We start from the raw sequence: 55,973 nt of genomic DNA, 5'->3' as shown, positions 1-55,973 counted from the left end.
GCCCCGGTTGCGTGAACGCCGCCATTGAAGGTCTTGATCCGTTCAGCCACAGCCGCAGGCACGCCCAGACCCATCGAGATGTCAGCAGTCACATGATCCCCGCCCATGCGGACGCAATCGGCATAGATCATGTGTTTCTTCATGAAGATCGACACGCTGGTGGTGCCGCCGCCCATGTCGATACAGGCCGCGCCCAGCTCTTGTTCATCCTCGACCAAAGCCGAGATGCCCGAGACATAGGCCGAATTCGCAATCCCGGCGAGTTCCAGATCACAGCGTTTGATGCAGCGCACGATGTTCTGGATTGCCATGGCATCGACGGTCAGCATGTGCATGTCGACAGCCAGGCTTTGCCCCATTTGCCCACGCGGATCGATCAGGCCCGAGCGGTTGTCGAGCGCGAAATTCACCGGCTGCGCGTGCAGCACTTCGCGCCCGTCGCCATAGTCCGGCACGTCGCAGGCGTTCAGTACGCGGCCCACTTCGGCCTCGCTCACCAGTTGGCCGTCCAGATCCACTTGTGCGTCCAATCCGTAAGAGCGCGGGTTCGCACCCGAGAAACAGGCGATGACGTGATCGACGCGGATATCGGCCATCTTCTGTGCCGCTTGCAGCGCGGTTCGGATGGCGCGTTCGGTTTCCTGCATGGCGGTGACTTCGCCAAATTGGACGCCACGCGACCGGGTGGTGGCGGCACCGATGACGCGGAACCCCGTCTGCCCGGCCATCGAGCCGATGGTATTGTCTTCACTCAACCGACCGGTCCCGTCAAAGCGCAGGACAAGGCAGGCGATCTTGGAACTGCCGACATCCAGAATTGCGATCACACCGCGTTGCAATGCCTGCCGCCGCATCTGCCGCATGGCGCGTTGGGACTGATAAAGATCGGTCATCATGGTCGTTACTGCCCGTTACTCACTGTCACTTTTGTGTTCCACCAGTCTTCGCTGGCGGCTTTGGTCATTCGGATGGTTGGACGCTGCCCGAGGCGCATGTCGACCACGGCCACGTCGCGTTCCAGAAGGTCCTGCACCTCGTTCACCGCAAGCACGCGTTCCAGCGCGCGCACCGGGCGGTCGGTGGGCAGCATGATGCGCTGGCCACGGTCCAGAACCAGATCCCAGCGCCGTTCGCCCACGCGCACCAGCCCGCGCACGCGGTTGCCCAGGCTGCGTGAGGTTTGGAGGATTTCCAAGGCTTCGCCCACATGCGCATCCGCACCCGTGCCCGCGATCAGCGGCAGGTCGGCATGGTCCTTGCGAGAGGCGGTTTCCTTGACATGCGCGCCGGTCTCATCAAGCAGTTCGAGCCCATCATGCGTTCGCCAGACGATCACCGGCTGACGCTCGACCACATTTACCTGAAGAATGCCGCCCGGGCGGACGCGCACGGTCGCGGATTTCACCGGGTCCAGACCGGTGATCGTGTCGCGCATCTGCTCGACATCCAGATCCCAGGAACTGATCGGGAAATCCAGTGGGACAACTTCGCGTATATCTTCGGACAGGCTGGCGCCTGCCCCGTCGATGGCCATGAGGTTGACCATGAATTCGGGGCGCTCCTGAATCGAAGTGCGCACGTCGGCAATGTATGCTTCGAGCGCGTCGCGACGGTCCTGCGAGGCGAAGAAAATGCCAACCGCCGCAGCGATGGCGCAGATCGGCAGGCCGACTTTGACGCCAAGGCGAATGCCCGGCGTCAGCATCCAGCGTTGCAGCCGATAGCTGAGACGAGACGGCGCAGGGTCACTGCGTCTTGCGGTGCGGGAAAACACCCGCGCGCCGCGCAAGCGCAAAAGCGGTTCGACCTCGTGCGAGTCCGTGTCGGCCGAGGCGAAATCGGCATCCGGCCCCGCAAGAGGTTTGCTGCGGTGGATTTCCAGTGAACGGCTGGCGGTTAGCGGTCGCATGAAGCGTCCTCCACCATCCAGGCGCAGAGCTGGCCGAATGTCATACCCAGATGAGCGGCCTGTTCCGGGACCAGAGAGGTTGGCGTCATGCCGGGCTGAGTGTTGGTTTCCAGCAGGAACAACCCATCGGCACCCAAGCTGTCATCCCAGCGATAATCGGTGCGGGACACACCCTTGCACCCCAGCACGTTGTGCGCCCGCACGGCATAGTCCATGCAGCGGTCGAAGATATCCTGCGGGATATCGGCGGGCAGAACATGCCACGAGCCGCCGGGCTTGTACTTAGCGTCGTAATCGTACCAGCCGCCGTCGGTCATGATCTCGGTCACAGTCAGGGCGCGGTCGCCCATCACGGTCACGGTGAGCTCGCGGCCCGCCACGTATTTCTCGACCATCACCAGATCGGGCATCGCCTCGTCCAGCTGCGGCGGACCATTGGCGTTTTCATGCACAATATAAATACCGACGCTGGAGCCTTCGTTGTTGGGCTTGGCCACGTAGGGCGGCTCCATCACGTGAACTTCGACGACTTCGACCTTGGGGACGATGACGCTGGGAACCACGGGCAGCCCTTCGGCCTGATACACTTCCTTGCTGCGCTGTTTGTCCATCGCCAACGCCGAGGCCAGCACACCGGAATGGGTGTAAGGGATACGCATCCACTCCAGCAGGCCCTGAACACAGCCGTCTTCGCCCCAGCGGCCATGCAGGGCGTTGAAAACCACATCCGGCTTGATGTCCATAAGGCGTGCGTAGAGGTCGGGACCTGCGTCCAGTTCGACCACTTCAAAGCCTTCTCCCACAAGGGCGGCTGCGCATTCGCGCCCAGAGCTGAGAGACACCTCGCGTTCCGCCGAGGGTCCACCCATCAATACCGCCACTTTGGGGTTTGTCCTGCTCAACATTCCCAACGTGCGCCTCAATGTCCCCGGACCTTATGTAGTGGTCCGTACTGCGTTTATGCCTTTGATCCGTCGCCTGAATTTGCCTGTTATGGTCTGACGGTTGGGGCTTTATTCTGTCAGCGGATCGCCGACCCGCATGATTTCCCACTCTAGCGTGATGCCGCTTGTTTCGTAAACCTTTTTTCGCACCTCTTCGCCCAGACCTTCGAGGTCGGCGGCGGTGGCAGTGCCGGTATTGATCAGGAAATTCGAGTGCTTGGGGCTCATTTGCGCGCCGCCTTTGGTGGCGCCACGCATCCCGGCGTCGTCGATCACTTTCCACGCCTTGAGGTCATGCACGTCATCCGCTTGCCCGGTCGAGGAAAACCCCGCCGGGTTGCGAAATGTCGATCCGGCGCTGCGGTCTTTGGTCGGCTGGGTTTCGTCGCGCTTTTTCAATTGCGCCGCCATCCGGGCATGGAGGTCTTCTGGATTGCCCGAAGGGCCTTCGAACGTGGCCGACACCAGCACTGCGCCTTCGGGCAGGTCGGTCTGGCGATAGCGGAAGTTCAGATCTTCGGGCATCAGCTCCACAAGGTCCCCTTGCCGTGTGACGATGGTGGCCTTACGCAGAACGTCTGCCGTATAGCTGCCATAGCAGCCCGCATTCATCCGCACCGCCCCACCGATCGAGCCGGGAATAGTGCGCAGAAAGGTGAGGTCCACACCAGCATCCGCTGCCTTGCGCGCCACATGCGCATCCAGCGCAGCGGCTCCTGCGGTGACAGTGTTGCCCTCGACCGAGATGGTATTGAACCCGCGCCCCAGCCGGATCACCACCGCCCGCAGGCCGCCGTCGCGCACGATAAGGTTCGAACCGACGCCCATCGGAAAAACGGGTGCGTCGGCGGGCAATTGCCGCAGGAATGCTTGCAGGTCTTCAATATCGGCAGGTTGGAACAAGTAGTCCGCTGGGCCACCAACGCGGAGCCATGTGAGGTCGGAAAGGGCGCGCGCCTCGGACAGTCGGCCTCGGGGGGAGGGAAACGGCGTCATGCGGCCGCTCGCGCCGCCAGGCTGCGTCCGCCGACACCACCCATGATCGCCGCAAAGAGGAAGGGAAGAACTCCGGCCGTCAGCCAGACCAGCGGGCCGAACGCCTTTTCTTCGGCACCCGTTCCGACGCCGGCCAGTACAACAATCAGCGCCAGCCCAACGGCCGAGGCCAGCCCGATCAGCCATAACAGGCCGCGCAGACCCAGCCAGCGGCCTGCCGTGAAACCGGCGGCGGCACCGAGAAGGAAGGAAAGAACTGGCAGATAGGCAAATGTGGTGACCGACGCCATGGCGGACCTCCTGAACTTGGCCGGTTATTCGTCAGCCGCCTTCATGCCCTGCAATTTCATCTTTGTCCAACGGGTCAGATAAATTACAGGCCAGCGCAGCATGGACATGCCCATGGCCAGCACCAGCAAGCCGATCCACGGGCCGTTCTGGTAGGTAACGTATCCCAGAATCGGAATGCCCACTGCGATCAGGAAATAGGCGCGAGTCCAGTGGTTGTCTTTGCTTGGGATCATTGCCAGCAGATTCGCGGATACCCCCCAAAGACCGGCAAGAGCGATGGACCAGTTCATTCCATGACCTCCCGCCGCACCCATTTCCGCCAATAGTACCGAATGGGGTTGCGGAACATCGAGGCAAACCCGCCGAATGCAAGAACCGACCAGAACCAGCCATGGTCATAGCCCAGCCAGACGATCAGAACAGGCGCACAGATCAGCAGGGCGAAACCCGGCGGGAATTGCAGCCGCATCGGCAAGAACGCCACAATCGTGGCGCAAATTACCCAGAGGGCGGCAAGGATCATCGAATAGTCCATCTGTCCCCTCCGAGGACATGCGACAGGCGCGGGCAGGTTACCACACTTTCAGGTTGTGCACCAAACCGAAGGGAAGTCAAACAGCTTGTTTTCGTTGCAATCTCTCGGGCAGTCCATTGGCCCAGGCGCTGATCGTACCGGCGCCGAGGCAGACGACCATGTCGCCCGGGCGGGCCTGTTCCCGCACGAGGCGTTCCAGGTCTTCTTCGTTCAGGATCGCGCGGGCGTGGCGGTGGCCGTGACGGATCAGGCCCTGCACCAGATCGTCGCGCGATGCGCCTTCGATCGGGTCCTCTCCGGCGGCGAAGACCTCGGCGATGGCCACGACGTCGGCGTCATTGAAGCAGGTGCAGAAATCGTCAAACAGGTTGGACAGGCGGGAATAGCGGTGCGGCTGGTGGACGGCGATCACACGGCCTTCGGTCGCTTGGCGCGCGGCTTTTAGAACTGCCGCAATTTCAACCGGGTGGTGGCCATAGTCGTCGATGATGGTGACGCCGTCGACTTCTCCGACCTTCGTAAAGCGACGGTTCACACCGCCGAAATTGGCCAGTGCCTCGCGAATTTCCGAAGCCTTCATACCCAGATGGCGGGCAACAGCCACAGCGGACAATGCGTTCGAGACGTTGTGGTCGCCCGGCATCGGCAGGGTGCAACCTTCGATCACCTTGTCTTCGTATTGCAGGTGAATGTCGAAATGCGCGACGCCGCCTTTGTAGGTCAGGTTCTCGGCCCGCACATCGGCCTGCGCATTGAAGCCATAGGTGCGCACGCGGCGGTCGGTGATGCGCCCGACCAGCGCCTGTACCTCGGCATGATCGGTGCAGCAGACGGCCAGCCCGTAGAATGGCAGGTTCGAGACAAACTCGTAAAACCCGTCACGCAACTGGTCGAAATCGCCCCAATGCTCCATATGCTCGGGATCGATATTGGTGACGATGGCGATGGTTGCGGGCAGACGGTTGAACGAACCATCGCTCTCATCCGCCTCGACCACCATCCATTCGCCCTGCCCCATCCGTGCGTTCGAGCCATAGGCATGGATAATGCCGCCATTGATCACGGTCGGGTCGAAATCGCCTGCCACCATCAGCTCGGCCATCATGGTGGTGGTCGTGGTCTTGCCGTGGGTTCCAGCGATGGCGATGTTCGAGCGCAGGCGCATCAGCTCGGCCAGCATGTCAGCCCGGCGAACAACGGGCAGGCCCTGGGCGCGGGCCTCATCCAGTTCGGGGTTGCCCGGTTTGATAGCGGTCGAAACGACCACAACGGCTGCGTTTTCAAGGTTTTCAGCGCGCTGGCCGACGAAGATCTCGGCCCCCAGACTTGCCAGCCGGTCGGTGATCTTGGATGCCTTGAGGTCCGAGCCCTGCACCCGGTAACCCAGATTCAAAAGCACCTCGGCGATGCCTGACATCCCGATCCCGCCGATTCCAACGAAGTGAATCGGTCCTACGTCCTGCGGCAGTTTGGTTGCTGGATTCATGTGGTCTCCTTCTGCGCCAGTTGTTCGACAAGGGCTGTCAGACGCTCGGTGGCATCGGGCGCCCCAACCGACAAGGCGGCATGGGCCATTTTCTGTGCGGCTGCGGGGTTGGTGAGAACCGTGGTCATCTGCTCGGTCAGCGACGAAACGTCAAGGGCGTTTTCGGGGATCATGATCGCGCCGCCCGCCTGCACCAGCCCGCGCGCATTGGCCGTTTGGTGGTCACCTGCGGCGGCGGCGAAGGGGATCAGAACCGAAGGTCTTCCGATCACGGATATATCCGCGACCGAGGACGCGCCCGACCGCGATATGACCAGTTGCGCGTCGGACATGCGGCGGGGCACGTCGTCGAAAAAGGGCTGAACCTCGGCGCGGATGCCATGTTCGGCGTAAAAGGCGGTCACTCGTTCGCCATCTTCGTCGCGCGCCTGATGCGAGACGCGAATGAAACCGCGCAGATGTTCCGGCAGGGCCGCAATCGCGCCAGGCACAACATCACTGAGGATGCGCGCACCCTGACTCCCGCCCATCACCAGAACCGACATCGGGTAGTCGCCCGGCGGGATATAGGGGGCTGCTGCGCGCTCAAGAACAGCGGCCCGAACCGGGTTGCCGGTATGGATGCCATGCGCGCCCTCGGGCAGATCAGTGGGCCAGACACCGCAGGCCACCTGCGCAACGCGGGTGGCAAACAACTGGTTCACCCGACCCAGCACACCGTTCTGTTCGTGGATCATGCGCGGGATTTTCAGCATTGTCGCCGCGCCCAGCGCCGGGATTGAGGGATAGCCGCCGAAGCCCACGACAACATCGGGCTTATCCCGCATCATCTGGAAGGCCATGCTTGCAACGCCGCCCGCAATCTTGGGACCGACCAGCGCCTTGGCCGCCAGCCCGCCGCGCGCGAAGGTGGCCGAAGAGGCCTCGACAATCTCGGTCGAGTGCGGAAAGCCACCGGTATAGCGCGCACCGCGCGGATCGGTGGACAGACGCACGCGCCAGCCTTTGTGCAGCATCGCTTCGGCCAGCGCCTGAGCGGGGAACATGTGGCCCCCGGTACCGCCAGCCGCAATCAACAGGTAAGGGTTCCCCATTATCCTCTTCCGCGCAGAATATCACCAAGTTCGCCTTGTGGGCGGGTGCGGGTAAACGCCAAAAGCATGCCGACCGCAATGCCCCCCGCGATCAGCGAGGACCCACCATAGCTGACGAAGGGCAACGTCATGCCCTTGGCGGGTAACAGGCGGACGGCCACACCCATGTTGATCATGGCCTGAACACCGAACATGCAGGCCAGCCCGGTTCCGGCGAGACGGATGAACATGTCACGCTCGCGCATCAGGCGCAGCAGCGAGCGCACGACAATGATCGAATACAGCGCGATGATGATCAGCACCAGGATCAGGCCGTATTCCTCGGCAGCGACGGCAATGATGAAATCGGTATGCGCGTCAGGCAGCGACCATTTCACCTGCCCCTCGCCCACACCAACACCAAAGAGACCACCTTCACGGATGGCGTTGGTGGCATAGCCAAGCTGGGTGGTCGGATCGACCTCTTGATTCAGGAAGCCATCGATGCGGCGGGCGAAGTGTTCGGAATTTGAATAGGCGAACATGCCGCCCAGCACGACAGCGCCGGCCATGCCGACCAGCAGCAGCATCGGTGCCCCGGCGACGAAATACATTACGCCCCAGCCGAACAGGATCAGGCAGGCCTGACCGAAATCGGGCTGCATCACCAGCATCCCCACGATTGCTATGCACAGAGCAAAGGACCACAACCGCCCCGGCGGGCCGTTGATTTCCTGCGAGGCGGCCAAAAGCCAAGCGGCCACGACGATGAAGCCGGGTTTCAGAAACTCGGACGGTTGCAGCGAAGCAAAGCCCAGCGAGTACCAACGCACCGCCCCCTTGCCAAAATCGGTCCCGAAGACCGGCAGGAAGACCAGCGCCACAAAGGCCCCGAGAAAACCCAGCACCGCCAGACGCCGCACCAGGGTCGGAGACATCATCGAGGTGAGCAGCATCGCGATCAGCGCCAATCCGCCGAAGATGGCCTGACGTTCGACATAGTGGAAGGGATCGAACCCGTTTCGACCGGCCAGTGGCGGCGACGAGGCCAGCCCCAGTAACAACCCGATGGTAAAAAGGATCAGAACGCAGGACATGGTCCAGCGATCAATTGTACGCCACCATTTCGGTAGAATCGGTTCTCCGCGCTGGTCCTGGACCGCGCCATACACCATCTCAGTCATGAGATACCGCCACTCTCTGCCTCGTTAACGTCCCGTTTTCGGGATCTGTTTGAGAGTCTACAGGGATTTTTGTGTTTGGGCTAGCGGAATGAAGGGAATACGCAGAAATCAACCTGCGATGTGCGCGCGCATCCTCATTCGCCTCTGGCTGACATCAGAGTTTGTGATCTTGGCCGCGTCAGTTATTGGATCGGCATGCGATCAGATCCGCAAGATAAGCTGCCTTACGCTAGTCTTTGATCGGATAGCGGTCGGGCTCTTCAAACACGTCGATGACACGTGACCCCGCCGTGATAACGCCTCCGTGCTCCACTCCGGCCGGGATCGAATAGCTGTCGCCGGGGAGGTAAATGTTGGTTTGATCCCCTATTGTGAGTTCAATTTTCCCCTCAATCACCGTCCCCCATTGGGCTCCATGTGAATGCAAAGGAAGCTCCATATCCTTCAGAAAAGTAAAAAACGCGACCAAACCGGCGTCGGATCGAATGACAGCCGTCTGCACCACGTCCTCAGGAAACGGCACGTCCAGCTTTGGAAAAGACGTTATAAACTCAGGAAATTGCATCTGAAATTCCTTTTCTAAGTGGCTTTGTCCATAATCCTGTCATAATGACGGAAGCATGACAGTGCCCTGAACATCTGACAATCTGCATTCAAGTTGACGTTAAGTTAATGGGTACACAGTTGATGCGTCTCGTGCCTTGCGTCGGCAAGAGCACTTGCCATCCCCCTTAATCCACGCCATGCGCAGCCTATGAAGTTCGACACGATCATCCTTGGTGCCGGTGCTGCCGGCATGATGTGCGCGGCCCATTGCGGCGGGCGCGTGCTGGTGATCGACCATGCCAAGGCACCGGGCGAGAAAATCCGCATCTCGGGCGGTGGGCGCTGCAACTTTACCAACATGTATGCGGGGCCGGGCAACTTCCTGTCGCAGAACCCACATTTCTGCAAATCAGCGCTGGCACGTTATACACAGTGGGATTTTATTGATCTGGTTGGGCGCTATGGCATTGCCTGGCATGAGAAAACGCTGGGGCAATTGTTCTGCGACGGGTCGTCGAAACAGATCATCCAGATGTTGTTGGACGAGATGAGCAAGGCAGGTGCCGAGCTGTGGGTGCAAACCTCGCTGCGTGATCTGCGCAAGGCTGACAGCGGGTTTGTGCTGGAGGTCGAACGCGACGGGCAGCGCCTGCCCCTGACCTGCGCCAATCTGGTGCTGGCCACGGGTGGCAAGTCGATCCCCAAGATGGGCGCGACCGGGTTGGCCTATGACATTGCCGGGCAATTCGGCCTGCGCGTAACCGACACGCGCGCCGCGTTGGTGCCGTTCACCTTTTCTGATGGGCGCTTCAAGGATCTGTCCGGTGTGTCCCTGCCTGCTCGGCTGTCAAACGACCGCACCGGCTTTGATGAGGCGCTGCTGTTCACTCATCGCGGCCTCAGCGGGCCGTCGGTGTTGCAACTGTCATCCTATTGGCACGAGGGTGAGTCGATCCGGGTCAATCTGATCCCCGATCTGCCACTGTTCGACCTGTTGCGCACGCAGCGGCAGAGCGCAGGCCGCAAGGCTTTGACAACCGAACTGGCCCGCCATCTGCCTGCCCGGCTGGTGGAGCATCTGAGCAAGATCATCCCGATGTCCGGAAATCTGGCGGATCAGTCGGATGCGAAGCTGACAGACCTGATCGCAGCCCTGTCCGAGTGGCAATTGGTGCCATCAGGCACCGAGGGGTATCGCACGGCTGAGGTCACGCTGGGCGGGATCGACACTGACGATCTGTCCTCGAAAACGATGGAGGCCAAGGATGTCCCTGGCCTCTATACGATTGGCGAAGCTGTGGATGTCACCGGCTGGTTGGGCGGCTACAATTTCCAGTGGGCCTGGTCATCAGGCCATGCCGCTGGGATTGCGATTGCCGCCAAAAGCTAACCTGCGCTTCCGAATACGCGGCCTTAGCCGACGACGTTATACCCGCGTCCGCGCATACAGTTGCGCACGATCACTTCCTGATTCTGAGTGTTGTTGATCGCGCTTGCACCGGCACCGATCAGGGCACCGGCTGCTGCGGCACGGCCCAGATCGCTGGCGCTGTTGTCGATGATCGCCGTGGTCGCCGCCGCACCGGCCGCGCCGATGGCTGCGGCACCTGCGGTGTTGCTGTCCAGCGTCGGCTGAGACCGCGCCAGCGCCTGACAATTGGCCAGATCAGATTGATAGTTAGGCCCCACCGCCCCGTCGATGATCGGTACGTAATTCGCCCCGCTATTGGCACAGGCACTGGCCAGCGCAACCACGGGAAGAGCCAAGAATACTTTGCGTGCAGACATATCCGCTACCTCTTTGTGAACTGAAGGTGACGCAACCTTACTTCCCACAAAGTGTCAATCTGATTGGAAAAAGTCCAGATCAACCGGCAGGGCATCGCCTTACGTCAGGCGTTTGCGCACCTGTTCGGCAAAGTCATCGCCGCGCTGCTCAAAATTGTCATACTGATCGAAGCTGGCCGCGGCTGGGGCCAGCAGCACGGTATCGCCTGCCTTGGCATCTTCCATGGCCTGCGCCACGGCGGACTCCATCGTGGTGCAAACCTGCGCATCGGCTTCAAGCTGCATCGCAAAACCCGCCGCTTCGCGACCGATCACATAGGCCTTGAGAACCTGATCCGCTGCCGCGTTCAGGGCTGCGATGCCGCCCTCTTTCTCGAGCCCACCGCAAATCCAGCGAATCTTCTTGAACGCGGTCAGCGCTTTCAGGGCACTGTCGACATTGGTCGCCTTGGAATCGTTGACGTAAGTAACCCCATTCGCCTCGGCGATGATCTGGCTGCGATGCGGCAGGCCCGGATAGGAGTGCAGCGCATCCTCGATCACACGCGGCGCAAGGCCCAGCGACCGGCAGGCGGCGTAAGCCGCGCAGGCGTTCTGGTGGTTATGCGCACCGGGCAGTCCCTTGATCGTACGCAGATCGATGGAGCCAGTTTGACGCTCCTTGCGGTACTCTGACAGGAACCCTTTGCGCGCGAACACCTGCCAGCCCGGCCCGGTCAGTTTCCGCGCCACAGATATACGGATTACCCGGTCATCCGTCGGCCCTTCGGACAGTTGCCCCGCCAGAAACGCGCCTTCTATCTCATCGACACCGATGATCGCGCGATCCGGGCCGCCTTCGGCAAAGAGGCGTCGTTTGGCCGCGAAATACCCGCCCATGCCGCCGTGACGGTCCAGATGATCGGGTGAAAGGTTGGTGAACACCGCCACATCGGGGGTCAAAGCGCGGGCCAGTTCCGTCTGATAGCTGCTGAGTTCCAGCACTACGACCGAGCCATCGCCACCCGGATCGATATCCAGAACTCCGCGACCTATATTGCCAGCCAACTGCGCCTCGCGCCCGGCCTCGGTCAGGATGTGGTGGATCAGTGCCGCCGTGGTGGATTTCCCGTTCGACCCTGTCACCGCAATCACGCGCGGCGGGGTGTCATAGTTGTTCCATTCCGGCCCCGCGAAGGAGCGGAAGAACAGGCCAATGTCATTGTCCACCGGCACGCCTGCGTCCAAGGCTGCGGTGACCACCGGGTTCGGTTCCGGATAGAGATGTGGAATGCCCGGTGAGACGATCAGCGAAGCGATGCCCTCAAACGCCCCATGCTTGCGCAGGTCAGTGCAGGTGAAGCCTTCACTTTCGGCGGTTTCACGGGCTGCCGGGTTGTCATCCCAGCAAACCGGTTCCGCCCCGCCAGCACGCAGCGCGCGCGCGGTGGCCAGGCCGGATCGGCCCAGCCCCAGAACGGCTACTTTCTGTCCTGAAAAGCCTTTGACCGCGATCATCCTGCTCACCCTCTTTGATTTGGAATTGGAGGCCACACTGCACCGAAGAAAATCACAATGACAAGGGGCGCGTCAGGCGCGCGCGGCAGCGCGAGCCGGGCCCAACAGGTGGCAGGAGGACCGCAGGTCCTCCGAACCTGGCGGGAGCGTTACCTTACCTTCAGCGTCGCCAGACCGATCATCGCCAGGATCAGCGAGATGATCCAAAAGCGGATCACGATGGTCGGTTCAGCCCAGCCTTTTTTCTCATAGTGGTGGTGGATCGGGGCCATCAGGAAGACCCGTTTGCCCGTGCGTTTGAAATAGAGGACCTGAATGATCACACTCAGCGCCTCGACCACGAACAGGCCACCGACCACGGCGAGAACCAGTTCGTGTTTGGTGGCCACGGCGATGGCGCCCAGCGCGCCGCCGAGGGCCAGCGATCCGGTGTCACCCATGAACACCGCCGCCGGCGGGGCGTTGTACCAGAGGAACCCAAGGCCCGCTCCGAAAAGCGCAGAGGTGAAGATGAATATCTCACCCGTGCCCGGGACGTAATGCACATCGAGATATTCGGTAAAGTCGACCCGCCCCACCGCATAGGCGATGATGCCGAGGGTCGAGGCCGCGATCATCGCGGGCATGATGGCCAGGCCGTCCAGACCGTCGGTCAGGTTCACCGCATTGGCGGCCCCTACGATCACGACAATCGAAAACGGGATATAGAAGATGCCGAGATTGACCAGCGTGTCCTTGAAGACGGGCACGGCCAGTTGGCTCTGCAGGGCTTCGGGATGGTGCAGCGTCGCCCAAAGCGAGGCCAGAACGGCAATAATCACACCCAAAGCCAGGCGCATCCTGCCTGAAACCCCTTGCGTGTTCTGTTTTGAAACCTTGGCGTAGTCATCCGCGAACCCGATGGCCGCATATGACAAGGTCACGAACAGCACCATCCAGACATAGGGATTGTCCAACCGCGCCCAGATCAGGGTCGAGGTCACGAGGGCACCGACAATCAGCAAGCCACCCATGGTCGGCGTGCCTGCTTTGGAAAAATGCCCCTCGGGGCCGTCATCGCGGATTGGCTGACCCTTGCCCTGCTTTTTACGCAGCACGTTGATCAGGGGTTTTCCGAAGAGGAACCCAAAAATCAGCGCGGTCATGAAGGCACCGCCTGCGCGGAAGGTGATATACCGGAAGAGGTTCCAGAAATCCCCTCCGTCCGACAGGGCGGTCAACCAGTACAGCATGACAATACCTTTCTCAAACGACGCGCATGGGCGTGATCACCCATCAAGCGCGCCCCCTTGCCCCATTTTGCGCAAACCGTCAACAATCGTGGCCAATGCCATGCTGAGCGAGCCTTTGGCGAGCACAGTGTCACCATCCCGGATCAGGGCGGGCAGGTGATCGGCCATTTCGGCGCTGGTTGCGGACCAGAGGCCGCGTTTCCCGTCTGGCAATGCCTGGTGCATCGCTTGCATCAAAGGACCGATGCAATGGACCTGATCCACCTGCGCCATCGCTTTGATACCAGCCATGGCGGCATGCATCGCTTCTTCCTGCCTGCCAAGTTCCTTCATGTCACCCAAGAACGCGATGCGGCGAGCGCCTTGTGAGGCGGCCAGCACGTCCAGCGCGGCCTCCATCGAGGTTGGGTTGGCGTTATAGCTGTCGTCCAGTAGTTCGATCTGCCCACCGTTTGAAAGGAGCAGGCTTTCCCGCACGCCGCGGCCTTTCACCGGGGACCATGCGCGCAGGCCAGTAACGGCCTGATCCAGATCGAGGCCCATCTCAACGCAAGCCGCCAGAGCCCCAAGCGCATTCATGGCGAAATGCGTACCCGCGGAGTTCACTTCAAAGCGGATCGATTGATCGCCGACCATAGCCTCGGCTTTCACGGCATCCGCCCGCTGCTCAACATCTGCCAGCCGGTAATCCGTTGCGTTGAGGCCAAAATCGACAATCCCGGCCCCATGGTCCAGCGCCGTTTGGCGCAGGATGTCCGCGTGGTCGATATCGGCGTTGACGATCGCGGCACCGCCGGGTTCGAGTCCCTCGAAGATCGCGGCTTTCTCATGGGCGATGCCTGCGACGGATTCGAAGGCTTCCAGATGCACCGCAGCCACGGTTGTAACCAGCGCCACATGCGGGCAGGCCTGCTTGGCCAGCGGGGCAATTTCCCCCGGGTGGTTCATGCCGATCTCGATCACCGCAAATTCGGTGTCGCGCGGCATCCGCGCGAGGGTCAGCGGCACGCCCCAATGGTTGTTATAGCTGGCCACGCTGGCATGGGTCTTGCCTTGTGTTTCGAGGATCGTCGCCAGCATCTCCTTGGTCGAGGTCTTGCCGACGCTGCCGGTCACGCCCACGACGCGCGCATCCGTTCGCGCCCGTGCCGCCTGCCCCAACGCTTCAAGCCCCGCTTGAACATCATCAACAACCAACAGCGGCGCCCCATCCGGGACGTCTTTGGGAATACGAGAAACCAGAGCGGCGCCTGCGCCTTTTTCCAGTGCCTGTGCCACGAAATCATGCCCGTCCCGCGCGGCTTTCAACGCCACGAACAGATCGCCGGGCTGGAGCGTGCGCGTGTCGATGGATACGCCATTGGCGGTCCAGTCACTTGTCGCCTGACCACCGGTTGCCTCGGCGGCCTCGGATGCTGTCCAGAGCGTCATGCGACCCTCCCGTCCAGCGCGGCCACGGAAATGCTGGCCTGTTCCACATCATCGAACGGCAGAACCTGATCCCCCACGATCTGACCGGTTTCATGGCCCTTTCCGGCGATCAGAAGTGCGTCACCGGGTTGGAGTGCGTCGATGCCGCGCAGGATAGCTTCGGCACGGTCGCCGACCTCGGTCACACTGGCCTGAGATGCTGCCTCAACTGCGCCTGCCATGACAGCAGCACGGATGCTCGCAGGGTCTTCGCTGCGCGGGTTGTCATCGGTGACAAAGACCACGTCTGCGTGGTTGGCCGCGGCCTTGCCCATCAAAGGTCGTTTGGTGGCGTCGCGATCCCCGCCTGCGCCAACGATGGCGATCAGACGCCCCATCACGTGCGGGCGCAACGCCTTGAGAGCGGTCCCCACGGCATCAGGCGTATGGGCGTAATCCACAAACACCGTTGCACCATTGTCGCGGGTTGCGGCCAGTTGCATGCGCCCCCGAACCGTCGTCAGGTGTGGCAATGTTTCAAAAACCTGCTCGGGGTTATCGCCTGCGGCGACGACCAGCCCGCAGGCCAGCAGGATGTTTTCGGCCTGGAACCCGCCAATCAGGTTCAGACGGGTCTGGAAGGTTCGGCCCTGCCATGCAAAGCGCAGGTCCTGTCCGGTGGCATCGAACCGCTGGTTGATCAGGCACAGATCGGCATCGCCCAGCCCGACGCTCAGCACCGATTGTCCACGCGCCTCGGCGATCCGCCGGACCTGCGCCCCTTTCGGGTCGCTCAGGTTGATCACTGCCGTACCATCCTGCGGCAGAACACGGTCGAACAGACCGGCCTTGGCGGCGAAATACGCCTCGAAGGTTTCGTGGTAATCTAGATGGTCCTGCGTGAAGTTCGAAAACCCGGCAGCCGTCAGATGAACACCATCAAGACGGCGCTGTTCAAGGCCATGGGACGAGGCCTCCATCGCGGCGTGGGTCACGCCGTTCTCGGCCGCTTCGGACAGACAGCGGTGCAGGGTGATCGGTTCGGGCGTGGTGTGGGCCAGCGGTGCCGTCCAGGCGCCTTCGACCCCGGTGGTGCCGAGGTTGACGGCGGCGTGACCAAGCTCGGTCCAGATCTGGCGCACGAAGGTGGCGACGGAGGTTTTGCCGTTCGTGCCGGTGACGGCAACGATGGTCTGCGGCTGCGCGCCGAACCAAAGTGCAGCGGCACCAGCCAGCGCCTGTCGCGGATCCTCGACCACAACCAGTGCCGCGTCCGAGGCGGCAAGCTCGGCCTCGGCAATTTCGGCCCCTTCGGCATCGGTCAGGATCGCGGAGGCCCCCATGCGCAGGGCGAACTGGATGAACTCACCGCCATGTACACGGGTCCCGGGAAGGGCCGCAAAGAGAAAACCGTCTTTCACCTCGCGGCTGTCAACGGCCAACCCGGTGATATCAGGGTTTGCGCCCCCTCTTGCGGTCAGGGCCAGTTGGCTGAGTTTTTTCGTCCTTGTGCCCATGACCCACCTCTTGCCGGACAGCCTAGTTTGAGGTCAGCGTTATAGCAGCGCCCGCCTCAGGCTCAAGCCGGGGACGCAGCCCCAGTAAAGGTGCAACGCGACCGATGAGTTCCGCGGCCACCGGCACGGCGGTCCAACCGGCGGTGCGGCGCTTTTCGCCGTAGGCCACGATCGAAGGTTCATCCAGCGTAACGATCAAAACGTATTTCGGATCGTTGGCCGGGAAGATGGTTGCGAAAGTGGCGATGACCTTGTCGTCGTAATATCCGCCGCGCGGTTTGGGCTTGTCGGCGGTGCCGGTTTTGCCCGCCACGTCATAGCCTTTGACCTCGGCAAAGCTGGCCGTGCCGTCCGTTACCACTTTGCGCAGCATCTTCTGCGCCTGACGCGCGGTTCCCTGCGACATGACACGCGGACCGTATTGCGGGCCGTTCTGGCGCAGGATGGTCGGGCTGACATAGTGACCGCCATTGGCAATCGCCGCATATCCGGCAGCCAGATGCATCGGGCTGGTCGACAGGCCATGACCATACGAGATGGTCACAGTACTGAGCTCACCCCATTTCTTGGGCTTCAGCGGCGCGCCACCTTTGGCCTCGACAATCTCGAAAGGGGTCGGGTCGAACATGCCAAGCGAATTCAGGAAATCCTGCTGTCGGTCTGAACCGATTTGCAGCGCCAAGCGTCCTGTGCCCCGGTTGGAGCTGTGGACGATGACATCCGCAACGCTGATCTTGCCGTAGTTCTTGCCGTTGAACTCACCAATCGGGAAGCGCCCGATCTTCATCGGGCCGGATGTGTCGATGATTGTGTTCGAATTCACCAAGCCCAGTTCAACGGCCTGCGCGGCGGTGAAAATCTTGAACACCGATCCCAGTTCATAGACGCCCTGCACATAGCGGTTGAACAGCGGGCTGTCCGAAGGGTCAAAGCCCGAGGTCGGCGGGCGTGGGCGGTCATTCGGATCGAAGGATGGCAGCGAGGCGGCCGAGACAACCTCGCCCGTATGCGCGTTCATCAGAACTGCCGAGGCGCCCTTGGCGTTCATGATTTTCATGCCGCCATAAAGCACCTGTTCGACAGCGGCCTGAATCGTCAGGTCCAGCGACAGTTGCAGCGGTTTGTTGCCGTTGGCCGGGTCGCGCAGATAATCGTCGAACTGCTTTTCCACGCCGGCCACGCCGATCACTTCGGCGGCGCTGACGCCTTCGCGGCCAAAGCCTGACCCACCCAGGATATGCGCGGCCAGACGGCCATTGGGATAAAGCCGCATTTCGCGCGGACCGAACAGGATGCCCGGATCGCCGATGTCATGGACGGCCTGCTTCTGCTCGGGCGAGATACGTTTCTTGATCCACAGGAATTTGCGGTTGCCGGTGAAGTCCTTGACCAGACGCTCTTTTTCCAGATCGGGGAAGATCGCCACCAGTTGATCCGCCGCCGCAATCGGGTCGATCATCAGGGGCGGCTGGGCGTAAACGGAATACGTGTCCAGATTGGTCGCCAGAATGCGCCCTTCGCGATCCACGATGTTGGCGCGCTGCATGGCAATCGCCGCCCCCGGCGCGCTGGCCAAAGGCTCTTGCGCCTCAGATGTTGCCAACATGCCCATGCGGAAGCCGACAACGGAAAACGCGCAGAAAAAGAACAGACCCAGCACCAGCAGACGCCCTTCGGCGCGGGCGCGGGCGCGGTCTTTCATGTCTTCGTGGCGTTTGCGGATGTTCTCACGCTCAATCGCCTTGGGGTTTTCGCCTCGGGCGCGGGCGTCGAGGATGCGGGCCAGAGGGCGCAGGGGCGTGCGTGTCATGGAATCTGCACCTCGCCCAGCGCCTGAATGTCGGTGATACCCTGCAGCTCAAGCGGATCGACGATGGGCAGGTCAGGGTCCTCGGCATAGGCGATCTGATCGGCCCGCCCGAACTGTTCAGCCCGCAGCGGTAGCAGGCCAAGACGTTCAAAGTTCAAATCTGCCAGCTCGCGCAGCCGATCGGGGCGGTTCAGATAGGCCCATTCGGCGTTCAGGACGGCCAAACGTACCTGGGCCATACCGATCTCGCGCTGCAGAGATTGCGTTTCCTTCACGACCTGCTGGGTGCGGTAGTTTTCCTGATAGGCCCAGAGCGCCAATCCAAAAACGGACAGAGCGGTCAACACATACAAAACACTCTTCATCTTGCCCTTCCCCCCAGTTGCGGCATCCCGATGGCGCGGGCTTCAATTTCCCCCGCCGGTGCCTCGGTTCGGATTGCGACACGCAGCTTGGCCGAGCGCGCACGTGGATTTTCCTGCAATTCCTGCTCATCAGGACCCACCGCCTTGCGGGTCTTCAATGTGAATTGCGGCAGTTCCTGTTCCATCTCGGGCGCGTAGCGGTTCGCACGTCCTGTCTTGCCCGCGCGGGATTGAAAGAACCGCTTTACCATCCGGTCTTCGATGGAGTGAAAGGTGACAACGGCCAGTTGCCCGCCGGGTTTCAATGCGCGTTCGGCGGCCATCAAACCCTGAAAAAGCTCTTCATATTCCGCATTCACCGCGATCCGCAGACCCTGAAAGCTGCGCGTTGCGGGGTGCGATTGCCCCGGCTTGGGGCGCGGCAGACAGGATTCGATGATCTCGGCCAGACGCAGAGTTGTGGTGATCGGCGCGTCCACCCGCGCCTTGACGATGGCTTTTGCGATGCGGCGGCTGGCGCGTTCTTCGCCAAAATGAAACAGGATATCGGCCAGTTGTGCCTCGGTCGCCGTGTTGACCAGATCGGCGGCGCTCGCACCCTCCTGGCTCATCCGCATGTCCAGCGGGCCGTCCTTCATGAAGGAAAAGCCGCGTTCGGCCTGATCCAGCTGCATCGACGACACGCCAAGGTCCAGCACGACACCGTCCAGATCCTGCGCGTATTCGTCCATCCGCGAGAAAACACCGGGCTGCATTACCAGCCGGTCGCCATACTCACCTGCCCAGTCGGCGGCCATTTCAAAAGCCAGCGGGTCACGATCCACACCGACAACCTTGTCGGCCCCCGCCTCCAGCAAGCCGCGCGTGTATCCGCCCGCGCCAAAGGTGCCATCCAGCCAAATGCCGGATACCGGGGCTACTGCGGCCAACAGAGGGCGCAGCAGAACGGGGATATGGGGCTTATCGGAGGGGGAGACAGCGCCGGACATGCCGTCACCCGTCCCCAAGGCCATCGAGATAGACCATCGGGTCGAAATCGTCGGGCAGATCGTCCATCCACTCTTCGGCCTTGGCCAGTTCCTCGACCTCATAGGTCTCGGGCTTCCAAATCTGAAAGGTGTCACCGGCGGCGATAAAGAAAGCCTCGCCCTCCAGTTCGATCTTGCTGCGCAGCTTGGCGGGCAGAACCAGGCGGCCGGTTTCATCGACATTTGTCGGGAAAGACTGACCGTGGAACATGCGTTGCAGCATCTTGCGCTCCATCGAGCCGCGCGGAAGGGCATCGATTTTGGCGTCGACCTCGTCAATCGCCTGCATGGTATAGCATTCAAGGTATTTGCGGCGGTGGTCGCCATAGACAATAACAAGTTCCGGATTGTCACCGGGCTGCCAGTTGGGGTCCGAGGCTTCAAGCACACGGCGAAACGAGGCCGGGATCGAGACCCTGCCCTTCGTGTCCACCTTATGGTGGCTTTCACCTCTGAACCTGCGCGCCAAGACGACTGTCCCTTTCGCTTGCGCCCCACCTAGAATTCACGTTCCCCCGGATGAAAAACGGCGGGTTGATCTGCTGCCACTGATCAACCCGCCGCATTGACCCGCTGAGCGGGATGTCCAGCTGCACGCGCCACCTGGGGGGATGTCTGCTCGCCCGCGCGCCGGATCTCTTGATTGATGAAAGCGAGATGCCTGTATGAAACCTGATTATTTTTGGTCGGGGTCGTTTGGTGCCCCTGCTGCCTCGTCCTCATCGGATGAATAAGGGATGACATGGGAATTCATGGAAATCAATAGGAAATTTTTCGGGCGTGTCGCGGAAAACACGACCTAAACACAGTACCACATGGGAAATTGAACGTCATGGCACCATTTGTAGGAGAAGAGAAATTCACACCAACTATATATAGACAAGGAGGAGCGTGAAAATTTTTCCCGTGAATTCCCGAAAAATTTAAGAACCGGTCACTCAGGTTGGAAAACAGCGTTGTTCCGGGCAGCCATTCCGCAGAATCGTTCAGAGTTCTTCAATGATTCAGGGCCGATTTCCCCGCCACAACCAGCACCGCCCATGATTTCCCATAATCCGTCAGCCTTGAACTCGGCACTCGAAGGAACAGACAAACAATGCCCCTCGGGAAAGTGAGATGACGCGCCTCTCTTCTCTCGCAGGCACCTCGTGAATGGCTTTATTTCGCACAAATTGCCATCGACTGTGCTCAATTCTCAGGCGGGCAGTCAGAGGGCGGTATTTCCACCGATGGAAATGACCCTGGGTAACACCCAATTTTTTAAGGCGTTTCGCGATGTGAAAGAAAAAACCGAACCAATCTATGCGCTTGCTGCATAGCGGCATTGACGACGAGACCCATTGTGCAACTGCAGCATTTGCCTATTTTCAGCATCAAGCAAGGGCCGAGTGATATCGGCAACACAAGACAGACGGATGATGAAAATGGCATTTGCAGGCACACATACAGCACCCAAAAGCGCACCGGCGCTCGGATTGATCGCACTGGTCGAGACAGCCAAGACCCGCTTTGCGCGCTACCGTATGTACCGCAAGACAGTGAATGAACTGTCCGGGCTGTCGGACCGTGAACTGGCCGATCTGGGCCTGCACCGCTCGACGATCCGCCGGGTCGCGATGCAAGCGGCAGAAGACTACACCGCGCGCTAAGCGCACCAGAGATACCGAGATCAGACCCTTCCTCCTCCCTTTGGGTCTGTAATCAGCGGCAACGTCTTTCCTCCTCCCTGACGTTGCCGCACCTTATACCGGCCTCAAGATGCCGGACCCTCATACATCGAGGCTCTCCTCCTCCCTGCCTTGATGTTGAAAGCGCGCGGCGACGTCTTCCTCCTCCCTGACGTCGCCGCGACTTAACCCATACCGGGCTCGAACCCGGGTGCTGATACATCAGGGCTCTCCTCCTCCCTGCTCTGATGTTGCAAAGAGCGGCGGTTTCCCTCCTCCTCCCTGGGAACCGCCGCTTTTCTTTGCCGACAGCAAAAAGGGGCGCGCACACCCCCACCTTCTTCTGTTCAAAATACCTCGGAGCGCGAGGCAGAGCCTCGCAATAGATCAGAAAGGCACGTCGTCCTTGGCGGACAGAAAGCGCGAAACGACTTTCTTGATGCCTGCCTTGTCGAAATCGACCTCGACCTTATCGCCCTCGATCCCGATCACCGCGCCATAGCCGAATTTCTGGTGAAACACCCGTTCGCCCAGCGTGAAACTGGCCAAAGCCGTGGCGTCGATCACCGTGTTCCGGCTTTCCTTGGGCTGCGACATGCCGTATTGCCCCTGCCGCGCCTGCATCCGCTTCCAGCCTGGTGAGTTATAGACATTGGCTTCGGCTGCGCGCGTTTCGATTCCCGCCGTTTGCTGACCGCCGCCATAGAGGCCCGGAGGGGTCAGCACCTCGACATGATCTTCCGGAAGTTCGTCGATGAACCGCGACGGCATGGAGTTCTGCCATTGCCCGAACACCCGCCGGTTAGCGGCAAAAGAGATGGTGCACACCTCTTCGGCGCGGGTGATGCCGACATAGGCGAGGCGCCGTTCTTCCTCGAGGCCCTTGATCCCGGATTCGTCCATCGACCGTTGCGAGGGGAACAACCCGTCCTCCCATCCCGGCAGGAAAACGACCGGGAACTCCAGCCCCTTGGCCGCGTGCAGGGTCATGATCGACACTTTGGCACCGTCACTGTCCTGCTCATTGTCCATGACCAGGCTGACATGTTCCAGAAACCCTTGCAGGTTTTCGAAATTGTCCAGCTGGTTGACCAGTTCCTTGAGGTTTTCGAGCCGACCCGGCGCTTCGGGCGTCTTGTCGTTCTGCCAATGGGCGGTATAGCCGGATTCGTCGAGGATGATCTGGGCCAGTTCGATATGCGTATGTTCAGGCGCGCCATAGCGGATCGGCGACACGCCGTCATCGATCACCGCTTCATCATCAACTTCAATGCGAGGCCCGCGCGTCATCGAGTTCCAGCGCGCCAAACCGTCGATCAACTCGCGCAGCGCCTTGCCGCCCTTGCCTTTGACCAACCCGTTATCGACCGCGATCCGGGCCCCATCAACCAGTGACACCCCGTTTTCGCGCGCGGTCATCTGAATGGTTTGCTGCGCCTTGTCGCCAAGACCGCGTTTCGGCGTGTTCACGATGCGCTCGAACGCCAGATCGTCTTCGGGGCTGATCACCAGCCGGAAATAGGCCATGGCATCGCGAATCTCCATCCGCTCATAGAATCGCGGGCCGCCGATCACCTTGTAAGGCAGACCGATGGTCAGGAACCGATCCTCAAACGCGCGCATCTGGTGCGAGGCACGGACGAGGATCGCCATCTCATCAAGATCAAACTTTTGAAAAGCCGCTTCTAGGGAAAGCCCTTCTTGTTGTCTCGTTGTTAATTCCCAAACGAGATCTTCACTGTTTTCTTCCGCTAAGAAACTCTCGTGCTCTTTTAAGCGGCCTAATAGTTGCTCTCTACTATTAAGCCCTTCTAAAACACTTAGCTCCCCAAGACGCCTTATTTCCCTAACCATTTGCTCTGACCGAGAGTTTTCCCGTCGTTTAGCAAAAGGGGATCTACCGCTATGAAGGCCTTCGATTTCCTCGCCGATCCGGCGCGCTTCTTCCTCACCATCCCAGTGGCCGGTCAGACAGACTTTTTCACCGTTTTCGGCTGCAGTCCAAAGCTCCTTGCCCAGACGATTTTCATTGCCTCGAATGACATTGGAGGCTGCGGCCAGAATATGCGGGGTCGAGCGATAGTTCTGCTCCAACCGTACCACGTACGCGCCCGGGAAATCCTTTTCGAAGCGCAGGATGTTGCCCACCTCGGCCCCGCGCCAGCCATAGATCGACTGATCGTCGTCACCGACGCAACAGATGTTCTTATGCCCTCCGGCCAGCAAACGCAGCCACAGGTATTGGGCAATGTTGGTGTCCTGATACTCGTCGACGAGGATATAGCGGAACCAGCGCTGATATTGTTCCAGCACATCCGGGTGGGTCTGAAAAATCGTCACCATGTGCAGCAGCAGGTCACCGAAATCCGCCGCGTTCAGTTCGCGCAGACGGATCTGATATTGCGCGTATAGTTCAATGCCGTTGTTGTTATAGGCTCCGGCATCGGCGGTCGGCACTTTGTCCGGTGTCAGCGCTCGGTTTTTCCAATCGTCGATGATCCCGGCCAGCATCCGCGCGGGCCAGCGTTTGTCATCGATATTGGCGACCTGCACCAGTTGTTTGAGCAGGCGCAGCTGATCGTCCGTATCCAGAATGGTGAAATTCGACTTCAGACCGACCAGTTCCGCGTGGCGGCGCAGCAATTTTACGCAGATCGAGTGGAAGGTGCCCAGCCATGGCATCCCTTCGGCGGGCTGGCCCAGCAGCCGCCCCACACGCTCTTTCATTTCGCGCGCGGCCTTGTTGGTGAACGTCACCGACAGGATTTCGTTCGGGCGCGCGCGCGCTGTGTTGAGCAAATGCGCGATCCGGGCCGTCAGGGCCTTTGTCTTGCCCGTCCCGGCACCTGCCAACATCAGAACCGGACCATCCAGACGCTCGACCGCGTCCCGTTGCGCCGGGTTCAGCTCATCCAGATAGGGCGAAGGGCGCACGGCCATGGCCCGCGCCGACAACGATGCGCCTTCGAAGGCGTCCATTTCGTCAAAACTGCTCATTGTCCCAAACTACGCCGGATCAGCGCGAAGGGAAAGGGTTTGTTCACGGCTTGTTCGCAAGCTTTTCACAGTTCTTTTTGCATTCAATTCTAAACAAAGACGCCGCAGCCCAAAGCGCCCGTTAACCCTCTGTCAAACCTTGGCCCGGATGCTTGCCTCATTACCGTGGGAGCGTGAGAGCATGACAGAACCGGATCTGGACCCCCTTCTCCATCGGCTGAAATGGATCGGCATCACCCTATTGCTGATGGCCCTGGCGGCATCGGCAGGATGGGGTATCTACAAACTGCCCGCACCGCTGGTTGACCGAATGTTGCAGATCGACATCCTCAAGCAATCCGAGCTGTGGAAACGCCGTGTTGTTCTGCATCTCGAAAACCCCGAAATCGCGCTGCGCACCGGTAAAATCGCCGAACATGATGCCGAGTTTCTGTCCTCAATGCCCGAAGCGTCGGATGTGTATAGATTCAAGCTGTTCAATACGGCGGGCCGCGTGATCTGGTCCACCCGCCCTGATGAGATCGGCACCACCGAAGATCGGGCCTTTTTCCGCAATGATGTCGCCCGCGGAATGGTTCACTATATTCAGGAAATCGTGCCGCTGTCGGAAATCGACGGGCTTGATCTGCATACCGAAAATGCGGCGAACGCAACGCAACATAACGTGGCCGAGGTTTTTATACCGATCATGGATAATGGCCGCTTCCTCGGCGCGGTCGAGTTTTTTACCGATATCTCGGACCTGCGAACCACCTTTATCACGCGGCTCAGGATTTCACTGGCGGTTCTCAGCACGATTGCCCTGGTGGCCTTGGCCATGGTGTCGCTGGTGACATACCGCACCAACCGGTTTCAGGTGCGGGCGCTGCATAAGCAATCGGCCAAGGAACGTGACCTGATGGACGAACAGCTGCGCCTTGCGCGCGAGGTGCGGCTGCTGGGTGAATTGAACGAATGGCTGCAATCGAGCCGGTCGCTGGATGAACTGTTCGACATGGTGTCTCGCTTCATGACACATATCCTGCCCGAGGCTGAAGGCAGCGTGTATGTCTATTCCAACTCGCGCGATGTGCTGGATGGCTGCGCCAGTTGGAATGGCGGTGCACACAAGGCCCACATCCACCCCGAAGGATGCTGGGGATTGCGGCGCGGGCGGACTTATGAGTTCGGCGCGTCCGAGATCGATTTTGTTTGCGAACATGCCGAACCGCATGACGGGCGACCGTATTTCTGCTTTCCCATTCTGGCCCATGGGGAAACCGTTGGTCTTTTGCATCTGCGGGCGATTAAGGGGCATGAAGACAGTTTCAACAAAAGCCGCAAACTGGCGCAGCTATGTGCCGAACAGATCAGCATGGCGATTGCCAATGTGCGTATGCGCGATCAGCTTCATGACCAATCGGTGCGTGACCCGCTGACCGGGCTGTTCAATCGCCGTCACATGACCGAGACGCTGCGCAAATCCATCAGCCGCAGCCAGCAGACGGGCGCCGCGCTGAGCCTGATTGCGGTGGATGTCGATCACTTCAAAAAGTTCAACGACACCCACGGTCATGACGCGGGTGATATGGTCTTGCGCGCCGTTGGTGCCGCGCTGGAACAAGGCTGCGACCGGGATGAAACTGCCTGTCGCATCGGGGGAGAGGAATTCATGTTGATCCTGCCCGACAACAGCCCCGAGGACGCCATGACCCGCGCCGAACAGCTGCGTCAGGCGGTCGAAAGCGTGACTGTGCGCTATGGAGAGAAGGCCCTGCCCCGCATCACGATATCGATAGGGGTCGCGCATTACCCCGCCCATGGCACCATGCCACAGGACCTGATGCGCGCCGCCGACGATGCGCTTTATGTCGCCAAGGACAAGGGCCGCAATCAGGTTCAGGTCGCCTGTGGAAGCAAGGATCAGACCAAACGCGAACGGCCTGAAAGCAAGCAACCTTCGACAAATGCAGCGTAAAAACCTTGCCGAATCGTCTGGCAGGTCGGATCAATCTGCATGGACCTGCACAGCACCTATCCTGGCATACCGGATCTGAAACGTCGCGCGCGCCGCCGCCTGCCGCATTTCGTATGGGAATATATCGACAGCGGAACGGGAACCGAAACGACGCTGCATAGGAACCGTGCTGCGTTGGACGACGTGCGCCTCTGCCCTTCGATCCTGCACGGTGAGCTGGACTTCGATACGTCAAAGACGTTTCTTGAGACCCCCTATCCCTTACCTTTCGGCATTGCCCCAATCGGGATGTCCGGGCTGGTCTGGCCCGACGCGGAGCAGCTGCTTGCCCGCGCCGCCGCCAAGGCGGGGATTCCGTACACTTTGTCGACCGTTGCCAGTCAGAGCCCCGAAGATTTGGCGCCGCAACTGGGGGAAAACGCCTGGTTTCAGCTTTATCCGCCACGAGACCCCGGGATTCGTCAGGATATGCTGAATCGGGTGCGCCAGGCCGGATTTAAGACTCTGGTTCTTACAGCCGATGTTCCCGTTGCCTCACGCAGGGAAAGACAAACCCGGTCCGGTCTGAGGCAACCGCCGAAGCTGACCCCACGCCTGCTGGCGCAAATCGCCCAGAGGCCCGCTTGGGCGCTTGGCATGATGCGCAACGGCGTGCCGCATATGCGCACATTGGATAAGTACATAGAAAACCCGGGAGATTTGCCGCCAACAGCTCATGTTGGGTACCTGCTGCGGACGTCGCCGGATCTGGACTATGTCAAATGGCTGCGCGATCACTGGGACGGGCCGTATATCGTGAAAGGCGTGTTGCGCCCTGAGGATACGGCCAAGCTGGAACAGGTTGGTGTGGACGCCTTGTGGGTGTCGAATCACGGCGGACGTCAGTTCGACGCCGCCCCTGCCAGCATCGAGGTTCTTCCCGCTATCCGGGACGCGACGCGTCTGCCCCTGATTTTTGACAGTGGTGTCCAAGGCGGTCTGGATATCTTGCGTGCACTGTCGCTAGGTGCGGATTTCGTCATGCTTGGGCGCGCATTTTTGTATGGGTTGGCGGCACTTGGTGCAAAAGGGCCCGCCCATGTCATCGACATTCTGAGACAGGATCTGCACGCGAATATGGGGCAGATGGGATTGGCAAATCTGTGTCAGATTGAGAGGAAACTCTAAACATTTGATGCTGCGGCGCGGCAAAAGTATAAGAGCGCAGCGGCCAAAGGGCGTTTGCGAGCGATAACATGCCGGTTCTACCCAGAAGAACGGATGTACCTGCGCGTATTCTCCGCCCAATAAGACGCCCAACCAAACAAGACCGGGACCTACAATGACAGACTTCTCTAAGATCCTGATCGCCAACCGCGGCGAGATAGCCATCCGCGTAATGCGGGCAGCCAACGAGATGGGCAAACGCACCGTCGCTGTTTACGCTGAAGAAGACAAACTTGGCCTGCACAGATTCAAAGCGGATGAGGCGTATCAGATTGGCGAAGGGATGGGTCCGGTTGCAGCCTATCTGTCGATTGACGAGATCATCCGCGTCGCCAAACAATGCGGCGCCGACGCGATCCACCCGGGCTATGGCCTGCTGTCCGAGAACCCGGATTTCGTGGATGCCTGTGTGCAGAACGGCATCACGTTCATCGGCCCCAAGGCCGAGACGATGCGCGCCCTGGGCGACAAGGCCAGCGCGCGGCGCGTGGCCATCGCAGCGGGCGTGCCTGTTATTCCGGCCACCGAAGTGCTGGGCGATGACATGGACGCGATCCGGGCCGAAGCGAAGGAAATCGGTTACCCGCTGATGTTGAAAGCCAGCTGGGGCGGCGGCGGACGCGGGATGCGCCCGATCAACTCGGAAGACGAGCTGGAAGAAAAGGTTCTGGAAGGCCGCCGCGAGGCCGAGGCCGCATTCGGCAATGGCGAAGGCTATCTGGAAAAGATGATCACCCGCGCCCGCCATGTCGAGGTGCAGATTCTGGGCGACAAGCACGGTGAGATTTATCACCTGTACGAACGTGACTGTTCGGTCCAGCGCCGCAACCAGAAGGTCGTGGAACGCGCGCCTGCCCCGTATCTGTCCGACGAGCAGCGTGATGAAATCTGTGAACTGGGCCGCAAAATCTGTGCCCATGTGAACTATGAATGCGCCGGCACCGTCGAATTCCTGATGGATATGGAGACGGGCAAGTTCTACTTCATCGAGGTGAACCCCCGCGTTCAGGTGGAACACACCGTCACCGAGGAAGTCACCGGCATCGACATCGTTCAGGCGCAGATTCTGATCGCCGAAGGCAAGCCCTTGGCCGAAGCCACCGGTGCCGCCAGCCAGGCCGACGTTCACCTTAACGGTCATGCGTTGCAAACCCGGATCACCACCGAGGATCCGCAGAACAATTTCATCCCGGATTATGGCCGCATTACCGCTTACCGCTCGGCCACTGGCATGGGCATCCGTCTGGACGGCGGCACGGCCTATGCGGGCGGTGTGATCACACGCTACTACGATTCGCTGTTGACCAAAGTGACAGCCTGGGCCCCGACGCCCGACAAGGCGATCCACCGGATGGACCGCGCCCTGCGCGAATTCCGTATCCGTGGTGTCAGCACCAACATCGATTTCGTCATCAACCTTCTGAAGCACCCGACCTTCCTGTCGAATGAATACACCACCAAGTTCATCGACACGACGCCGGACCTGTTCGCCTTCAAAAAGCGCCGCGACCGGGGCACCAAGGTACTGACCTATATCGCCGACATCACCGTGAACGGGCATCCCGAGACCAAGGACCGCCCCGAGCCGCGCTCGGATTTGAAAGAGGCCAAGGCCCCCGCGCAGATGGGCGAACCGCAGATGGGCACCCGCAACCTGCTGGAACAAAAAGGTCCGCAGGCGGTTGCCGACTGGATGAAGGCGCAGCGCCAACTGCTGATCACCGACACCACCATGCGGGACGGGCACCAGTCGCTGCTGGCGACCCGGATGCGCTCGATCGACATGATCAAGGTGGCGCCGACCTATGCGGCGAACCTGCCGCAGCTGTTCTCGGTCGAATGCTGGGGCGGCGCGACCTTCGACGTGGCCTATCGCTTCCTGCAGGAATGCCCGTGGCAGCGTCTGCGCGACCTACGCGAGGCGATGCCGAACCTGATGACCCAGATGCTGCTGCGCGGTGCAAACGGGGTTGGTTACACCAACTATCCCGACAACGTGGTGCAGGAGTTCGTGCGTCAGGCTGCCAAGGGCGTCGACGTGTTCCGCGTCTTCGACTCGCTGAACTGGGTCGAAAACATGCGCGTGGCGATGGATGCGGTCATCGAGAACGGCAAGATCTGTGAAGGCACCGTTTGCTATACCGGTGATATCCTTGATCCAGATCGCGCCAAGTATGACCTGAAGTATTATGTCGGTATGGCGAAAGAGCTGCGTGACGCTGGTGCGCATGTTCTGGGCCTGAAGGACATGGCGGGGCTGCTGAAACCGGCCTCGGCCAAAATCCTGATCCGCGCATTGAAGGAAGAGGTCGGCCTGCCGATCCACTTCCACACCCACGACACCGCCGGCATCGCCAGCGCCACCATTCTGGCGGCGTCCGAAGCGGGCGTGGACGCAGTGGACTGCGCAATGGACAGCTTCTCGGGCAATACAAGCCAAGCAACGCTGGGCACCGTGGTCGAGGCGCTGCGCCATACCGACCGGGACACTGGCTTGGACATCAAGGCCATCCGCGAGATCAGCGATTACTTCGAAGCGGTCCGCGGCCAGTATGCCGCCTTTGAATCCAGTCTGCAGGCCCCGGCCTCAGAGGTGTATCTGCACGAGATGCCCGGCGGTCAGTTCACCAACCTCAAGGCGCAAGCGCGTTCGCTGGGTCTGGAAGAACGCTGGCACGAGGTTGCTCAGATGTATGCCGACGTGAACCAGATGTTCGGTGACATCGTGAAGGTGACGCCGTCCTCGAAGGTTGTCGGCGACATGGCGCTGATGATGGTCAGCCAGAACATGACCCGTGAACAGGTCGAAGACCCCAACACGGACGTGGCCTTCCCCGACTCGGTCGTGGATATGATGCGCGGCAATCTGGGCCAACCTCCGGGCGGGTTCCCTGACACCATCATCAAGAAGGTGCTGAAGGACGAGGTGCCCAATACCCAGCGTCCCGGCAAGGATGTTCCTGCAGTCGATCTTGAGGCAACCCGCGCCGAGCTGTCCAAGCAGTTGGAAGGTAAAGAGGTCGATGATGAGGATCTGAACGGATACCTGATGTATCCCAAAGTTTTCCTGGACTACATGGGCCGCCACCGGGTCTATGGCCCGGTCCGTACCCTGCCTACGCGCACCTTCTTCTACGGCATGGAGCCGGGTGAAGAGATCACCGCCGAAATCGATCCTGGCAAAACGCTGGAAATCCGCTGTCAGGCTATCGGTGAGACCGACGAAAACGGCGAAGTCCGCGTGTTCTTTGAACTCAACGGCCAGCCCCGTGTGATCCGCGTACCAAACCGGATGGTGACATCAACCACGCAGGCACGGCCCAAGGCCGAAGCCGGCAACCCCGATCACGTCGGTGCGCCGATGCCGGGCGTGGTGGCCACTGTTGCCGTAACTGCAGGCCAAGAGGTCAAGGAAGGCGACATGCTGCTGACCATCGAGGCGATGAAGATGGAAACCGGCATCCACGCCGAGCGCGACGCGACGGTCAAAGCCGTCCACGTGCAGCCCGGTGGCCAGATTGACGCAAAGGACCTTTTGGTCGAGCTGGAATAAGCTGGCGAACCGACTAAAGTTCTAAGGGCCGTGCGGGAAACCGCGCGGCCCTTTTCTATACTGGACCGGAGACACATCATGCTTGCAATCACCCCGATCTATGCGGCCCTGATCGCAATCCTTTACGTGACGCTCAGCGTCAGAGTGATTCTACAGCGCCGCAGCGACAAAATCTCGGTCGGGGATGGCGGCAGCAAAATGATGATCAAGGCGATGCGGACACATTCCAATTGCGCCGAATACGCACCAATCGCCCTTTTGCTGATCGCCATGGTCGAATTGCAGAGCGCAGGTGCGCTGCTGTTGCATGTGCTGGGTCTGATGCTGTTGACCGGGCGTTTACTGCACGCCTACGGGTTCGGAAGAACGCCGCAGATCGTCATCCTGCGACAGCTCGGAATGGGGCTGACTTTTGTGGCTATATTATTGGCGGCCATCGCGAATCTGGTTTTGGCGCTCTGATCTCAGGGGGGACTCAGCCTGCCAAAACTTGCGTCTCGATCAGCGGGGGGTGCATCAGGGGTGGCTCGACCTCAGCCACCCGATCTTCGTCCTGCACACAGATCATCGTTGTCAGTACAATCAATACAGCCAGCAAAGCCATTTTCAGGTCCGCAGTATTTGCCATTTTCCTCTCTCAGCCCCTCTTGTTTTGTGATGCCTTGGATTTTGAACGCGTCAGCCCCGGGTTTCCGTCGAAAGATTTTTCCGCTTTTTTGTGTTTTTCCGCTTGCAGCCCTGCGCGGGAATTTATACATCCCTCCTCACTCAACGGCGCGGGCGTAGCTCAGGGGTAGAGCATAACCTTGCCAAGGTTAGGGTCGGGCGTTCGAATCGCCTCGCCCGCTCCATTGAGAGGTCTTCGGACCAGCATATGTATCTGATGCGGGCGTAGCTCAGGGGTAGAGCATAACCTTGCCAAGGTTAGGGTCGGGCGTTCGAATCGCCTCGCCCGCTCCAGATACCAAACTCTCCGAACATTCTGGTCCTTTCGCAGGTGTTGCGCCATTCTGGGCAAGTAATGCAATGCAGGATTCACCCATGTCTGACTATGTCATCCGCCCCCTGACCGCTGATGAGTTGCAGGAGGCCGTGGATTGGGCCGGTCGAGAAGGGTGGAACCCCGGCCACCATGATGCGACCTGTTTCCACGGTACTGATACTGAGGGGTTTCTGGGCGGGTTTCTGGATGGCGAGATGGTCGCGTCCATTTCGATCGTCCAATACGGCGACGGGTTTGCCTTCCTTGGGTTCTATATTGTCCGGCCAGAGTTCCGCGGTTCCGGCCACGGATTGAAGATCTGGCAACATGCGCTTGCAAATTGCGGTGCAGGCAACGTTGGTCTGGATGGGGTCGTCGATCAGCAGCACAATTACCGCAAGTCGGGCTTCGACTTCGCGTATAACAATTACCGCTTCACGGGGACAGTCGCAGGGATTCAGCGCGCATTGGCACCATCGGCAGGTGTTGAGACCCTCACTTCGGCGTCCGAGGCTTTGATTGCCTATGACCGTCAGCTGTTCCCTGCCCCACGAGACGCGTTCTTGCGGGGTTGGATAAATGCGCCTCGGCATATTAGTCGCGTGTATTCGGAAGGCGGCCAAATCAAAGGCTATGCAACGCTGCGCCCGTGTCACACCGGATACAAGGTCGGACCTTTGTTCGCGGACCGCGCAGACATTGCCGAGGCTTTGCTGGCGTCTCTTTTGGAAACTTTGCCAGCGGAACATGGCGAACAAGAGGTTTTCATCGACATGCCGCAACCCAATGCGGCGGCTTTTGCCCTGGCCGAAAAGCTGGGGCTGGAAAAAGTGTTTGAAACGGCGCGGATGTATTCCAGTCATCAACCGGAAATCGACCTGAACCGTATCTTTGGCGTGACGACGTTTGAACTGGGTTAGAACGCCTTGAACGTCATGGTGGTCAGGGATCGTTCGATATTGGGGATCACCAGCAGGTTTTCGTTGATGAAATGGCCCACATCCTCGGTTTCCGGGATATAGAGCTTGAGCAGCAGGTCATATTCGCCGCTGGTGGAGTAAAGCTCGGAATGGATTTCGCGCAGCGCGATATCTTCGGCGACCTTGTAGGTGGTGCCGGGTTTGCAGCGGATCTGGATGAAAACGCAGGTGGACATGATGCGGCCCTGTTGGTTCGAGTTTCCCGCAGGCTGGCATGGCGGGCCGGTGGGCGCAATCCCCTGCAACAGTTTGCTGCGAATGCAACGCGTGGTCTTTCAAACCGCCACCAACCCCGTCTATAAGCGCGCCTGTAGCAAAAGGAATTCGCCCATGCGCAGCGCAAAGATCAGCCGTCAGACCGCCGAAACCGAGATCTCGGTCGAGGTTAATCTGGACGGCACCGGCCAGTATGACAACCAGACCGGCGTCGGGTTCTTCGATCACATGCTGGACCAGCTTGCGCGCCATTCGCTGATCGACATGACGATCCGTGCCAAGGGTGACTATCACATCGACGATCACCACACGGTCGAAGACACCGGCATCGCACTGGGTCAGGCGCTGACGCAGGCATTGGGCGACAAGAAGGGCATTCGGCGCTATGGCGAATGCCACCTGCCGATGGACGACGCTCAGGTGCGCTGTGCGCTGGATTTGTCGGGCCGTCCGTTCCTGATCTGGAATGTGGACCTGCCGACGCAGAAGATCGGCACCTTCGATACCGAGCTGGTGCGTGAGTTCTTTCAGGCGCTCAGCACCCATGGCGGTATCACACTGCATATCGACCAGTTGCACGGCTTCAACAGCCATCACATCGCCGAGGCGGCCTTCAAGGCTGTCGCGCGCGCGTTGCGTGATGCGGTTGAGACCGATCCGCGCAAGGCGGATGCGATTCCGTCCACCAAGGGCGCGCTGTAAATGTTGACGGCCATTATCGACTACGAAAGCGGTAATCTGCATTCCGCCGAAAAAGCGTTTCAGCGCATGGCGCGCGAGGTGGATGCGGGCGAGGTTGTCGTGACCTCGGACGCGGATGTCGTGGCGCGGGCCGACCGGCTGGTGCTGCCCGGTGACGGGGCGTTTCCGGCCTGTGCCACCGAGCTGCGCGGCCACAAGGGCATCTATGACGCAATGGTCGAGGCGGTCGAGCAGAAAGGACGCCCGTTTCTGGGCATTTGCGTCGGCATGCAATTGATGGCCTCGAAAGGTCACGAATACACCGAGACCGACGGGCTTGGCTGGGTTGCGGGCGATGTCGTGCGGATCGAACCGTCAGACAAGGCGCTGAAAGTGCCCCATATGGGCTGGAACAATCTGGTTCTGGAAAGTGAACATCCGGTGTTTGACGGCGTCACGTCCGGCGATCACACCTATTTCGTCCACTCCTACCATTTCCGCGTCAACGACCCGGCTCAGCGGCTGGCGCATGTGGAGTATGGGCAGGAGGTCACGGCCGTGATTGGCCGCGACACGATGGTCGGAATGCAGTTCCACCCCGAGAAAAGTCAGGATGTGGGTCTGCGCATGATCGGGAATTTCCTGACCTGGGCCCCGTGACGCGTTACTGAACGCGCGTCCAGGTCTGGCCCCGACAGATCAAACCGCCAGCCACACAGCCTTTGACGGTCAGCTTGTTCTGGCCGTCCAGAGACATTTTGGAATTGTAGGTCTTGTCCCGATCCGGGGCCCAGATCTTGCCGCTGTCATAGCTGCCGCCGCCTTCGGGCACCATGTCCCAGATGATCTGCTTGCCCAGATTTTCGTATTCCAGCTGCTGATTGCCATCAGCATCAAAGGCGCTGTCAATGGTGCCGCAAATTGCGCTGCCGCATTCGGCAATCGACACGTGCAAGTAGCCGCCTGTGTCGCCGGGTGCGGTTTTCCACAGACCGTCGACCGGGTCAGCCGCAAAGGCGCTGGTTGCAAGAGCGGCCAATGCCGCTGCGAGTGTGAATGTCTTCATGCTGGTCTCCCTGTTTTGGCCTCAGTCTGACCCGCTGAATGCCAACGGGCAAGAATGACTTAGCGTCGCGTTGCATCCCCTGCCCCGCATGTGCGATATGCCGCCCGAGTAACAGAGATATAGGGCCGCCCGACATGATCCTCTACCCCGCCATCGACCTGAAAGACGGCAACGCCGTGCGCCTGCTGCGCGGCGAAATGGACAAGGCTACCGTGTTCAACGAAGATCCGGCCGCGCAGGCCCGCGCCTTTGTCGAGGCCGGTTGCGAGTGGCTGCATCTGGTCGATCTGAACGGCGCTTTTGCAGGTGAGCCGGTCAACGCAGCTCCGGTCGAGGCGATTCTGAAGGCCTGCAACGTGCCTGCCCAATTGGGCGGCGGCATTCGCGACATGGCCACCATCGAGACCTGGATCGACAAAGGTTTGGCCCGCGTGATTCTAGGCACGGTCGCGGTCGAGAACCCCGATCTGGTGCGTGAAGCGGCCAAAGCCTTTCCCGGCAAGGTTGCCGTGGGCATCGATGCACGCAACGGAATGGTCGCGACAAAGGGCTGGGCCGAAGAGACCAACGTGCAGGTCACCGATCTGGCGCGCAGCTTCGAGGACGCAGGCGTCGCAGCCATCATCTACACAGACATCAACCGCGACGGTGCGATGCAGGGACCGAATATCGAGGCCACGGCAGCGCTGGCTCAGGCCGTGTCTATCCCGGTGATCGCTTCGGGGGGCGTCAGCTCGCTGGATGACCTGATCGCTTTGCGCGATTGCGGGGTCGAGCTGAACGGCGCGATCTCGGGCCGCGCGCTCTATGATGGCGCGATTGACCTGGCTGAGGCCATTCGCGCCCTGTCTTGACGGGTTATTGTGCGGCGGCTGCGGTCAGCTTGGCCAGCGCGCCGCGCATCTTCTCGATGACGGGTGAGTTTTCGACATCGTCCAACTCATCCATTGTTTCTTTGGGGTCTTCATAGGCCAACCAGACCTGACCGTTTGCATCCTCGTAAGCCTGCACTTTGAGCGGCAGGAACAATCCTGCGCGCGGATCTATCTGCATCGCTGGCGTGCCCAGCGCCGGGTTTCCGAAAATCAGCACCTGATTGGCCGGGATGGGAGTTCCGACCTTTTCCGCCCCGGCCGCATGATCGACGCGGGCGAACACGGTTGCGCCTGCGTTACCCACCGCAGCCTCGAGCGCATCCAGCGCCTCGGCCACGGATTTGTTGGTTTCTACTTTGATGATGTCGTCAGCCATGGCGGACAGCGCGCCTCCGAAGGAAAGAATTGAAGCCAGTATCAGTGTACGCATATCGGGATTCCTTTCGAAAATTTCACCCTAATTGTCTCAGGTTCTAGGAATCTGACAATCACAAGTCTGGCATCAGCGGAGCTTTGCCTGATTTTGAGAGGCGTATTTTACCCGTGTTTTCGAAAACAATCCGAGCAAAAGTCAAACACTTTACCGAGTTGAGCCTCAATTCAGCCGGATTTGACATCTACTTGATGACCCAAACACAGCACTCCGGGTGGCAAAAATGAGTATTTCCAATGTAGATGTGCCCAGCACATCTAGATACAGATCAGCAACTGTTGCGATCTTCTGCGCTGCGATTTTCACGAGCGCAAGCTTGCTATTTTTCGTTCAGCCCCTGTATGCAAAACTGGTTCTTCCCAAGATCGGCGGTGCCCCAGCGGTTTGGACGACCGCCATGCTGTTTTTTCAGGTGGTGCTGATTCTCGGGTATGTGTACGCGCATCTTTTGACCAAATTTCTGACGCTGCGATGGCAGATCATCACCCATTTCGCGTTCTGGATCGCCGCACTGACGTTTCTGCCTTTGTCCACAAGCGAAAGCTGGAGTTACGACGCATCGACTTCGACCGCACTGCAAACGCTTGGCCTGTTCGCTGCAGGTGTGGGCGTGCCTTTCGCGGTGCTGTCGGCAAATGCGCCTCTGTTGCAGGCCTGGTACGCCAAGTCGGGCGGCCCATCGTCTGACGACCCGTACTTCCTGTACAGCGCCAGTAACGTTGGGTCTTTGCTGGCGCTGCTTGCCTTTCCCTTGGTTGCGGACCCCCTTTTTGGAGCAACTGAGATCAGCCGTGGGTGGTTGGCCGGTTTTGTGCTCTTCGGAGTGCTCTTGCTAGGGAGCGGTCTGATCGCATTGCGCGGCTCGCATCAGACAGAGGTTCAGGCCAAATCGGCAACTCAAGCCAGTTTCCCTGCCTGGACGCAGATTGCTGTTTGGGTTTTTGTCGCCTTTGTTCCGTCTTCGCTGATGCTGTCCTTCACAACCCGGGTCAGCACCGATCTCGGTGCACTTCCTTTGATCTGGGTTATCCCGCTGGCGGTTTATATTCTCTCTTTCATTTTGGCTTTCGCCAAATGGAAGCGGCTGACAATGAGCAGTTTGGAAATACCCATGCTGCTCGCGCTTGCAGTCGGGGTGCTACTGGTCGCGAAAGTGGTAGATGAACACGACACGCCCGCGATTATTTTGCTCTACGCACCTGTTCTGTTTATCGTCGCACTTTTTGCACACAGATTGCTTTACGAACTTCGACCGTCAGCGAATCTTTTGACTGTGTTCTACATCGCGCTTTCTGCAGGCGGAGCGTTGGGCGGGCTGTTCAACTCGATTGTGGCACCCCTTGTTTTTGTGCGTGAACTGGAAGTGCCCATTTCCATGATGCTTGCCGGGGGGCTTTTCCTCGTACGCGCCCCAAGCTTTTCTCTGCGTCACATCGGTATGGGCTTTGCCTCAGGTATCCTGGTTCTGTTGATTGCCATCGCGCTCAGGGATGTCGATTTTCTGAATTCAGAATTCGCACGCGCCGGTGCGATCCTCCTGTTGCTTTTGGCAGTTCTGTTGTACGCCCGGACATACCCGGTTCGCATTTCGGCCGTTTTGGTGGTTGTGATGCTGCCCGCTTTTGCTGCGGATGACAGCCCGATCCTTCAAGACCGCAGTTTCTTTGGCGTGCATTCCGTTTATTCAAGCGCAGGCTACCGGGTTTACAAGAACGGCACTACGGTACATGGCTGGCAGCGTGAATCCGAGTATGGCAAACGACCGACGCCTTTGTCTTATTATCACCCGAACGGCCCCATGGCTCAGGTTATAACCTCTGAGTTTGGCAATCAGGCCGACAGCATCGGTATCGTTGGGCTGGGCACTGGTGCGCTGGCTTGCTACCGGCAACCCTCGCAGAAGTGGGAGTTCTTTGAAATCGACGCGACCGTCGACAAGATCGCCCGCGATCCTTCTCTTTTTACCTATGTTTCCGAATGTACGCCCGACTCGGTCACGCATCTGGGTGACGCGCGTATCGTGCTGGAACAAAAGCCGTTTGAATTCGACATCCTTGTTCTGGACGCCTACAGCTCGGACGCGATACCGCTTCATTTGATCACGTTGGAAGCCGTCCAAACGTATACGCGTCAAATAGCTGATAACGGCGTTTTGGTCTTCCATATCTCCAACCGTTTCTATGATCTGGTGCCGCCTCTGGCCAGAATTGCAGACCGGCTGAATCTGAGCGCGGCGCACCAGCTTAAGGACGCCGAGGAGAACCAGGTCGAGACAGGAGCCGCCACCAGCAGCGTTGTCATTCTGAGCCCCGACAAAGCCCGCATTGACGAGTTTGTACGTGATGGAGATTGGCAGGTCGTGAAATCGGATGGGGCAACGCCATGGACCGACAACAAAGCCAACCTTCTCACAGCGCTCAAGTTTTTGAAGGATGGGGATAAATAACGCGAGAGGTCTGAGCGTCCGTCCGCCACCTTTGCACACCCGGTATCCGATGCCAAAACGACTGTGGCATCGACGGGGCTTTGCCGGTAAAGGTCTGGCAACAAAGGACGCTCAAATGCTGAAAACCCGGATCATTCCCTGCCTTGATGTTGCCGATGGCCGCGTGGTCAAAGGTGTGAATTTCGTCGGTCTGCGCGATGCGGGCGACCCGGTGGAATCGGCCAAGGCCTATGATGCCGCTGGTGCGGATGAAATCTGTTTTCTGGATATTCACGCCACCCATGAGAACCGGGGCACGATGTTCGATGTGGTGCAGCGCACGGCCGAGCAATGCTTTGTGCCGCTGACCGTGGGTGGTGGCGTACGCACCAAGGACGACGTCCGTGCTTTGTTGCTGGCGGGGGCAGACAAGGTCAGCTTCAACTCGGCAGCCGTGGCCAACCCGGATGTGATCGCGGAGGCAGCGGACCAGTTCGGAAGCCAGTGCATTGTCTGCGCCATTGACGCCAAGACGGTCAGTCCCGGCAAATGGGAGATCTTCACCCATGGCGGGCGCAAGCCCACCGGCATTGATGCTGTCGAGTTTGCCAAGACCGTCGTTGCCAAGGGCGCCGGGGAAATCCTGCTGACCTCGATGGATCGCGACGGCACCAAAGCCGGGTTCAACCTGCCGCTGACCCGCGCCATTTCCGATGCGGTGGACGTGCCGGTTATTGCCAGCGGCGGTGTCGGCAATCTGGACCATCTGGTCGAAGGCGTCACCGAAGGCGGCGCGAGTGCCGTGCTGGCCGCCTCGATCTTTCATTTCGGTGAATACACGATCCGCGAGGCCAAGGAACACATGGCCGCTGCAGGCATCCCCATGAGGCTGACATGAGCATTCTGCACGATCTTGCTGCCACGATTGAGGCCCGCAAAGGGGCTGATCCGGACTCGAGCTGGACTGCCAAGCTGCTTGCAAAAGGCCCCGAGAAATGCGCCGAAAAATTCGGTGAGGAAGCCATCGAGGCCATTATCGAAGCCACAAAAGGGGATCAGGCCAAGCTGACCTCTGAGGCGGCGGATGTTCTGTATCACTTGCTGGTCATGCTGGCGGCGCGGGACGTAGCGCTGGACGATGTGCTGGCCGAGCTTGCGCGCCGTCAGGGTGTCAGCGGCATTGCCGAAAAAGCCGCCCGACCCAAAGGGTAAAGGCCGGGTTCCGCGCCGCCGCATTGGCCGCTATACTCGGGCGTCAGACTGGCAGGCAGAGGGCGCGACATGATCCGAGTTTTGATGCTTGTGGCAACGCTTGCCATCGCTGCGGGGTGCGCGGCACCTCCACCCCAAACCGGAGATGAGGTGCAGCGCCTGACAGCTGAGATTCAGAGCCTGGGCCCCGATATCGATCCCAAAGAGGCGCAAAGGGCCGCGCAGGTTACCTATGCCTACACCGCGCAACTGGTCGAAGAATACCAGATCACCGACCCGCCGCTGATCCACAACGCCAAGGTCAACAAGGGCCTTCGCCCACGTGGCCTGTGCTGGCATTGGGCCGAGGATATCGAGCGGCGTCTGAAACAGGAAAATTTCCAGACGCTGGAGCTGCATCGCGCCATCGCCAACGCCGACAACCCGCTGAGGATCGACCACAGCACCGCCATTATCAGCCGCAAGGGGGAATCGCTTTTTGACGGCATCGTGCTGGACCCCTGGCGCTATGGCGGAGTGTTGTTCTGGTCTCCGCTGGTCGAGGATACCCGCTATGAGTGGGTCCCTCGCGACGTGGTGCTGGAAAAACGGCGACAGGAACAGGTGGCACGGCTGAAACCGTATCAGCCCGCAACGCCCTAAAGCTTGGACGAGATGATCCCGGTCGAAAACCCGCCCATGCGCAGTTCCCCGTACAGGCGTTGATACTCAATCTTCGGGCAGCGGTTCATCACCACGTCCACGCCACGCCCTTCGGCCTTGGCTGCCGCCCCGGGGTGTTCTACTCCGATCTGCATCCATATCGTTCCGAGGGACGGGAACGCATCCAGCGCTTCATCCACAATGGGCGGCACGGATTCCGACCGTCGGAAAATGTCCACCATGTCCACGGGTTCGGATATCTCCGACAGACTGCCGCGCACCGTCTGGCCAAACAGGTCTTTCCCGGCATGGCCCGGATTGACCGGGATCACGTTGAACCCCTTCAGCGACAGATAGCGGGCGACGTAAAAGCTGGGTCGCACCGGGTTCATGGACACCCCGACAACGGCAACGGTTTTGGTGCGTTGCAGAATAGTTCTCAGGTGCTGATCGGAATAGTCTGGCATGCCCTATCCTTAGCAGGGTTCCGCAAAGAAAAAAGCGCCCAAGAAACCTTGGGCGCCAGTTGTTGGAACGAGGGACAGTGAAATGACCCGCGGCAGTTCCGTTCCGCGGTCACTGTGACATTTAGGCATATCTTTGTGAAAAAAAAGAGGGCGCGCGCATTTTTGTGATGACTCATCACAATTTACCGATTCCCGCTTATTCCTGATAGAGGATTGTCGGCCAGTTTTCTTCAGCCATCTCAATGTATTCTGTCTGATCTTGCTGCCAGATTTCCTCAATCGCCAGCGAATGTGTCAGGTAAAGGCGACCATCGACCACGTTCCAGGCTTCGGGATCCGTGCTTTTCAGAACACCCATGGCCATCGCATAGGAACAGTATCCACCGAATTGCGGAGCAAATGCGCGCGGGTTGCTTTCGAAAAGCTCGCGATTCTCTTGCGACGTGAAATGCCACCTGGCTCCTTTCCACATCACCGAATTCTCGGGCGCGCCCCTGATCGGAGCAACGCCTTCGAAGTAAGACACGGCATCATACCCGGCCAAGGCCACACCTTCGGTGGCGTAATAAACAGGCATATCCTGCGCAAACGCCGCAGGGGTAACAACAACAGCGCTCAGCGCGCCAAGCAAGGAACGTCGGGTCAGCATCTTCACGTCAGAATTAAAGTTCTCAGGGGTATCAAAATGCAATTTTTCGCAGAATACGAAACCCCTGTTGACGTGGATGTGATCGATCTTCAGCCAAAGGCGGTTAATCGAATATGTCTTCGATCACATCCCAGGCTTCATCGAACACGCGCGAGAACATGCCCTTTTTCTTCTTTTTCCGTTTGGCTTTCGGCGGGGCCGCATGTGACACGGCAGATCGCACCGGTTTGGACGTCACGGCCTTCCGTTTGGGCAGCATTTTCAGATCGTGCAAAGGTGCCCCGCAATTGGAACAGCTCAACTCGTGCCGCTCTTTGCCCTTCAGGACCAGGGCAGCCCGGGTCCCGCAATAGCAGCAGGTGGCGATTTTCGACGGACCGGAAATAGCGCTCTCCTTTTTATCAGGGCCGGGATGCATATAAGGCGATTGCCGCCGCATTTGAGACGTTCAGCGATCCGAATCCCCCTGCTGCGTCAATTTTCACCAACTGATCCACGGTTTCCTTGGTCTTTTGGCGCAAGCCCGGACCTTCCGCTCCCAGAACAAGCGCGACGGGACGGTCCCGACCATCGCTTAGCGCGCCTTCGATGGTGACGTCTGCCTCACCGTCCAGCCCAAGGACCAAAAAGCCCATATCCTGAAGCTCAACAATCGTGTCGGCGAGGTTGCGCATCCGCAGATAAGGTTGCCGTTCCAGCGCGCCGCTGGCGGTTTTTGCCAGCGCACCGGTCTCGGGCGCCGAATGGTGGCGTGTGCCAATCACGGCGCTTGCCCCCAGAACTTCGGCCGAGCGCAGAATCGCCCCGACATTATGGGGGTCCGTGACCCGGTCCAGCAGGATGACGCGCGGATTTTCCCGACCGATGCAGTTTTCGGCCAGACCGCCCCAGTCCAACGGCTTGACCTCGAGCGCCGCGCCCTGGTGCACTGAGCCTGCGTCGATGGGCGCGTTAAACTTGCGGGGGTCCACCATCTCTGCCTCGATCCCAGAAAATTCTATCGCTTGTGCCAGTTTATCGCGCGCATTGCGCGTTACGATCAGGCGCAGTTTCTGCCGACTTGGGTTCATCAAAGCGTCGCGAACCGCATGCAGACCGAACAGCCAGACGGTTTCAGCGGCGGCGGATTTGCGCGCCTGTTCCTTTTCGACGACCCATTTGGGTTTCTTCATTTTACGGGCCTCCGGGCCGGGAATTCGGTTTCCTGCGTCAAAGCGAAATTTTCCTGTTGACGCTCCTTTGGTGCGCTAGTAATCACGCCTCCACGTCAGGTGCAACGCCTGACAGTGGGCGACAGGCCGCAAGGTGTGGCAGGGGACTGTAACTCCCTCGCGGAGACGCACGCCTGGTTCGATTCCAGGGTCGCCCACCATCTTCATAAATACCTGAAAACATGGCGAAATATCTCCGTTGCGGGAATTCCCGTTTCGGGCTCGTGGCAAACCCCGGTACTCATTGGGTACTCACGTTGGTACTCATGACGGGTAACCTGTTCGTGACTCGTTCCAAATTCAGGGATATGAAGGACCGGCAAAGTCGCCTCGCCTGTCCGAACTGTCGCCGTAGGGTATGCGTTCCGGATCATCTGGATAGGAAGGTGAGGCGCACCTATTCGATCTCAGGCCACCCCGGCAGATTCTCAGGCGCGGGTACGTCTTTGCGCTCCAGCCACTCTTTGATCGCCATCCAATGATCTTGGGGCTTGGCCACGTATCGGCGTGAGTGAAGGTCTGCGATGGCGCGCTGAAGCTGTGGATACCATTGGATCTTGAGTTTCAACCCATGCGCCTTTGCCCAGACACGTAGAGCCGCCTCCCATTCCGGGATCGGTCTGGCTTCAAGTTCTTCGTGGAGGTCGAGCGGGATTCGGTTGGGCCATGTCATGCCGCTGATATGAGGCAGGCAGACGGACGCGGCAAGCACCCGATTTGCCAGAATCAGTTTTTCCCGTTTAGGCTTATCCTATTACTTGGGGGACAATTTGATGAAACTGATTTTTGCGGCTCTTGCCGTTTGTATAGCTGGTGCGGCCAATGCGCTGACCGTTACTTTTGATATCGACCCGGTTAACGACCCATTCACACAATCACACAAAAGACAGGGAACCAGCCAAGGTTTTACCTTTGAATGGGCTGACGTCTACACCTATGGGAATTACATCAACTTCCACGATGATAGCGGCGTACTGTCTACCACCATCAAGCCTGTGAACGGCGGCAAATTCACGGTTCAGACCGTTGATCTGCAAGGCTGGTCGCGCGCGTATACAACCGGGTCCGGTCCCGCGCCCGCACACGGAACCGCAGCGTACAATCAATGGATAACCGGAGGGCCTGCAACCTTCCCGACGTTAACCTTTTCCGGCCTATTGAATGGCTCTGTCGTGGCTACCCAGACTTTTGGCCCGATGGCTTTGACAACGCTGAGCTTTTCCAGCGCCTTCACGGCAATTGACTCGCTCCTGGTGACTTACAACAGTCCGTCTCTAATCAGGCATCAAGCGCTTGCGACAAGTCCCAACACTGCATGGTGCGCCAGCTACTGCGGGGAAATGTGGGTGGATAACCTTGTTGTCGCTCCGGTGCCCCTGCCCGCTTCAGGGTTTCTGCTGATAGGCGGGCTGATGGGCCTATTCGGCTTCCGACGGTTTAAGGCACCGTAACCGTAGCGGCGACAGATCCGGCCGGAAGAGTAGGAAGAGAAGCCGCGCTTTTAAAACCGCCCTGGTATCCCCAGAGGGTTGCGGCCCTTGGCACTATGCCATTCCCGCCCCATCCTCCTTCACGCGGCTGCATGCGCGACCCGGCAAGTGCGGTATGATGTGCGGTGCCAGCGTTTATTTCAAAATCGTTGTACAGCGCCGAACTCGACCGCGACAGTTCATTGAAGTTCGTGCCATAGGTGCTTTCCAGCAGGTAGAAGTTATCCGAGTGCGTCCAGACTCCACCGAATGTCGTCTGGTTCTGACAGAAGATATTCCGCTCAATTGTGACGGTATTGCTTGCACTGCTTAGGATTTTCAGAGCGGGCTGACTGTGAATGTCAGCAGGCGGTGCTGACATGAAGGTGTTGTTTCGAATAATCACATTGGTCATCCAGTCAAAGCTGATCGCATTTGAGTGACCCATGATGACATAGTTATCCTCGACAACCACGTTATCATGCAGAGTGGTTGCATCCGCCGGCTGACCGTCGAGGCCAAAGTGAAAGCTCTGCCCGAAGTTACCGCCCTGACCCTGATCAAGAACGTTGCGGCGGATGTATACGTTAGTCGATTTTTTTCGATAAGTGCCGCGCGCGATCTGAACCATGTCAACGTGATCGGTGGAAACCGGGTTGGCGCTATCGTGCATCCAGTTGTCTTCTATATAGACGTCTGAACTGTCGTTGACGTGAACACAGTCGGTTCTGATCTCGTGAAAATTCGAATCCCGCACGGTAAGGTTGTCATTGTCCGCGGTGAACAGCCCGGTATGAAGATGCTTAAACTCGCATTGGAGGACATCCACGCGATTGCTGTGTTCAATGCTAAGGCCGATCCCCTTGTTTGAGAGGCCGCCAGATTGCGTCATCTGGAACAGGCACCGCGTGAATTTAAGATCGTTGGTGCTGGAAAAGGAATGGTGTTTGTAGTTATCCGCCTGCCCTGTATCGGTGATGATAAAGGCAACATCCTGAAATTGGAGATTACCGTTGTTCTGGGTGGTGAACCGATTGATGGTGCTGCGATTGGCAGGGTTTGCCGACCGGACGACATTTGGGGAGGCGTAAACAGTATTCGCGATACTGATTGGCCCAAAGTCCACGCCCTCGGCCAGAACGATGTCTTTGCCCCCAGCAGATGCAGCGAGTTCCGACACGAGCTCCGAGGTGTTGTTCACCGTAACCATGTCACGTCGCCTTTATGCTGACTGTTGTGAAATCTAGACTGTAGTTCGCGGCCCAAGGTTTTGCCCGGAACGAAGCATATGCAGCGTTGGCGGGGCTATTGCCAGGCACACGGCTGAAAGTTCCATTGCCTGAAACATTCACTGCCGCTTCGTCTGTTGAGAGAAGATTTAGACTACTGTCGTACCACGAAACGCCAAGCTGGAAATTGCCGCCGCTGGTAAAGTTGGCAACGTCTACACTAACAGTGTAGCTCGTGCTCCCGCTGACCGGAGCCATGCTTGACGTGTTAATAGAGGTGTAAAGCGTTGCAAACGCCGCAGCCGTCCGCCACTCCGCCGAGCTGTTCTGTATCGTACAACCGCCCGGAGCGAACCATCGGCTCGCGGTATCTATTCCTGAGTCTGGTAGAAGCTCAGGATTGCCCGCCGCTGCTGTCGTAAAGCCCGAAGCCGACGACACGCCCGACTGGTTGGTTGCGGCATCCTCATGCATGAAATGGGTGGTGTACTGCGTCCCAGCGGTCAGACCCGACGGCGTGATGTTCTGAACGCCCGTAGCGCTGACAGCCTGAGACCCCGAGGCGGTTGCAGCCGTGCCGGTGTTATCCTGCCCAGCTTTGACCTGTGCAGCGCTGGGGGCGGTCGCTGAGGTGGTCACAACCCAATAGAGCGTCCCGTTGTCCTCGTTGGTCGAAACTGAACCTGTGGAGGCTGTCTGGCCGTTGGCTGCGTCTGTGGGGCTGGTAAGCGTTGGTGCGGTCGTGTCGCCCGCTGGGAAGGTGTATTGCGTGCTGTCCACCGCTGACGGGCCGGGTGAAGTCGCTGCATCTGCCACGATATGCAGATAGTGGTCGCCTGCCGTGACATTCGGATAGGCGATGGTGGCGTTGTTCGAGCCAGAGGTCACAGCGAAGTTGCCGCCGTCTATGGCGCCCGTGCCTGCAATGATCGCAGCCGCTGTCTCTGTCGCGTTGTCGGTGATCATCCAATAGATCGTACCAGCCCGGTTGACGGACATGGAAATCGTGTTGGTGCCGTTGAACGTGGGCCCGCTGGTTATTGCGATCTGCTGTCCTGTAACGGTCGCTGTTGCCGCTGATGTTGCATTCGCACTGCCCGCGACGTTGGTCTCGGTCTGACGTACCGAAATCGTGTTTCCGATATCGGCGGCTTGCACCGCGTATGTGCTATTGGTCGCCCCGCTGATCGCGGTGGTATTGCGAAGCCATTGCCATGTTCGGGTTGGCGTCGGGGTGCCAGTCACAGATGCAGCGGTTGCCGTGAGTGTCTGGCCTTCGACCGCCGAGCCCGAGATGGTCGGGACACCCGAGATGACCGGAGCGCTGTTGCCTGCGGTTATAGCCAGAGAGAACCCGCTATTGACCGAGCCGCCCGAGTTGGTCGCCGTGACGACGATAGACGTGCCTGTCTGCTGGGAAAGCGCGTCCGTGTCAAAACTGACAACACCTGTCCCGCTATTGATCGTCACGCCAGCTGGTGCGGTTGTCAGAGAGTAGACAAGTGCAGATCCGGTGAAATCGCCGGATGCGTTGTAAGTCTGAACGCCGCTGTTTTCGGTGAAGGACTGATCAACCAAACCGCCCGCCGCTGTTGGGGCCGGATATGTGATGACACCGCTTGCAACGGCCTGCCAGGGCGTGGCACCCGGATTGGTTCCGCCTGTCTCGACCGCCCGCCACTGCGCAAGGCCCGCTTCAGTGTCATCCCCTGCGACATGGGCATACGCTGCGGATGTGCTTTTGACATCACCATCAGAGAGATGCTGGATCTCGATAGTGACAGTCCCGCCGCCGGATGCCGTGGCCGTGCCCGCCGTGATAGTCTGCGTGGTCCCGATCTTGAACGTGCTGACATCGATCGATCCCGGCGCGGTTAATGCCGGACCGGCAGCAGGCGTGTTGTCGCGTTCGGCACCAAGGCCCAAGCCACCCGACCAAAACGCGTTGTAGCCGATCTGTCTCATCAGACCGCCGTACGTGTCATCTTGATTGGGGTCTGCCCGCTCATCAGCTTGTATTTCACGGTCTTGCCTGACGAGATTGTCAGAGCATCCCCACGTTCGCCGCGAAGGATGATCCCGTCATCTTCCGCCGGGGATGCCTCGGTTGACACCCGAAACCAGCCAGATTGTGCCTGCCAAACCTCGTCTTCGGTCAGCAGTACACCCACTGACCAACTCGTTGATGCGTCATTGATGACTGCCATTGTTCAAGTCCTTCCATCTGATGCGACCTTGCGGCCGGATAGTGTTTCAACCTTGTCACCGCAGTTCAGAAGCTCTTTGCGGTCCCGCGCCCACAACAATTCGATATCCCTGTCCGTGAGCCATCTTTCCGGCACCTGCACGGGGTCAGCGCAAGGCTCGGCTTGCTTAACGAAGGGCGTTGAGCCGCCGCACCCGATCAGGGCCAAAGCACTGCTCAACAACAACAGGGTCCGCATTAGCTTGTTCCTCTAGTCTTCGGGCGTCTTCTTCGCGTTTGTTCGCTACGTGGATGCGGGCCGTTTCCAGTTTTTGACCGGCCTCGATCAGGGCAAGTTTTTCTGCGTTGTGATCATCCTCTGCCGCGCTGTAGCCCATCCGGTAGCCTTGCCACCCGATCAGAGAGGCAAACGCGATTGCACCAAGGATCATCCACGGATTGATCACGGCCACATCTCCCAATGAGGGCCATCATTAAACGCCCGTTTCCCAGCGGCGCGCTTGCGTTTGACATAGGCTGCGACCCAATTCTCGGGCGCACCACCGAGGTCATTCACGACCTGCCAGCAACCACCCCAGCGGAGTTTGACGTCAAGTTCCCGAGCCGCTTCCACAACCGCATCAGCGATGACGTAGATCGCATCCCAATCCCAAACCGCCCGACCATTGATCCACGGGACCAGATCGACGGCCTCACCGAACCCGCTGGGTTGGGTCTGGTGCTTGCTCTTGCGCCTGTATCCGTCACGCTGCGAAGCGCCACGGTTGTAGAGCGCGCGTTGATCAGCGGCAGTTCTGATCCCGTCGAAAACAGTGAAGTCCTGTTCGGTGATTTCGATGGCGCGCTTGACCACCTTGACCAGATCCGGGTGAACGCCTTCAAGTTCCGCGAGTGATTTCCTGCCCAATGAAAAAGTCATTTTCCGCCTCCGTCTTTTGGGGGAAGAACCTTGTCAACGACGCGCTCTGCGATGGTCCCGCTGCGAGCTTGAGTCTCGTCCATGACCTTGACGAAAATGTTGATCACCCAACTGCTCGCGGCCCCGGCCACTGCCATGACGATTTGGGGGGCCACATCGAAGTGGTCGAATTCGGCGGTGATTAGAACCACAATGGTTGCAACAACACCTGCGGTAGTCATGATCCCGAAAAGCTTGCGATTGTTCTTGCGATGACGGGCTATCAGACTTCCTGCAGCCAACGCCAAAAACAGCCCGCCGAAGTATTGGTGTGGCGCGAAACTGATCCCCAGCCCCGTCAGAACCATCGTCAACCAGTCGCGCGAAATCTCGATTGCCTGCTGCTTCACGTCAAAACTCCCAATCGATCCGTAGATCCAACTCTCTGATGTTCCCGCTGTTGGTGAGGAAGCGAATGCGGTTTGCGACCGTCAACGGCAAAGGTGTCCCGGGCATTCGACCGGCGAGGCTGGTGGCGTCGTTCACTGTTCCGCTGGTCGTTACACCGGCCCGACGGCCAAAAAATCGGGGAGCTTTGAATGGCTCGTGAAAGCCAATGAATTCCCCTTTGCCCCACGCAGACAGTTCATAGGTGGTGTTCGCCTTCGTCGGAACGCTCAGAACAAATCCACCCCCCAAAAGGGCTGCTCCAGCACCGGCATAACTAAAGCCATAGTCCATCGTGTAATAGGAGCTGTTGTCGGTAATCAGCGAGATCGAGTTGCCAACCTGCATAACCAGGTAAGAATTGTCTGATACCGGCACGAAACAGTCGTACCGGTAGCGAAACCCCCTCGCGCCTGTAGGCACATCAACATCCACGTGCGGGGGTGACGCGAGGTTGCGATCAACGTAAACCCGGTGGAACAACTCTCTGCTGGTCAGATATGCGAACCAGTTCGTCCCGTCCGTGAAAACCTCCACAAACTGGCCAGGCAGTATCTCGAAGCCATTGTACGCTCCGAAACCTATTACAGTGAGGGTGGTCCCGATGGCAGGCGTGATGTTGGCTCCTGCCCCTGCCCCGTCCACGCTGAACCCGAAGCCGTTGCCAAAAAGAGTTGGGACGGGCAGCGTCAAGATGCGACGGGCGTCAGTTCTCAGGATGCCGTTGCCGTCGCTTGTGACAATCGTCCGGTTCGTTGTCACCGCGATGACCTGCGGGGCTTGCAGGGAGGCCACAGTCGCAGCCGCAGCCGTGGCAACCCCAGCCTGCGCCAAAGCTGTGTTTGCGTGTCCCTGTGCTTGGGAAATTTCATCTGAGCTAGGCCCAGCTATCAAACTCAGGCCGTCGCCAGAAAACGCCACCGACCGGCCCGCCCTCGAAGCCGCGTCACCATTCAATGGGCTGACAGGGGGTGATCCCACCGAAGTCCTCAGACTTGTCGCATAGTCTCGAGCCTGCTCCTGCTGAACAGCGGTCAGAGCGTCCGCATCGTTTTGCAGGTTATTGGAGAGATCAGGCGAGTTCCCAAGATACTGGTTTTCTCGACGCGGTGATCGAGTTCCATATATCTCGACATCAACATCGGTGACAGGGAAGTTCAGAACGACCACGGCATTTGTCGCCCGTCCGTTCAAAAACGTGGCGTTGATCGTGTAACCGGTGACGGCGATGCCAGCGAGATAAACGGTGATATCTTCTGTCGCGAAAATCGGAAACGGAATAACGAATTGACTCGTTAGAACCGTCGGCTGATAGAGTTTATATCTGGTCGATTGCGCGAGCGTCATAGGGAAACCACTGTTGTTTCCCGAAAACTCCTATTTCACCGTGGTTTCCCGCAATGCACTCCCATTGTACGGGCTATTCTCTGGGCTTCGCCCCTGTCGCAGAGACCGCAGCATCTTCGATTTTTCGAAACAGCGGAAGCAGATACCATATGTTATTTCCTGGGATCGGACGCATCAACTTGCGCACGTCACGATGATTGGCCTTACCCGTAGCGAAAGCGTTTACCGCCTCTGCTCCGCTGGCCACCATATCTACGCTCGGACCGGCCAGACCTTGCACGGCAGAACGAGCCTGAAAACGGGAAACCGGTTCGCCAGTGATCGACAACCGACCACCGGACAGGGCCGATGCCGCGTTGTAGGGTTCCATCAGCCAGCCAGCCAAGCCCGACCGGTCAAGCGCATCTTCCCAAAACGCGTCACCTTCTTTGGGCTCATATCCCCCCAGACGGGCTTTGATATTCGAAGCCAGACCCGCCAACAGAATGGCGCTTGTCACCTGAGCCAGAACATCAGCATCCGCGCGCTGGATACCAGACAACAGAATCCGGTGATGTGCAGACATCGCAAAGCTTTTGAATTGAAGGAAGAACTTGCCCATCTCTGTGGAGAACGCCAATGGTTTGTCCTGTCCTGGCGTGATCACCATCAGATCAAATTCTCTGTTCATGGCAGAACGGAAGGCATCAAATGCCTGTGCATCCGTCCATTCCTGACCACGCGGCAACCACAACGTTCCGTCCTTGTCGCCGAATTGGTCGATCTGCTTGGCGATGCGTTCTGCCATGTGCGGCTCGATCCCATTCTCGGCCAATGTCCGAAGTTGTTTCTTCGAGGCTTTGCCAACGCGCACAGCATCTGCGGCCTTTGCCATCTTCGAAGCCACTGCAGCACCACCGACGGATTTCCACCCCACGTTCCAAGGGATCATACCTGTGGCAATCGAGAAGTGACGGGCACCCTGCCCCATCATCCGTTCCAGCCGCGTCCCGGAGCCATAGGGATCGAACATCTCCGCCATCGACATCGCTCGGGAGTTCAGCCACCACTCCGCCGCCGACCCGATCTCTGCCATATCCTTGACCGCCAGACCAAGCCGTTTCGGATCGGTCAACCCGGTCGCAGCGGCTCCAAACGCGCCCTCGATACCGCCTCGGCCAATGATCCCGGCAACATCAGGAATTGCCGACAACATCATGCCCCCGAGATATCCCATGTAGGATACGGTCCTGAACGCTCGGTTCGCCTGTACCCAGCCGCTGCGAGGGTTTTCCGGCACACCGTATCTGTTTCTCAACCGGTCCCGCATCCCTTCGAGATCACGCAGACGTTCCGCCCCTTCATCCTGAATGCGGGTTTTAGCCTTTGCAGACTTTGCCTTCTTCATCTGCTGGGCGATTTCCTCGGTGATCCGGGTTCTCGCCTCGGTCATATTGGCGTCACCGAACCGGCGAGTGATCTCGATATCGGGAACCATCTGGCGGAAATACTGAGACATGATTGCTTCGGCATTCGACTCAAGCCATGGCTCAAGGATCAGATCATCAACATCCAAAACCCGTGCGCGTGTGGGCGATGACAACGACGCCTCATAGCTGTGCTGACCAGGCTTTAAGCCCAGCAGAGAACGAACGGTGTCATTCACCGCCTGATCGATCTCGGCATCCGTAGCGTTGGCATAGAATTCATCAACGGATTTCTTTTTGTCCAAAGCGCGTTGGGTCGCTTTCGCGATCTCTTCGGTTTCGGTTTTCTGATCGTCCAGTTTGGCTTGCAGGGCTTTTTCCGCCTCCGCTCTTTTCCTGCGGAACTCATCCCGAAGAACCACCGCGATATCATCGCTTGTTCCGTCGCCGAAGTGCCGGCGGATACGCTCGGTGTTATAGACCCGCGTGAAATAGGAATCGGCGTTCTTCACCTGCAGATCAGGATCAAAGATGCCGACCTCAATCGCTTCATCCTTGATCTTGTCGAATATCTCCCGGCGCAACGCATCGGCCGCACTCTGCACCTGCGGGATCGGATGCTTGTCGCCGCGGCGCATCGCCTTGCCCACCTCATCCATGAACTCATTGGCGGTGAGTTTTCGATCTTTACCCATCAGGTTGTTGAACCGTGTGGTAACCGGTGCTGTCAGTGTGCCGATGGTTCCCGATGGACCATCCTTGGCGTACTCCGAGAATGAGCGGGACAACAGCGATAGAGCTGACGCCAGCTCATTACGTTCCCGATCCAGAATACGAGCCTCAACAGATGGACCGCCAATGCGAACAGCCTGCCCGGTATCGTTGGCCGCATACTGCAGTGGCGTCTCAACCAAATCGACCAGAGCGCCACGGACCTCCTGCAACGGGGAGAGCTGCGCGCGCAAAACCGGATCGCTACGAACAACACCCCGAAGAACCGGGACGCGATTGACCATCTGGAATATCTGTTCCCGCCGCAGGGTAAGATCGGCGCGGTTTTCGGCGGCACCCATAGAGCGCAAGGCCGCGTCATATTCATGGGTCAGGCTGATCGCCTCTTCCACCCGACGAGAGGCCGCTTTGAATTGATTGGCTGTGAGCTTCCCAGCGGCAGCACCAAGAACACCACCGAGGACAAAGGAACCGCTAACGGCAAACGCGCTTTCTGCGGCGGTGCGGGTTTCCTGTGTACCTTGCAAAACGGCTTCATCCAGCGCCGCGGCGAACGCAGCGGATCCGGCAACAGTCAACCCGGTACGCGCGATGGAAACACCCTTCGCCCCTTTGACAACTGCCCCACCGGGGATCAACGACGATGGGGAAAGCATAGCCGCCCCCATCTGGGACAAAACACCCAGACCACCGGCTGCATCAAGAACCGATCGATCATCCCGTTCCTGGTCGATCTGGGCTTTCATGGCCACAACATCTTCGGCGTCACGGGCACCGGCAAACCGGCCAGCGTAATCCTCGTACTCGGTGCCCTGGATGTCATCCCATGGCCGATAATCGGGATCGAACGGTTTCAGCGGATCATAGTTGAAACTGGTGAAGGCGGAGACAACAGGGTTTTCCGTGCGGAAGGCGGCGCCAAGGATATCGCCGATCCCGTTGGGCACGTCTTCCGTCGGGGTGACGCTCATCCCTTCGGGCAAGGCGAGAGGGCCATAGAAATCTTCGGTATCTTTGAAAGGCATCAGTTGGCCTCCGGCGGCGCACCGCGATACTTGTCCTTGTTGTTGACAACCCCATCCAATGCCTGGCTTTCGGTCATCCCTTGCGCGCGCAGATGTTCCCGCCAGAGACGAAGGTTTGCGACTTCCGCCTCTTGTTCCCTCGGCTGTTTCTCAAAAGCGGTACGGTTCGCCTCGGTGTCACCCGATGGTGGATCGAAATAGAACCGGCCCGGTACGGCGTGGATCTCGTCATTCTCGTCCCGATACAGAACGGCGTAGGATGGTGCCTGCCTTGCGGATACCTCTTCACGGGTGGTGTGGTCCGACATCAGCATGATCCGGTCGCTATCCACCCATTTCCGACCGGTCAGAGCGTCGGTGAGACGAGAGAACGCCCATGTGTCTTTGGCCTCATCCCCGAAGGCGAACGCACTGACAGCCTCTTCAAGCTGCTGCGACATATACTCGGGATTGCTGGACGACGACGGATAGAAGTTCTGCGGCGGGTACTTCATCAACCTGCTACTACCGCTGACCATGTTGGGGCCGTACACCCGCGACATCTCGCTAAGCGCCCGGTTCTTCGCCAAACCCGGATCACCAGTGTCAACATAGGCGTCCCGAAACAAGCGCTCGTACTCGGTCATCATTTCCGCCTGTTGGGTCTCGTTGCCAAGTTCCGCATCGATGCCTTTGTCAGAGAGAAAGCCTGTCACATCCTTGGGTTTCAGGTCCTTGGCCGCGGTCTTTGCCGCATCGGAAAGGTTTTTGCGCTTCGCCACCATCTCCGGCGAGTTGTTGTCGATCACGCGCTGTGCTGCATCCCCAGCCCCCATGAATGAAGAGTAGAAAGAATAATCACTCAGTGCGTTGTTCACCCCACCCTTACCGTCGAACATATCTATGGCGCCTGGTTGCCGTTGAACCACTTGATTCAGGAATTCCATCGCGCTGGCCAAATGCTGTGGATCGCCAGATGTCGCGGCACCTCTAATCGCGTCGAACATCCTGCGGGGAAGAAATCCGGTGCGAACCGCGATTTCTCCGGCCGCAGTCTGACCGGCGGGTGAAAGCGGCTCTTCATCTCCCAACAGGGATTGGTACGCCTTATCAACGCTGTTGCGCTGCTTGCTGTCGAACGGGTTCCATTGCGTACCGGGGTCCGACAATTGGTGGATGGTTTGTTGAACCTCGATCTGGTCCTTTCGCTGTTTCCGCAGCTCGGAAATCAAAGCGTCCTGCGCGGCGTCAGAAATGCTGTGATCCTGCCGGATTTCCTGTTCCGTGAGGGTGTCATCTTTGGCGCCAACACGTTCTCGGTATTCAACCGCGGCCGCATCTTCCAGGCGCTTGCGAATATCGAATGCATCCTTGAGCGCAGCCGACGCCAATGCCCGCATCTCGGTATCTTCGATCTGATCGATCTGAACCTGCTGGGCGGCGATATCAGATGCTTTCTGCGTCATCTTGCGTGCCGCCCAATTCTTGGCATCCATGGCGGTCATATTGGCGAGGAAGGGATTTGCCTCGATCACCTCTGCCGGGAGGATATCGGAGAGCAAGGCGCTGGGATCAGCGGATAGCACCTGGACGGCTCCACCGGCTCCGAAGAAATGCGCCATGTATTCGGTGGTCTCGTTGACCGGCAACCCCGCGTTGGTCAGGACCGCCGCGTTCTGAGCGCGGAAGTGTTGGAACACCTCGGACGATGCGCCGGCATCTTCCCGCATTGCCAATATCTCTTGCTGGGACAGGCCCGCCGCCCATTCGGCACCACCGGACTTTCTCAGAGACTTCACGGTTTCAAGCCATGTGCTGTCGATGAACTGGTGATGCCCTGTTGCCGTCGAATTCGGGTTCTTGGCGTTGGCCCTGCCCGCGCTTTCCACGCGCACAACCTTCGCCTCGTACCCATCCGCCGTCAAAGTATCGACAAAGGCGTTTGCATCGATCCCTTTCAGCCGACCTTGGGTGGCGTTGTAAAGGCGCTGGCGGATCGCAGGGGACAGATCGGGGTCTTCTAGCGTTTCCTCCAACTCTTGCCGAAGTTCATCCGGGATTTCCGTGCTTCCCTTGATCTCACCGAGAACACGCATCTGGCGCGCAGCCTTGGCCGCAGCCCGAGTGCCCCGAAGATAGGCTTCTGTTTCCTTTGGGGTTTCCGAGATATAGGGCGCATTTGCACGAAACGCGGATAGCTGTTCGATCTCGGCCAGCTTGGCTGCTGCTGCTTCTTCATCCCCGGCGGCAAAAAGGTTGATGTAATCGTCAACCAGCATGTCTCGATGCGTGGTTGTGTTGCGATCGCTTTCGCGCTCTGTGCGCTTGGTGGCCTGATTGTAGAGACCATTGAATCGGCGGCTGGCCTCGGTCTGAGCGCTTGCCAACAGGTCCTCTTTCAACGC

At 59.1% G+C, this 55,973-nt stretch carries 54 protein-coding genes and 3 tRNA genes (2 of these 57 running past the window's edge); 18 read left to right on the top strand and 39 right to left on the bottom strand.

Annotation, left to right across the window (positions count from 1 at the left end):
- The 11 genes from ftsA to ACR0LF_RS10935 form a co-directional block, all read right to left on the bottom strand.
- A protein-coding gene (ftsA, locus tag ACR0LF_RS10985; protein ID WP_480578596.1) for a cell division protein FtsA crosses the window boundary here: on the bottom strand, window positions 1-893 show its 5' portion. It extends 442 nt beyond the left edge of the window; 893 of the gene's 1,335 nt are visible here — the first part of the coding sequence; the start codon lies at window positions 891-893; its stop codon lies off the left edge, out of view.
- Between the two features lie 8 nt (window positions 894-901).
- A complete protein-coding gene (locus tag ACR0LF_RS10980; RefSeq protein ID WP_480578594.1) occupies window positions 902-1,909 on the bottom strand; it encodes a cell division protein FtsQ/DivIB in 1,008 nt (335 codons plus the stop codon).
- Window positions 1,897-2,814, bottom strand: a complete 918-nt coding sequence (locus ACR0LF_RS10975) for a D-alanine--D-alanine ligase (protein ID WP_480578592.1) — start codon at window positions 2,812-2,814, stop codon at window positions 1,897-1,899. The genes ACR0LF_RS10980 and ACR0LF_RS10975 overlap by 13 nt, the downstream gene beginning before the upstream one ends.
- Window positions 2,815-2,922: 108 nt before the next feature.
- Complete coding sequence (gene murB, locus ACR0LF_RS10970) at window positions 2,923-3,849, bottom strand: UDP-N-acetylmuramate dehydrogenase (protein WP_480578590.1); 927 nt, start codon at window positions 3,847-3,849, stop codon at window positions 2,923-2,925.
- Window positions 3,846-4,139 carry a hypothetical protein gene (locus ACR0LF_RS10965; RefSeq protein ID WP_480578588.1) on the bottom strand — a complete coding sequence of 98 codons (294 nt, stop codon included), beginning with the start codon at window positions 4,137-4,139 and terminating at the stop codon, window positions 3,846-3,848. The genes murB and ACR0LF_RS10965 overlap by 4 nt, the downstream gene beginning before the upstream one ends.
- Before the next feature lie 24 nt (window positions 4,140-4,163).
- Entirely contained in the window at window positions 4,164-4,430 is a 267-nt protein-coding gene (locus tag ACR0LF_RS10960; protein ID WP_480578586.1) for a DUF2484 family protein, read from the bottom strand.
- Window positions 4,427-4,675, bottom strand: coding sequence for a DUF2484 family protein (locus ACR0LF_RS10955; protein WP_480578584.1), 249 nt, complete (start codon window positions 4,673-4,675; stop codon window positions 4,427-4,429). The genes ACR0LF_RS10960 and ACR0LF_RS10955 overlap by 4 nt, the downstream gene beginning before the upstream one ends.
- Before the next feature lie 76 nt (window positions 4,676-4,751).
- Window positions 4,752-6,161 carry a UDP-N-acetylmuramate--L-alanine ligase gene (gene murC, locus ACR0LF_RS10950; protein ID WP_480578582.1) on the bottom strand — a complete coding sequence of 470 codons (1,410 nt, stop codon included), beginning with the start codon at window positions 6,159-6,161 and terminating at the stop codon, window positions 4,752-4,754.
- Window positions 6,158-7,255 (bottom strand): UDP-N-acetylglucosamine--N-acetylmuramyl-(pentapeptide) pyrophosphoryl-undecaprenol N-acetylglucosamine transferase, encoded by a 1,098-nt coding sequence (locus ACR0LF_RS10945; RefSeq protein WP_480578580.1) that lies wholly within the window; start codon window positions 7,253-7,255, stop codon window positions 6,158-6,160. Before ACR0LF_RS10945 ends, murC begins: the two co-directional genes overlap by 4 nt.
- Window positions 7,255-8,418, bottom strand: a complete 1,164-nt coding sequence (gene ftsW / locus ACR0LF_RS10940) for a putative lipid II flippase FtsW (protein WP_480578578.1) — start codon at window positions 8,416-8,418, stop codon at window positions 7,255-7,257. The genes ACR0LF_RS10945 and ftsW overlap by 1 nt, the downstream gene beginning before the upstream one ends.
- 229 nt (window positions 8,419-8,647) lie before the next feature.
- Window positions 8,648-8,983 carry a cupin domain-containing protein gene (locus ACR0LF_RS10935; RefSeq protein ID WP_480578576.1) on the bottom strand — a complete coding sequence of 112 codons (336 nt, stop codon included), beginning with the start codon at window positions 8,981-8,983 and terminating at the stop codon, window positions 8,648-8,650.
- 189 nt (window positions 8,984-9,172) lie between these two features.
- On the opposite strand from ACR0LF_RS10935, the gene ACR0LF_RS10930 reads away from it, so the two are divergent.
- Window positions 9,173-10,354, top strand: coding sequence for a BaiN/RdsA family NAD(P)/FAD-dependent oxidoreductase (locus ACR0LF_RS10930; protein WP_480578574.1), 1,182 nt, complete (start codon window positions 9,173-9,175; stop codon window positions 10,352-10,354).
- Window positions 10,355-10,377: 23 nt separating this feature from the next.
- Here ACR0LF_RS10930 and ACR0LF_RS10925 read toward each other — a convergent pair whose 3' ends face one another.
- The 9 genes from ACR0LF_RS10925 to mraZ form a co-directional block, all read right to left on the bottom strand.
- Complete coding sequence (locus ACR0LF_RS10925; protein WP_480578572.1) at window positions 10,378-10,752, bottom strand: glycine zipper family protein; 375 nt, start codon at window positions 10,750-10,752, stop codon at window positions 10,378-10,380.
- A 99-nt stretch (window positions 10,753-10,851) separates the two neighbouring features.
- The gene (murD, locus tag ACR0LF_RS10920) at window positions 10,852-12,249 is read right to left on the bottom strand and encodes a UDP-N-acetylmuramoyl-L-alanine--D-glutamate ligase (protein WP_480578570.1); all 1,398 of its coding nucleotides are present in this window, start codon (window positions 12,247-12,249) and stop codon (window positions 10,852-10,854) included.
- Window positions 12,250-12,398: 149 nt separating this feature from the next.
- A complete protein-coding gene (gene mraY / locus ACR0LF_RS10915) occupies window positions 12,399-13,481 on the bottom strand; it encodes a phospho-N-acetylmuramoyl-pentapeptide-transferase (RefSeq protein ID WP_480578568.1) in 1,083 nt (360 codons plus the stop codon).
- 36 nt (window positions 13,482-13,517) lie between these two features.
- Window positions 13,518-14,912, bottom strand: a complete 1,395-nt coding sequence (locus ACR0LF_RS10910) for a UDP-N-acetylmuramoyl-tripeptide--D-alanyl-D-alanine ligase (protein WP_480578566.1) — start codon at window positions 14,910-14,912, stop codon at window positions 13,518-13,520.
- Window positions 14,909-16,408, bottom strand: coding sequence for a UDP-N-acetylmuramoyl-L-alanyl-D-glutamate--2,6-diaminopimelate ligase (locus ACR0LF_RS10905; protein WP_480578564.1), 1,500 nt, complete (start codon window positions 16,406-16,408; stop codon window positions 14,909-14,911). Before ACR0LF_RS10905 ends, ACR0LF_RS10910 begins: the two co-directional genes overlap by 4 nt.
- Before the next feature lie 22 nt (window positions 16,409-16,430).
- Window positions 16,431-18,218: a peptidoglycan D,D-transpeptidase FtsI family protein gene (locus ACR0LF_RS10900; RefSeq protein WP_480578562.1), complete on the bottom strand. Its 1,788-nt coding sequence runs from the start codon at window positions 18,216-18,218 to the stop codon at window positions 16,431-16,433.
- On the bottom strand, window positions 18,215-18,583 hold the full coding sequence (ftsL, locus tag ACR0LF_RS10895) for a cell division protein FtsL (protein ID WP_480578560.1): 369 nt from the start codon (window positions 18,581-18,583) through the stop codon (window positions 18,215-18,217). The genes ACR0LF_RS10900 and ftsL overlap by 4 nt, the downstream gene beginning before the upstream one ends.
- The gene (gene rsmH, locus ACR0LF_RS10890) at window positions 18,580-19,572 is read right to left on the bottom strand and encodes a 16S rRNA (cytosine(1402)-N(4))-methyltransferase RsmH (protein ID WP_480578558.1); all 993 of its coding nucleotides are present in this window, start codon (window positions 19,570-19,572) and stop codon (window positions 18,580-18,582) included. Before rsmH ends, ftsL begins: the two co-directional genes overlap by 4 nt.
- Window positions 19,573-19,576: 4 nt before the next feature.
- Window positions 19,577-20,080: a division/cell wall cluster transcriptional repressor MraZ gene (gene mraZ, locus ACR0LF_RS10885; RefSeq protein ID WP_480578556.1), complete on the bottom strand. Its 504-nt coding sequence runs from the start codon at window positions 20,078-20,080 to the stop codon at window positions 19,577-19,579.
- A gap of 955 nt (window positions 20,081-21,035) precedes the next feature.
- On the opposite strand from mraZ, the gene ACR0LF_RS10880 reads away from it, so the two are divergent.
- Window positions 21,036-21,260, top strand: a complete 225-nt coding sequence (locus tag ACR0LF_RS10880) for a DUF1127 domain-containing protein (protein ID WP_480578554.1) — start codon at window positions 21,036-21,038, stop codon at window positions 21,258-21,260.
- 405 nt (window positions 21,261-21,665) lie between these two features.
- Here the strand turns inward: ACR0LF_RS10880 and ACR0LF_RS10875 are convergent, their stop codons facing one another.
- A complete protein-coding gene (locus tag ACR0LF_RS10875) occupies window positions 21,666-24,275 on the bottom strand; it encodes an ATP-dependent helicase (protein ID WP_480578552.1) in 2,610 nt (869 codons plus the stop codon).
- A 181-nt stretch (window positions 24,276-24,456) separates the two neighbouring features.
- On the opposite strand from ACR0LF_RS10875, the gene ACR0LF_RS10870 reads away from it, so the two are divergent.
- The 4 genes from ACR0LF_RS10870 to ACR0LF_RS10855 all read left to right on the top strand — a co-directional run bounded on the left by ACR0LF_RS10870 (window position 24,457) and on the right by ACR0LF_RS10855 (window position 31,453).
- On the top strand, window positions 24,457-26,232 hold the full coding sequence (locus tag ACR0LF_RS10870; RefSeq protein ID WP_480578550.1) for a sensor domain-containing diguanylate cyclase: 1,776 nt from the start codon (window positions 24,457-24,459) through the stop codon (window positions 26,230-26,232).
- A gap of 39 nt (window positions 26,233-26,271) precedes the next feature.
- A complete protein-coding gene (locus ACR0LF_RS10865) occupies window positions 26,272-27,399 on the top strand; it encodes an alpha-hydroxy acid oxidase (RefSeq protein ID WP_480578548.1) in 1,128 nt (375 codons plus the stop codon).
- Between the two features lie 154 nt (window positions 27,400-27,553).
- Complete coding sequence (locus ACR0LF_RS10860; protein WP_480578546.1) at window positions 27,554-30,991, top strand: pyruvate carboxylase; 3,438 nt, start codon at window positions 27,554-27,556, stop codon at window positions 30,989-30,991.
- A 78-nt stretch (window positions 30,992-31,069) separates the two neighbouring features.
- The gene (locus tag ACR0LF_RS10855) at window positions 31,070-31,453 is read left to right on the top strand and encodes an MAPEG family protein (RefSeq protein ID WP_480578544.1); all 384 of its coding nucleotides are present in this window, start codon (window positions 31,070-31,072) and stop codon (window positions 31,451-31,453) included.
- Between the two features lie 13 nt (window positions 31,454-31,466).
- Here the strand turns inward: ACR0LF_RS10855 and ACR0LF_RS10850 are convergent, their stop codons facing one another.
- The gene (locus tag ACR0LF_RS10850) at window positions 31,467-31,619 is read right to left on the bottom strand and encodes a hypothetical protein (protein WP_480578542.1); all 153 of its coding nucleotides are present in this window, start codon (window positions 31,617-31,619) and stop codon (window positions 31,467-31,469) included.
- Window positions 31,620-31,767: 148 nt separating this feature from the next.
- Here ACR0LF_RS10850 and ACR0LF_RS10845 point away from each other — a divergent pair.
- The 3 genes from ACR0LF_RS10845 (at window position 31,768) to ACR0LF_RS10835 (ending at window position 32,893) form a co-directional block, all read left to right on the top strand.
- Window positions 31,768-31,842: transfer RNA gene (locus tag ACR0LF_RS10845), tRNA-Gly, on the top strand.
- 34 nt (window positions 31,843-31,876) lie between these two features.
- A tRNA-Gly gene (locus ACR0LF_RS10840) sits at window positions 31,877-31,951 on the top strand.
- Window positions 31,952-32,032: 81 nt separating this feature from the next.
- Window positions 32,033-32,893, top strand: a complete 861-nt coding sequence (locus ACR0LF_RS10835) for a GNAT family N-acetyltransferase (protein ID WP_480578540.1) — start codon at window positions 32,033-32,035, stop codon at window positions 32,891-32,893.
- Here the strand turns inward: ACR0LF_RS10835 and ACR0LF_RS10830 are convergent.
- Entirely contained in the window at window positions 32,890-33,129 is a 240-nt protein-coding gene (locus ACR0LF_RS10830; RefSeq protein ID WP_480578538.1) for an Lrp/AsnC family transcriptional regulator, read from the bottom strand. The two genes, ACR0LF_RS10835 and ACR0LF_RS10830, sit on opposite strands and share 4 nt — an antisense overlap.
- 154 nt (window positions 33,130-33,283) lie before the next feature.
- Between ACR0LF_RS10830 and hisB the strand changes: the two genes are divergently transcribed.
- Together hisB and hisH are read left to right on the top strand one after the other, a co-directional pair.
- Window positions 33,284-33,871, top strand: coding sequence for an imidazoleglycerol-phosphate dehydratase HisB (gene hisB / locus ACR0LF_RS10825; RefSeq protein WP_353008264.1), 588 nt, complete (start codon window positions 33,284-33,286; stop codon window positions 33,869-33,871).
- Window positions 33,872-34,510 (top strand): imidazole glycerol phosphate synthase subunit HisH, encoded by a 639-nt coding sequence (gene hisH / locus ACR0LF_RS10820; RefSeq protein ID WP_480578536.1) that lies wholly within the window; start codon window positions 33,872-33,874, stop codon window positions 34,508-34,510.
- Between the two features lie 4 nt (window positions 34,511-34,514).
- On the opposite strand, the gene ACR0LF_RS10815 is transcribed toward hisH, so the two are convergent.
- Window positions 34,515-34,916, bottom strand: coding sequence for a DUF2147 domain-containing protein (locus ACR0LF_RS10815; RefSeq protein WP_480578534.1), 402 nt, complete (start codon window positions 34,914-34,916; stop codon window positions 34,515-34,517).
- 134 nt (window positions 34,917-35,050) lie between these two features.
- Here ACR0LF_RS10815 and hisA point away from each other — a divergent pair, with 134 nt between their 5' ends.
- A complete protein-coding gene (hisA, locus tag ACR0LF_RS10810; RefSeq protein WP_480578532.1) occupies window positions 35,051-35,770 on the top strand; it encodes a 1-(5-phosphoribosyl)-5-[(5-phosphoribosylamino)methylideneamino]imidazole-4-carboxamide isomerase in 720 nt (239 codons plus the stop codon).
- A 4-nt stretch (window positions 35,771-35,774) separates the two neighbouring features.
- Here the strand turns inward: hisA and ACR0LF_RS10805 are convergent, their stop codons facing one another.
- Entirely contained in the window at window positions 35,775-36,221 is a 447-nt protein-coding gene (locus tag ACR0LF_RS10805; protein WP_480578530.1) for a DUF302 domain-containing protein, read from the bottom strand.
- 400 nt (window positions 36,222-36,621) lie between these two features.
- Here ACR0LF_RS10805 and ACR0LF_RS10800 point away from each other — a divergent pair, with 400 nt between their 5' ends.
- From ACR0LF_RS10800 to ACR0LF_RS10785, 4 genes are all read left to right on the top strand, one after another.
- Window positions 36,622-38,670 (top strand): fused MFS/spermidine synthase, encoded by a 2,049-nt coding sequence (locus ACR0LF_RS10800; RefSeq protein WP_480578528.1) that lies wholly within the window; start codon window positions 36,622-36,624, stop codon window positions 38,668-38,670.
- A 115-nt stretch (window positions 38,671-38,785) separates the two neighbouring features.
- Complete coding sequence (hisF, locus tag ACR0LF_RS10795; RefSeq protein ID WP_170383233.1) at window positions 38,786-39,547, top strand: imidazole glycerol phosphate synthase subunit HisF; 762 nt, start codon at window positions 38,786-38,788, stop codon at window positions 39,545-39,547.
- Window positions 39,544-39,861: a phosphoribosyl-ATP diphosphatase gene (locus ACR0LF_RS10790; RefSeq protein ID WP_480578526.1), complete on the top strand. Its 318-nt coding sequence runs from the start codon at window positions 39,544-39,546 to the stop codon at window positions 39,859-39,861. Before hisF ends, ACR0LF_RS10790 begins: the two co-directional genes overlap by 4 nt.
- Before the next feature lie 69 nt (window positions 39,862-39,930).
- Complete coding sequence (locus ACR0LF_RS10785; RefSeq protein WP_480578524.1) at window positions 39,931-40,503, top strand: hypothetical protein; 573 nt, start codon at window positions 39,931-39,933, stop codon at window positions 40,501-40,503.
- Here the strand turns inward: ACR0LF_RS10785 and ACR0LF_RS10780 are convergent.
- From ACR0LF_RS10780 to rlmB, 4 genes are all read right to left on the bottom strand, one after another.
- The gene (locus ACR0LF_RS10780; RefSeq protein WP_480578522.1) at window positions 40,500-40,970 is read right to left on the bottom strand and encodes a CoA-binding protein; all 471 of its coding nucleotides are present in this window, start codon (window positions 40,968-40,970) and stop codon (window positions 40,500-40,502) included. The two genes, ACR0LF_RS10785 and ACR0LF_RS10780, sit on opposite strands and share 4 nt — an antisense overlap.
- A gap of 196 nt (window positions 40,971-41,166) precedes the next feature.
- On the bottom strand, window positions 41,167-41,619 hold the full coding sequence (locus ACR0LF_RS10775) for a YHS domain-containing (seleno)protein (protein ID WP_480578520.1): 453 nt from the start codon (window positions 41,617-41,619) through the stop codon (window positions 41,167-41,169).
- A 103-nt stretch (window positions 41,620-41,722) separates the two neighbouring features.
- The gene (locus tag ACR0LF_RS10770; RefSeq protein ID WP_480578518.1) at window positions 41,723-41,878 is read right to left on the bottom strand and encodes a hypothetical protein; all 156 of its coding nucleotides are present in this window, start codon (window positions 41,876-41,878) and stop codon (window positions 41,723-41,725) included.
- A 142-nt stretch (window positions 41,879-42,020) separates the two neighbouring features.
- Window positions 42,021-42,791, bottom strand: a complete 771-nt coding sequence (gene rlmB, locus ACR0LF_RS10765) for a 23S rRNA (guanosine(2251)-2'-O)-methyltransferase RlmB (RefSeq protein ID WP_480578516.1) — start codon at window positions 42,789-42,791, stop codon at window positions 42,021-42,023.
- Between the two features lie 116 nt (window positions 42,792-42,907).
- On the opposite strand from rlmB, the gene ACR0LF_RS10760 reads away from it, so the two are divergent.
- Window positions 42,908-42,991, top strand: a tRNA-Tyr gene (locus ACR0LF_RS10760).
- A 236-nt stretch (window positions 42,992-43,227) separates the two neighbouring features.
- On the opposite strand, the gene ACR0LF_RS10755 is transcribed toward ACR0LF_RS10760, so the two are convergent.
- Window positions 43,228-43,542: a hypothetical protein gene (locus tag ACR0LF_RS10755; RefSeq protein ID WP_480578514.1), complete on the bottom strand. Its 315-nt coding sequence runs from the start codon at window positions 43,540-43,542 to the stop codon at window positions 43,228-43,230.
- 61 nt (window positions 43,543-43,603) lie between these two features.
- Here ACR0LF_RS10755 and ACR0LF_RS10750 point away from each other — a divergent pair, with 61 nt between their 5' ends.
- Window positions 43,604-44,281 (top strand): VPLPA-CTERM sorting domain-containing protein, encoded by a 678-nt coding sequence (locus ACR0LF_RS10750; protein ID WP_480578512.1) that lies wholly within the window; start codon window positions 43,604-43,606, stop codon window positions 44,279-44,281.
- Here the strand turns inward: ACR0LF_RS10750 and ACR0LF_RS10745 are convergent.
- The 9 genes from ACR0LF_RS10745 to ACR0LF_RS10705 all read right to left on the bottom strand — a co-directional run.
- The gene (locus ACR0LF_RS10745) at window positions 44,268-45,509 is read right to left on the bottom strand and encodes a right-handed parallel beta-helix repeat-containing protein (protein WP_480578510.1); all 1,242 of its coding nucleotides are present in this window, start codon (window positions 45,507-45,509) and stop codon (window positions 44,268-44,270) included. The two genes, ACR0LF_RS10750 and ACR0LF_RS10745, sit on opposite strands and share 14 nt — an antisense overlap.
- 1 nt (window position 45,510) lies before the next feature.
- On the bottom strand, window positions 45,511-47,493 hold the full coding sequence (locus ACR0LF_RS10740; RefSeq protein ID WP_480578508.1) for a hypothetical protein: 1,983 nt from the start codon (window positions 47,491-47,493) through the stop codon (window positions 45,511-45,513).
- The gene (locus tag ACR0LF_RS10735; RefSeq protein WP_480578506.1) at window positions 47,493-47,735 is read right to left on the bottom strand and encodes a hypothetical protein; all 243 of its coding nucleotides are present in this window, start codon (window positions 47,733-47,735) and stop codon (window positions 47,493-47,495) included. The genes ACR0LF_RS10740 and ACR0LF_RS10735 overlap by 1 nt, the downstream gene beginning before the upstream one ends.
- Window positions 47,736-47,901: 166 nt before the next feature.
- On the bottom strand, window positions 47,902-48,180 hold the full coding sequence (locus ACR0LF_RS10730; RefSeq protein WP_480578504.1) for a hypothetical protein: 279 nt from the start codon (window positions 48,178-48,180) through the stop codon (window positions 47,902-47,904).
- Window positions 48,177-48,653 (bottom strand): M15 family metallopeptidase, encoded by a 477-nt coding sequence (locus tag ACR0LF_RS10725; protein WP_480578502.1) that lies wholly within the window; start codon window positions 48,651-48,653, stop codon window positions 48,177-48,179. The genes ACR0LF_RS10730 and ACR0LF_RS10725 overlap by 4 nt, the downstream gene beginning before the upstream one ends.
- Window positions 48,650-49,042, bottom strand: coding sequence for a hypothetical protein (locus ACR0LF_RS10720; RefSeq protein WP_480578500.1), 393 nt, complete (start codon window positions 49,040-49,042; stop codon window positions 48,650-48,652). Before ACR0LF_RS10720 ends, ACR0LF_RS10725 begins: the two co-directional genes overlap by 4 nt.
- A 1-nt stretch (window position 49,043) precedes the next feature.
- On the bottom strand, window positions 49,044-50,426 hold the full coding sequence (locus tag ACR0LF_RS10715) for a hypothetical protein (RefSeq protein ID WP_480578498.1): 1,383 nt from the start codon (window positions 50,424-50,426) through the stop codon (window positions 49,044-49,046).
- A gap of 73 nt (window positions 50,427-50,499) precedes the next feature.
- Complete coding sequence (locus ACR0LF_RS10710; protein WP_480578496.1) at window positions 50,500-53,589, bottom strand: hypothetical protein; 3,090 nt, start codon at window positions 53,587-53,589, stop codon at window positions 50,500-50,502.
- Window positions 53,589-55,973 carry the 3' portion of a hypothetical protein gene (locus tag ACR0LF_RS10705; protein ID WP_480578494.1) on the bottom strand. 402 nt of this gene lie beyond the right edge of the window, so only the last 2,385 of its 2,787 coding nucleotides appear in the window; its start codon lies beyond the right edge, outside the window — the gene reads right to left on this strand; its stop codon occupies window positions 53,589-53,591. Before ACR0LF_RS10705 ends, ACR0LF_RS10710 begins: the two co-directional genes overlap by 1 nt.

The sequence above is a fragment of the Ruegeria sp. E8 genome (assembly GCF_056533985.1).
The sequence above is the reverse complement of the archived record's forward strand: the minus strand, read 5'-3'. Positions and strand labels throughout refer to the sequence as shown.

Excerpts from the sequence above, each read along its gene's own strand:
- ACR0LF_RS10725 (WP_480578502.1), bottom strand. The coding sequence starts at position 48,653 with ATGACTTTTTCATTGGGCAGGAAATCACTCGCGGAACTTGAAGGCGTT.
- ACR0LF_RS10735 (WP_480578506.1), bottom strand. The coding sequence starts at position 47,735 with ATGGCAGTCATCAATGACGCATCAACGAGTTGGTCAGTGGGTGTACTG.
- ACR0LF_RS10945 (WP_480578580.1), bottom strand. The coding sequence starts at position 7,255 with ATGGGGAACCCTTACCTGTTGATTGCGGCTGGCGGTACCGGGGGCCAC.
- ACR0LF_RS10860 (WP_480578546.1), top strand. The coding sequence starts at position 27,554 with ATGACAGACTTCTCTAAGATCCTGATCGCCAACCGCGGCGAGATAGCC.
- ACR0LF_RS10980 (WP_480578594.1), bottom strand. The coding sequence starts at position 1,909 with ATGCGACCGCTAACCGCCAGCCGTTCACTGGAAATCCACCGCAGCAAA.
- ACR0LF_RS10850 (WP_480578542.1), bottom strand. The coding sequence starts at position 31,619 with ATGGCAAATACTGCGGACCTGAAAATGGCTTTGCTGGCTGTATTGATT.
- ACR0LF_RS10875 (WP_480578552.1), bottom strand. The coding sequence starts at position 24,275 with ATGAGCAGTTTTGACGAAATGGACGCCTTCGAAGGCGCATCGTTGTCG.
- ACR0LF_RS10750 (WP_480578512.1), top strand. The coding sequence starts at position 43,604 with ATGAAACTGATTTTTGCGGCTCTTGCCGTTTGTATAGCTGGTGCGGCC.
- murB (WP_480578590.1), bottom strand. The coding sequence starts at position 3,849 with ATGACGCCGTTTCCCTCCCCCCGAGGCCGACTGTCCGAGGCGCGCGCC.
- ACR0LF_RS10805 (WP_480578530.1), bottom strand. The coding sequence starts at position 36,221 with ATGCGTACACTGATACTGGCTTCAATTCTTTCCTTCGGAGGCGCGCTG.
- ACR0LF_RS10900 (WP_480578562.1), bottom strand. The coding sequence starts at position 18,218 with ATGACACGCACGCCCCTGCGCCCTCTGGCCCGCATCCTCGACGCCCGC.
- hisA (WP_480578532.1), top strand. The coding sequence starts at position 35,051 with ATGATCCTCTACCCCGCCATCGACCTGAAAGACGGCAACGCCGTGCGC.
- ACR0LF_RS10835 (WP_480578540.1), top strand. The coding sequence starts at position 32,033 with ATGTCTGACTATGTCATCCGCCCCCTGACCGCTGATGAGTTGCAGGAG.
- ACR0LF_RS10800 (WP_480578528.1), top strand. The coding sequence starts at position 36,622 with ATGCTGTTTTTTCAGGTGGTGCTGATTCTCGGGTATGTGTACGCGCAT.
- ACR0LF_RS10785 (WP_480578524.1), top strand. The coding sequence starts at position 39,931 with ATGATCCGAGTTTTGATGCTTGTGGCAACGCTTGCCATCGCTGCGGGG.
- ACR0LF_RS10905 (WP_480578564.1), bottom strand. The coding sequence starts at position 16,408 with ATGGGCACAAGGACGAAAAAACTCAGCCAACTGGCCCTGACCGCAAGA.
- ACR0LF_RS10715 (WP_480578498.1), bottom strand. The coding sequence starts at position 50,426 with ATGACGCTCGCGCAATCGACCAGATATAAACTCTATCAGCCGACGGTT.
- ACR0LF_RS10830 (WP_480578538.1), bottom strand. The coding sequence starts at position 33,129 with ATGTCCACCTGCGTTTTCATCCAGATCCGCTGCAAACCCGGCACCACC.
- murD (WP_480578570.1), bottom strand. The coding sequence starts at position 12,249 with ATGATCGCGGTCAAAGGCTTTTCAGGACAGAAAGTAGCCGTTCTGGGG.
- ACR0LF_RS10815 (WP_480578534.1), bottom strand. The coding sequence starts at position 34,916 with ATGAAGACATTCACACTCGCAGCGGCATTGGCCGCTCTTGCAACCAGC.
- ACR0LF_RS10910 (WP_480578566.1), bottom strand. The coding sequence starts at position 14,912 with ATGACGCTCTGGACAGCATCCGAGGCCGCCGAGGCAACCGGTGGTCAG.
- ACR0LF_RS10865 (WP_480578548.1), top strand. The coding sequence starts at position 26,272 with ATGGACCTGCACAGCACCTATCCTGGCATACCGGATCTGAAACGTCGC.
- ACR0LF_RS10855 (WP_480578544.1), top strand. The coding sequence starts at position 31,070 with ATGCTTGCAATCACCCCGATCTATGCGGCCCTGATCGCAATCCTTTAC.
- hisB (WP_353008264.1), top strand. The coding sequence starts at position 33,284 with ATGCGCAGCGCAAAGATCAGCCGTCAGACCGCCGAAACCGAGATCTCG.
- ACR0LF_RS10935 (WP_480578576.1), bottom strand. The coding sequence starts at position 8,983 with ATGCAATTTCCTGAGTTTATAACGTCTTTTCCAAAGCTGGACGTGCCG.
- hisH (WP_480578536.1), top strand. The coding sequence starts at position 33,872 with ATGTTGACGGCCATTATCGACTACGAAAGCGGTAATCTGCATTCCGCC.
- ACR0LF_RS10745 (WP_480578510.1), bottom strand. The coding sequence starts at position 45,509 with ATGGTTACGGTGAACAACACCTCGGAGCTCGTGTCGGAACTCGCTGCA.
- ACR0LF_RS10710 (WP_480578496.1), bottom strand. The coding sequence starts at position 53,589 with ATGCCTTTCAAAGATACCGAAGATTTCTATGGCCCTCTCGCCTTGCCC.
- ACR0LF_RS10930 (WP_480578574.1), top strand. The coding sequence starts at position 9,173 with ATGAAGTTCGACACGATCATCCTTGGTGCCGGTGCTGCCGGCATGATG.
- ACR0LF_RS10955 (WP_480578584.1), bottom strand. The coding sequence starts at position 4,675 with ATGGACTATTCGATGATCCTTGCCGCCCTCTGGGTAATTTGCGCCACG.
- murC (WP_480578582.1), bottom strand. The coding sequence starts at position 6,161 with ATGAATCCAGCAACCAAACTGCCGCAGGACGTAGGACCGATTCACTTC.
- mraY (WP_480578568.1), bottom strand. The coding sequence starts at position 13,481 with ATGCTGTACTGGTTGACCGCCCTGTCGGACGGAGGGGATTTCTGGAAC.
- ACR0LF_RS10925 (WP_480578572.1), bottom strand. The coding sequence starts at position 10,752 with ATGTCTGCACGCAAAGTATTCTTGGCTCTTCCCGTGGTTGCGCTGGCC.
- ACR0LF_RS10775 (WP_480578520.1), bottom strand. The coding sequence starts at position 41,619 with ATGCTGACCCGACGTTCCTTGCTTGGCGCGCTGAGCGCTGTTGTTGTT.
- ACR0LF_RS10965 (WP_480578588.1), bottom strand. The coding sequence starts at position 4,139 with ATGGCGTCGGTCACCACATTTGCCTATCTGCCAGTTCTTTCCTTCCTT.
- ftsL (WP_480578560.1), bottom strand. The coding sequence starts at position 18,583 with ATGAAGAGTGTTTTGTATGTGTTGACCGCTCTGTCCGTTTTTGGATTG.
- ACR0LF_RS10960 (WP_480578586.1), bottom strand. The coding sequence starts at position 4,430 with ATGAACTGGTCCATCGCTCTTGCCGGTCTTTGGGGGGTATCCGCGAAT.
- ACR0LF_RS10880 (WP_480578554.1), top strand. The coding sequence starts at position 21,036 with ATGGCATTTGCAGGCACACATACAGCACCCAAAAGCGCACCGGCGCTC.
- ACR0LF_RS10870 (WP_480578550.1), top strand. The coding sequence starts at position 24,457 with ATGACAGAACCGGATCTGGACCCCCTTCTCCATCGGCTGAAATGGATC.
- ACR0LF_RS10790 (WP_480578526.1), top strand. The coding sequence starts at position 39,544 with ATGAGCATTCTGCACGATCTTGCTGCCACGATTGAGGCCCGCAAAGGG.
- rlmB (WP_480578516.1), bottom strand. The coding sequence starts at position 42,791 with ATGAAGAAACCCAAATGGGTCGTCGAAAAGGAACAGGCGCGCAAATCC.
- ACR0LF_RS10770 (WP_480578518.1), bottom strand. The coding sequence starts at position 41,878 with ATGCTGCCCAAACGGAAGGCCGTGACGTCCAAACCGGTGCGATCTGCC.
- ACR0LF_RS10780 (WP_480578522.1), bottom strand. The coding sequence starts at position 40,970 with ATGCCAGACTATTCCGATCAGCACCTGAGAACTATTCTGCAACGCACC.
- hisF (WP_170383233.1), top strand. The coding sequence starts at position 38,786 with ATGCTGAAAACCCGGATCATTCCCTGCCTTGATGTTGCCGATGGCCGC.
- ACR0LF_RS10975 (WP_480578592.1), bottom strand. The coding sequence starts at position 2,814 with ATGTTGAGCAGGACAAACCCCAAAGTGGCGGTATTGATGGGTGGACCC.
- ftsW (WP_480578578.1), bottom strand. The coding sequence starts at position 8,418 with ATGACTGAGATGGTGTATGGCGCGGTCCAGGACCAGCGCGGAGAACCG.
- ACR0LF_RS10740 (WP_480578508.1), bottom strand. The coding sequence starts at position 47,493 with ATGAGACAGATCGGCTACAACGCGTTTTGGTCGGGTGGCTTGGGCCTT.
- rsmH (WP_480578558.1), bottom strand. The coding sequence starts at position 19,572 with ATGTCCGGCGCTGTCTCCCCCTCCGATAAGCCCCATATCCCCGTTCTG.